Annotated in this window: 41 protein-coding genes; 22 read left to right on the plus strand and 19 right to left on the minus strand. The window is 41.6% G+C overall.

The genetic code is table 11. The features are described 5' to 3' along the window. Positions 1-405 precede the first annotated feature (405 nt). Positions 406-4,089 (plus strand): methionine synthase, encoded by a 3,684-nt coding sequence (gene metH / locus ACJAT7_RS04680; RefSeq protein ID WP_415225638.1) that lies wholly within the window; start codon positions 406-408, stop codon positions 4,087-4,089. Positions 4,090-4,210: 121 nt separating this feature from the next. Here metH and ACJAT7_RS04685 read toward each other — a convergent pair whose 3' ends face one another. After that, the gene (locus ACJAT7_RS04685; protein ID WP_415225639.1) at positions 4,211-6,154 is read right to left on the minus strand and encodes a cache domain-containing protein; all 1,944 of its coding nucleotides are present in this window, start codon (positions 6,152-6,154) and stop codon (positions 4,211-4,213) included. Between the two features lie 475 nt (positions 6,155-6,629). Here ACJAT7_RS04685 and ACJAT7_RS04690 point away from each other — a divergent pair, with 475 nt between their 5' ends. Beyond that, positions 6,630-9,875, plus strand: coding sequence for an SNF2-related protein (locus ACJAT7_RS04690; protein ID WP_415225640.1), 3,246 nt, complete (start codon positions 6,630-6,632; stop codon positions 9,873-9,875). Between the two features lie 111 nt (positions 9,876-9,986). Here ACJAT7_RS04690 and ACJAT7_RS04695 read toward each other — a convergent pair whose 3' ends face one another. Genes ACJAT7_RS04695 through ACJAT7_RS04705 form a run of 3 tightly spaced genes read right to left on the minus strand, consistent with a single transcriptional unit; the run spans position 9,987 to position 12,245 of the window. Next, positions 9,987-10,643, minus strand: a complete 657-nt coding sequence (locus ACJAT7_RS04695) for a hypothetical protein (protein WP_415225641.1) — start codon at positions 10,641-10,643, stop codon at positions 9,987-9,989. Between the two features lie 8 nt (positions 10,644-10,651). Then, positions 10,652-11,752: a YcbX family protein gene (locus ACJAT7_RS04700; RefSeq protein ID WP_415225642.1), complete on the minus strand. Its 1,101-nt coding sequence runs from the start codon at positions 11,750-11,752 to the stop codon at positions 10,652-10,654. 34 nt (positions 11,753-11,786) lie between these two features. Further along, complete coding sequence (locus ACJAT7_RS04705; protein ID WP_415225643.1) at positions 11,787-12,245, minus strand: methylglyoxal synthase; 459 nt, start codon at positions 12,243-12,245, stop codon at positions 11,787-11,789. A gap of 127 nt (positions 12,246-12,372) precedes the next feature. Between ACJAT7_RS04705 and ACJAT7_RS04710 the strand changes: the two genes are divergently transcribed. Continuing rightward, positions 12,373-12,855, plus strand: a complete 483-nt coding sequence (locus tag ACJAT7_RS04710; RefSeq protein WP_415225644.1) for a hypothetical protein — start codon at positions 12,373-12,375, stop codon at positions 12,853-12,855. A 58-nt stretch (positions 12,856-12,913) separates the two neighbouring features. On the opposite strand, the gene ACJAT7_RS04715 is transcribed toward ACJAT7_RS04710, so the two are convergent. After that, positions 12,914-13,273 carry a YijD family membrane protein gene (locus tag ACJAT7_RS04715; protein WP_415225645.1) on the minus strand — a complete coding sequence of 120 codons (360 nt, stop codon included), beginning with the start codon at positions 13,271-13,273 and terminating at the stop codon, positions 12,914-12,916. A 213-nt stretch (positions 13,274-13,486) separates the two neighbouring features. On the opposite strand from ACJAT7_RS04715, the gene sthA reads away from it, so the two are divergent. Then, the gene (gene sthA, locus ACJAT7_RS04720) at positions 13,487-14,917 is read left to right on the plus strand and encodes a Si-specific NAD(P)(+) transhydrogenase (RefSeq protein ID WP_415225646.1); all 1,431 of its coding nucleotides are present in this window, start codon (positions 13,487-13,489) and stop codon (positions 14,915-14,917) included. Between the two features lie 26 nt (positions 14,918-14,943). Here the strand turns inward: sthA and nudE are convergent, their stop codons facing one another. Next, the gene (gene nudE, locus ACJAT7_RS04725) at positions 14,944-15,513 is read right to left on the minus strand and encodes an ADP compounds hydrolase NudE (protein WP_415225647.1); all 570 of its coding nucleotides are present in this window, start codon (positions 15,511-15,513) and stop codon (positions 14,944-14,946) included. 164 nt (positions 15,514-15,677) lie between these two features. Between nudE and hemC the strand changes: the two genes are divergently transcribed. From hemC to ACJAT7_RS04785, 12 genes are all read left to right on the plus strand, one after another. Further along, positions 15,678-16,622 carry a hydroxymethylbilane synthase gene (gene hemC, locus ACJAT7_RS04730; RefSeq protein ID WP_415225648.1) on the plus strand — a complete coding sequence of 315 codons (945 nt, stop codon included), beginning with the start codon at positions 15,678-15,680 and terminating at the stop codon, positions 16,620-16,622. Continuing rightward, a complete protein-coding gene (locus ACJAT7_RS04735; protein ID WP_415225649.1) occupies positions 16,615-17,346 on the plus strand; it encodes a uroporphyrinogen-III synthase in 732 nt (243 codons plus the stop codon). The genes hemC and ACJAT7_RS04735 overlap by 8 nt, the downstream gene beginning before the upstream one ends. 42 nt (positions 17,347-17,388) lie before the next feature. Then, on the plus strand, positions 17,389-18,543 hold the full coding sequence (locus ACJAT7_RS04740) for a uroporphyrinogen-III C-methyltransferase (RefSeq protein WP_415225650.1): 1,155 nt from the start codon (positions 17,389-17,391) through the stop codon (positions 18,541-18,543). Between the two features lie 9 nt (positions 18,544-18,552). After that, positions 18,553-19,740, plus strand: coding sequence for a heme biosynthesis HemY N-terminal domain-containing protein (locus ACJAT7_RS04745; RefSeq protein WP_415225651.1), 1,188 nt, complete (start codon positions 18,553-18,555; stop codon positions 19,738-19,740). A gap of 98 nt (positions 19,741-19,838) precedes the next feature. Continuing rightward, positions 19,839-20,342, plus strand: a complete 504-nt coding sequence (locus tag ACJAT7_RS04750) for a protein phosphatase (protein ID WP_415225652.1) — start codon at positions 19,839-19,841, stop codon at positions 20,340-20,342. A gap of 12 nt (positions 20,343-20,354) precedes the next feature. Continuing rightward, positions 20,355-21,362 (plus strand): ArsJ-associated glyceraldehyde-3-phosphate dehydrogenase, encoded by a 1,008-nt coding sequence (locus tag ACJAT7_RS04755; protein WP_415225653.1) that lies wholly within the window; start codon positions 20,355-20,357, stop codon positions 21,360-21,362. A 6-nt stretch (positions 21,363-21,368) separates the two neighbouring features. Beyond that, positions 21,369-22,592 (plus strand): organoarsenical effux MFS transporter ArsJ, encoded by a 1,224-nt coding sequence (gene arsJ / locus ACJAT7_RS04760; protein ID WP_415225654.1) that lies wholly within the window; start codon positions 21,369-21,371, stop codon positions 22,590-22,592. Positions 22,593-22,683: 91 nt separating this feature from the next. Beyond that, the gene (locus ACJAT7_RS04765) at positions 22,684-24,648 is read left to right on the plus strand and encodes a permease (protein WP_415225655.1); all 1,965 of its coding nucleotides are present in this window, start codon (positions 22,684-22,686) and stop codon (positions 24,646-24,648) included. Between the two features lie 44 nt (positions 24,649-24,692). Then, positions 24,693-25,520 carry an META domain-containing protein gene (locus ACJAT7_RS04770; protein WP_415225656.1) on the plus strand — a complete coding sequence of 276 codons (828 nt, stop codon included), beginning with the start codon at positions 24,693-24,695 and terminating at the stop codon, positions 25,518-25,520. A gap of 127 nt (positions 25,521-25,647) precedes the next feature. Continuing rightward, entirely contained in the window at positions 25,648-27,495 is a 1,848-nt protein-coding gene (locus ACJAT7_RS04775) for a cation:proton antiporter (protein WP_415225657.1), read from the plus strand. A gap of 92 nt (positions 27,496-27,587) precedes the next feature. Continuing rightward, positions 27,588-27,851 carry a PepSY domain-containing protein gene (locus tag ACJAT7_RS04780; RefSeq protein ID WP_415225658.1) on the plus strand — a complete coding sequence of 88 codons (264 nt, stop codon included), beginning with the start codon at positions 27,588-27,590 and terminating at the stop codon, positions 27,849-27,851. Between the two features lie 2 nt (positions 27,852-27,853). Then, positions 27,854-28,372, plus strand: a complete 519-nt coding sequence (locus tag ACJAT7_RS04785) for a cytochrome b/b6 domain-containing protein (protein WP_415225659.1) — start codon at positions 27,854-27,856, stop codon at positions 28,370-28,372. Between the two features lie 60 nt (positions 28,373-28,432). Here ACJAT7_RS04785 and ACJAT7_RS04790 read toward each other — a convergent pair whose 3' ends face one another. Next, positions 28,433-28,789, minus strand: a complete 357-nt coding sequence (locus tag ACJAT7_RS04790; protein ID WP_415225660.1) for a glutathione S-transferase N-terminal domain-containing protein — start codon at positions 28,787-28,789, stop codon at positions 28,433-28,435. 122 nt (positions 28,790-28,911) lie between these two features. On the opposite strand from ACJAT7_RS04790, the gene ACJAT7_RS04795 reads away from it, so the two are divergent. Further along, a complete protein-coding gene (locus ACJAT7_RS04795) occupies positions 28,912-29,082 on the plus strand; it encodes a DUF1289 domain-containing protein (protein WP_415225661.1) in 171 nt (56 codons plus the stop codon). A gap of 20 nt (positions 29,083-29,102) precedes the next feature. Continuing rightward, complete coding sequence (locus ACJAT7_RS04800) at positions 29,103-29,909, plus strand: dTDP-glucose 4,6-dehydratase (RefSeq protein ID WP_415225662.1); 807 nt, start codon at positions 29,103-29,105, stop codon at positions 29,907-29,909. On the opposite strand, the gene ACJAT7_RS04805 is transcribed toward ACJAT7_RS04800, so the two are convergent. The 8 genes from ACJAT7_RS04805 to ACJAT7_RS04840 form a co-directional block, all read right to left on the minus strand. After that, on the minus strand, positions 29,906-31,264 hold the full coding sequence (locus tag ACJAT7_RS04805; RefSeq protein WP_415225663.1) for a diguanylate cyclase domain-containing protein: 1,359 nt from the start codon (positions 31,262-31,264) through the stop codon (positions 29,906-29,908). The genes ACJAT7_RS04800 and ACJAT7_RS04805 overlap by 4 nt on opposite strands. Next, entirely contained in the window at positions 31,264-32,223 is a 960-nt protein-coding gene (locus ACJAT7_RS04810; RefSeq protein ID WP_415225664.1) for a phosphate/phosphite/phosphonate ABC transporter substrate-binding protein, read from the minus strand. Before ACJAT7_RS04810 ends, ACJAT7_RS04805 begins: the two co-directional genes overlap by 1 nt. Positions 32,224-32,386: 163 nt before the next feature. Further along, positions 32,387-32,869 (minus strand): DUF523 domain-containing protein, encoded by a 483-nt coding sequence (locus ACJAT7_RS04815; protein WP_415225665.1) that lies wholly within the window; start codon positions 32,867-32,869, stop codon positions 32,387-32,389. A gap of 632 nt (positions 32,870-33,501) precedes the next feature. Then, complete coding sequence (locus tag ACJAT7_RS04820; protein ID WP_415225678.1) at positions 33,502-34,482, minus strand: calcium/sodium antiporter; 981 nt, start codon at positions 34,480-34,482, stop codon at positions 33,502-33,504. 94 nt (positions 34,483-34,576) lie between these two features. Beyond that, positions 34,577-34,852 carry a DNA-directed RNA polymerase subunit omega gene (rpoZ, locus tag ACJAT7_RS04825; protein ID WP_415225666.1) on the minus strand — a complete coding sequence of 92 codons (276 nt, stop codon included), beginning with the start codon at positions 34,850-34,852 and terminating at the stop codon, positions 34,577-34,579. An 81-nt stretch (positions 34,853-34,933) separates the two neighbouring features. Continuing rightward, on the minus strand, positions 34,934-35,566 hold the full coding sequence (gene gmk / locus ACJAT7_RS04830) for a guanylate kinase (RefSeq protein WP_415225667.1): 633 nt from the start codon (positions 35,564-35,566) through the stop codon (positions 34,934-34,936). A 243-nt stretch (positions 35,567-35,809) separates the two neighbouring features. Further along, positions 35,810-37,843 (minus strand): VIT and vWA domain-containing protein, encoded by a 2,034-nt coding sequence (locus tag ACJAT7_RS04835; protein WP_415225668.1) that lies wholly within the window; start codon positions 37,841-37,843, stop codon positions 35,810-35,812. Between the two features lie 126 nt (positions 37,844-37,969). Beyond that, complete coding sequence (locus ACJAT7_RS04840; protein ID WP_415225669.1) at positions 37,970-38,707, minus strand: helix-turn-helix domain-containing protein; 738 nt, start codon at positions 38,705-38,707, stop codon at positions 37,970-37,972. 148 nt (positions 38,708-38,855) lie between these two features. On the opposite strand from ACJAT7_RS04840, the gene ACJAT7_RS04845 reads away from it, so the two are divergent. The 3 genes from ACJAT7_RS04845 (at position 38,856) to ACJAT7_RS04855 (ending at position 43,938) form a co-directional block, all read left to right on the plus strand. Beyond that, positions 38,856-42,308: an acyl-[ACP]--phospholipid O-acyltransferase gene (locus ACJAT7_RS04845; RefSeq protein ID WP_415225670.1), complete on the plus strand. Its 3,453-nt coding sequence runs from the start codon at positions 38,856-38,858 to the stop codon at positions 42,306-42,308. 26 nt (positions 42,309-42,334) lie between these two features. Further along, a complete protein-coding gene (locus tag ACJAT7_RS04850; RefSeq protein WP_415225671.1) occupies positions 42,335-43,009 on the plus strand; it encodes an esterase/lipase family protein in 675 nt (224 codons plus the stop codon). Positions 43,010-43,284: 275 nt separating this feature from the next. Then, the gene (locus ACJAT7_RS04855; protein WP_415225672.1) at positions 43,285-43,938 is read left to right on the plus strand and encodes a hypothetical protein; all 654 of its coding nucleotides are present in this window, start codon (positions 43,285-43,287) and stop codon (positions 43,936-43,938) included. A 66-nt stretch (positions 43,939-44,004) separates the two neighbouring features. On the opposite strand, the gene ACJAT7_RS04860 is transcribed toward ACJAT7_RS04855, so the two are convergent. From ACJAT7_RS04860 to ACJAT7_RS04870, 3 genes are all read right to left on the minus strand, one after another. Continuing rightward, the gene (locus ACJAT7_RS04860; protein WP_415225673.1) at positions 44,005-44,544 is read right to left on the minus strand and encodes a hypothetical protein; all 540 of its coding nucleotides are present in this window, start codon (positions 44,542-44,544) and stop codon (positions 44,005-44,007) included. Between the two features lie 15 nt (positions 44,545-44,559). After that, entirely contained in the window at positions 44,560-45,144 is a 585-nt protein-coding gene (locus tag ACJAT7_RS04865) for a hypothetical protein (RefSeq protein WP_415225674.1), read from the minus strand. Positions 45,145-45,546: 402 nt separating this feature from the next. Then, positions 45,547-46,239 carry an HAD family hydrolase gene (locus ACJAT7_RS04870; RefSeq protein ID WP_415225675.1) on the minus strand — a complete coding sequence of 231 codons (693 nt, stop codon included), beginning with the start codon at positions 46,237-46,239 and terminating at the stop codon, positions 45,547-45,549. Between the two features lie 127 nt (positions 46,240-46,366). On the opposite strand from ACJAT7_RS04870, the gene ACJAT7_RS04875 reads away from it, so the two are divergent. Beyond that, positions 46,367-46,855 carry a cupin domain-containing protein gene (locus tag ACJAT7_RS04875; RefSeq protein ID WP_415225676.1) on the plus strand — a complete coding sequence of 163 codons (489 nt, stop codon included), beginning with the start codon at positions 46,367-46,369 and terminating at the stop codon, positions 46,853-46,855. A 51-nt stretch (positions 46,856-46,906) separates the two neighbouring features. Here the strand turns inward: ACJAT7_RS04875 and ACJAT7_RS04880 are convergent, their stop codons facing one another. Beyond that, positions 46,907-48,682, minus strand: coding sequence for an EAL domain-containing protein (locus ACJAT7_RS04880; protein ID WP_415225677.1), 1,776 nt, complete (start codon positions 48,680-48,682; stop codon positions 46,907-46,909). Between the last annotated feature and the right edge of the window lie 176 nt (positions 48,683-48,858).

Genomic DNA, 48,858 nt, shown 5'->3' on the forward strand with positions numbered 1-48,858 from the left:
ATTGAGTGAATGTTTGATCTTTGTATTTTAGATCTGTTTCGAGGGTAAACCTGTTTTTTGTAGTTGTTTATGTTTATTCAGATTAATGGAGTACAGTACTGAAGGATGGTAAAAGATCAACGAGCAAAAAACTATAAATACTATTTATTATGATGACATTACAATGTTCTTTTTAATTCAAAGCGAGCTGTTTCTAGTTCGCTTTTTTTATACCTCGCTTTTATTCGGTTATTTGCCCGCCAATTTATCCCTGCGATTATTTTTGTTCTTTTATAGCAACTATCAATTTCTTCATAATTTATAGCAAAATATTTCAATCAGAGGCGGCTTTTCTGGCGTAAATATAGAATGCTTTCATGTTAATATAAATGCAAACACGTCTTAGCAGAAACAGCAGGGAACTCTATGTCAGTTGACGATCGTAGCGCACTTATCAAAGCACAATTAGAAAAACATATCCTTCTTATTGATGGAGCCATGGGAACCATGATCCAGTCTTATAAGTTTGAAGAAGAGGATTATCGCGGCGAACGTTTTGCCGATTGGTCGTGTGACGTTAAAGGCAATAATGATTTACTGGTGTTAACTCAGCCTCAGGTGATTGCCGATATTCATCGTGAATACCTTGATGCGGGGGCGGATATTCTGGAAACGAATACCTTCAATGCAACAACTATTGCCATGGCTGATTATCAAATGCAGTCGTTATCTGCAGAAATAAATCGCGAAGCCGCTCGTTTAGCGCGTCAGGTTGCCGACCAAAAAAGCGCAGAAACACCCGATCGGCCGCGTTTTGTGGCCGGCGTTTTAGGTCCAACAAACCGTACCTGTTCAATCTCCCCGGATGTAAACGATCCTGCATTTCGTAATGTAAGTTTTGATGAGTTAGTTGAGGCGTACAGCGAATCAACCCGTGCGTTAATTGAAGGTGGATGTGACCTGATTTTAATTGAGACTATTTTTGATACGCTCAATGCAAAAGCAGCAGCTTTCGCGGTGAGTGGTGTTTTTGATGAGCTCGGTTATAAATTACCAGTAATGATCTCCGGTACCATAACCGATGCTTCCGGGCGTACCCTTTCCGGGCAAACAACCGAAGCCTTTTACAACTCATTACGCCATATTGAGCCTATCTCATTTGGTTTGAACTGTGCTCTTGGGCCCGAGGAACTGCGCCAATATGTGCAGGAGATATCGAAGATTTCAGAAACTTATGTTTCAGCACACCCGAATGCGGGTTTACCCAATGCCTTTGGCGAATACGATTTAGAAGCCGATGAAATGGCTGCCCATATTAAAGAGTGGGCAGAAAGTGGTTTTTTAAATTTAGTCGGTGGCTGTTGCGGCACGACGCCCGCTCATATTAAAGCGATGGCTGATGCTGTTGCCGGCGTAAAACCGCGCGCCCTGCCTGAGCTTGAAATTGCCTGCCGATTAAGCGGATTAGAAGCATTAACCATCCGCAAAGATTCGCTCTTTCAAAATGTTGGCGAGCGTACCAATGTAACCGGCTCTGCTCGTTTTAAGCGCTTAATCATGGACGAGCTTTATGATGAAGCGTTAGATGTCGCACTGCATCAAGTGACAGCAGGCGCCAATATTATCGATATCAATATGGATGAAGCGATGCTTGATTCATTGTATGCAATGAAACGGTTTCTTAATTTATGTGCCTCTGAGCCTGATATTTCTCGTGTGCCAATTATGATCGACTCTTCGAAATGGGAGATTTTAGAAGAGGGGATGAAGTGCGTCCAGGGTAAAGGGATTGTTAACTCGATCAGTATGAAAGAGGGGGTTGATAATTTTATTGCTCAGGCTAAGTTAATCCGCCGTTATGGTTTTGCTGTGATTGTAATGGCTTTTGATGAAGATGGGCAAGCCGATACACGCGCCCGTAAATTTGATATTTGTAAACGTTCCTACGATATTTTAGTCAATCAGGTGGGGTTCCCGCCGGAAGATATTATTTTTGATCCCAATATTTTTGCTGTGGCCACGGGTATTTCCGATCATAACAATTATGCGGTTGATTTTATCGAAGCGGTTAAAGATATTAAAACGCAGCTACCCCATGTGATGATCTCAGGTGGCGTCTCTAATGTTTCTTTCTCTTTTCGGGGCAATAACCCCGTTCGTGAAGCTATTCATGCCGTGTTTCTCTATCACTGTATCCAAAATGGTATGGATATGGGCATTGTCAACGCGGCGCAATTGGCCATTTATGATGATATCCCAAAAGAGTTAAAAGAGTCTGTTGAAGCTATTATTTTAAATACCAGCCCGGATGCAACGGATAATTTACTGGATCTGGCAGAAAAATACAGAGATTCCGGCAGTGAAAAAGTGGATGACGGCAAGGCCTTAGAATGGCGTAACCTGCCCGTTAACGAACGTATTGCCCATTCTTTAGTGAAAGGTATTACCGAGTTTATTGTGGAAGATACGGAACAAGCGCGCGCCAATGCGAAAATGCCCATTGACGTGATTGAAGGGCCGTTAATGGATGGTATGAATATTGTTGGCGACCTCTTTGGTGACGGAAAAATGTTTTTACCACAAGTGGTTAAGTCGGCACGTGTTATGAAACAGGCTGTGGCTTATCTCAACCCTTATATTGAAGAAACTAAAGCGGTCGGTGCGACCAACGGTAAAATCGTGATGGCCACGGTGAAAGGTGATGTGCACGATATTGGTAAAAATATTGTCGGTGTTATTCTGCAGTGTAATAATTACGAAATTATCGATCTCGGTGTAATGGTGCCAACTGAAAAAATTATTAAAACAGCTATTGCAGAAAAGGCAGATTTGATTGGTTTATCCGGCCTAATTACCCCATCCTTAGATGAAATGGTGTATGTTGCCAAGGAGATGCAACGCCAAGGTATGCAACTGCCGTTACTGATTGGTGGTGCAACGACCTCTAAAGCCCATACCGCAGTAAAAATAGAGCAGAATTACGATCAGCCAGTGGTCTATGTCTCGAATGCATCTCGTGCAGTCGGGGTTTGTCAGAAATTATTAAACCCTGTCAATAAACCAGAATTTGTTAAAAAACTGGATGAAGATTATGTGCGGGTACGTGAGCAATATGCCAATAGACGTCCTCGTAGCGCACCTGTTTCACTGCAGCGAGCGCGTGCTAACGCAGCTAAAATTGATTGGGCGAATTATCAACCAACCGTACCAAATCAACTGGGTGTGCAGGTTATTAAACAGATGTCTATTAACACCTTGCGTGAATATATAGACTGGACCCCCTTCTTTTTGACCTGGGGACTGGCAGGCAAGTATCCGAGAATTCTTGAGGATGAGGTTGTTGGTGAAGAAGCTAAGCGTTTATTTGCCGATGCACTGACAATGTTAGATACAGTTGAAGCACAAGGCGAAATATCTGCCAACGGTATTGTCGGCATTTTTCCTGCAAACAGTGTGGGTGATGATATTGAAATTTACACAGATCAGTCGCGCAGTGAAATATTACAAGTGAGTCATCATCTGCGCCAGCAAAGTGAGAAAAAATCACCCTTTGTAAATCACTGTTTAGCAGATTATATTGCGCCTAAATCATCGGGTATTGCCGATTATATTGGCGCATTTGCTGTCACTGGCGGTATTGGCGAACGGGAAGTGGCGGAGCGTTATAAAGCCAATAATGATGATTACAATGCGATTCTGGTGCAAGCCATTTGTGACCGTTTAGCTGAGGCCTTTGCTGAATATCTGCACCAGAAAACCCGCAAAGAGTATTGGGGATTTGCCGCAGATGAAACCTTAGAAAAGGATGATCTGATTCGTGAAAAATACCAGGGTATTCGCCCGGCTCCCGGTTATGCAGCATGTCCTGAGCATACCGAAAAGCAAGTGATTTGGGATTTGATGAATGTCGAGCAGCAGATAGGAATGGAGTTAACCAGCAGTTATGCGATGTTCCCGGGAGCTGCGGTTTCGGGATGGATTTTCTCGCATCCTGACAGTCGTTATTTTGCCGTTGCACAAATTCAGCAGGATCAGCTAGAAGATTATGCGCAGCGTAAAGGCTGGGATTTACTAACGGCAGAGCGCTGGTTAGGCCCGAACATTTCATAAAGCTTAAACTGAGCTGAAAATAATAATGGAGCTTATGGCTCCTTTTTTATTTGCCCGCAAAGCTGTATAGCGATAAAAGAGAATCGCAGAAAATAAACACTTTTCTAAGAGTTTAACCTATTCAAAACTCTATTCTATTGCGGCCTGCCTCTTTAGCAGCATATAAAAGATTATCTGTAGTTTTAAAAAGAAGCTCAAAACTTTTATTATAAAAATCTTCTTTATTAACTGATAAAATACCGCCGCTGAATGTTACAGAGAATCCAAACCGGCGTTCACATGCAGCTTTAAAGGTATCATTTATATTTTTCACAATATCAGCGGCTAGTTTAATATCAATGTTTTTAAGTATAATTATAAACTCCTCTCCACCATACCTGTAAATATAATCACCCTCTCTTAACCTTGCAGTAAATGATGACGCAAGTATTTTTAAAACATCATCCCCAATATCATGCCCATATGTATCGTTTACTAACTTAAAATGGTCAAGATCAATAATCCCAAATACGACTGAATCCACATTGGAATCAGCAGTGAAAATATCTTCAAAATCGTTCAGCAGTTGTCTTCTGTTAGGCAAATTAGTTAATTCATCAAACAGAGCCATCTGTTTTAATTCGTTTGCTTTTAAATAATCTTTTGTTATATCTCTCATAAAATAGAGCTGACAATCTATATTCTTATAGATAATTTCTTCATTTCTATATTCCAGATAATATCTTCTATTTTTACTGTTGGTAATGATTAAAAAACCTTCATTTGTCCTATCGTAATTTAAATATCCAAAGGGACCTGCTTTTTTATTTACATCGTTACCCAGTATTTTTTGTGAGTGTTTATTTTGATATAAAACCTCTCCTTTGTCTGAAATTATTAGAATACATTCAGGGGATAACTTAAATAGCTCTTCATAAATTAACTCCTCCTGTCTTATATATTTACTCTGAAGATTAATCCCTCGCTTTGTAAAGATAAACATCAGTAAAGAGAGAATAGTAAAGAGTAATAATGAAACTTTTAATTCATTAAAATGTTCATTCCTGAAAAACAGTTGATACAGATTAATTTCATTTGATATGTCGTTAGTATGAAACCCCATTCCAATATAAGCACCCCAGTCATTCCCAAGAGATTCTACATAAGATATTTTTTGACTCACTTTATCTGAATTTTTTTCATAATAGGGGTAGGTTAAAAAACCTTTACCTTCTGAGGTTATAATCTTTAAAAAATTACGGGCTATCGATTCGCCATTTTGATCCATTATTCCATTAACATTTTTTCCAATTAAGTTTTTATTAGCATGGACTAAAGAGGTCCCATCAAACTGATTAACAAAAACATAACTTTCACTATCTTTATAATAATATTGTAACCTTGAGTAGATGGAATTTTGTAATTCTTTTAAAATATCCTCTTCATAAAAACCAGTGCCAATTATAATATTCAGTTCAGGGATATATTTACAAAAAGAGGTCTTTTTCTTAGGTTGCCCATCTTTTGTTTTAGGCCAGCGATAGGTTATATTGATACCTTGGGGGGAGTTCATCGATTTTAACATCTCCCTGATAAAATAGACGCCATCCCTATCTTTAAAATCAATGATACTATTTCCATTGAGCCGATTATCAGTCCCCGACCTTAACATTACGCCATCGATACTTAAGATAAAATAGAGCGAATCTTCATCTATAGAGATCAGCTGCTCATACTTCTGAACTGTCTTTTTTAATCGTAGCTCTTTATCTTCTATTGCGGGTATATCAGAATAGAGAAGAAGCTTTTCTATTGAGTTGATTTTATTTTTAATCGTTCTCTTCTGTATAAGAAGGAGATTATTCAGATCGTAATTGATCTCGTCAATTCTATTTTCCACTTCATTTTTTATATCTGCCATTTTATGTTTTTTTACATAGGATTCAAATCGTGAAGCAGAAAGAGTGGTATGTTGCAAATCGGACATGAACATAGAGAATAAAATGATAAAGAGACCAATTATATAGATGGAAATTAAAACGACCCAGTTTCTGGTAAGAATCTTTTTATTTGCTTTTTTTACCATTAAAAACTCCAAATCATATTTTAAGGTCTCATACTAATCAGTCTAAAGTCGATTACATATCTCATAATGAAAATGTAGAAAACGAGCTGTACTCAATATATCTGCCTATTTTTTTAATGGCCTATGGGCGGGGCTTATCTAACTGCTTTGCTATGATCATCTTTTTTTTGCTAAAAGTGATGAGATGTATGGCCGGATCGTTATTTTTTTGGCTACTCCGGCAGTAGAAATTCTCTTTCTGATTTACAAATACATTGACCCTAACAGCAGTTATTCGGCTAATTGAAAGACTAACGGTAGGTAGTCTTCTTTGTATTTATTTACGCTATTTTTTAGTGTAATTTTAAGTAATTTAATTTTACAGGCTATTATAACCACAATATTTTGCTTTTTTGTTAGATATTCATAATTATCCTTTCATTATCGAGTTGACCTCTCTATCATTAGTGATCCATTTTTAAGTTGGTCTGTATAGATGCCTAAGATTACTCAGCAAGATATTTCCACTAGTTTCGGTCGTAATATTATTGAACGCGGTACGCGTTATTTTAAAGAAAGTCGCGTGCTATCTTGTGAATATGATGAGCAGAGTAATAAACTTAGTGGCAGTGTAAAAGGTACCTCAGATACGCCTTATCAAACCAGTGCGTCGATTAAAAAATCCAATAAAGGCGGATTTATAATTCACAGCAGTTGCACTTGTCCTGTCGGTTGGAACTGTAAACATGCAGTGGCGTTGCTGCTCGCTTATCAGGCGAATACGCCAAATTACAATATCGAAAACAGTTACCAGACATGGTTTGAGCTATTAAAAGGGCAGATCAAAAAACAACTCCCTGTGCAGAGCACAAGCGCCTATCAAGGTTATTTCCGTCTCTCTTTCAATAAAAGTGCTTACAATCCTTCATTGCAGTATTTACAAGTGGAATACGGATCAGTGCGTTTCCTAAAAAGTGAAAATGTCAGTGTGTTCGCTGCCAAAGATCTTATCTCTGTTGTTGAAAATGAAACCTGGATGGAAAGCTATAAATGGGTAAAACCAGAAGATGTCAGTATTTTACAGCTGCTTTTAGCAAAAGAGGGACGTGTTGCTAAATTAGCTAAAACCACTATCCATAACGAACATGATCTGTTGGCATTGCAAAAAATATTAGCAACAGGCCGCTGTTTTTGGAAAAATTTGTCATTGCCTCTGTTAAGTGGAGAAAGCAAAGAACTGGCATTACAATGGCTCGATCAAGAAGAAGATTTGAAACAGCTGCAACTGACACTGCAAGAGAGTGAAAATTGGCTGCTAATACCGACACCAACCCCCTATTATATTGATACTGACAAGGGGGAGGTTGGTGAGATTAAAAGTGAATTTGATCGCAACTGGATTTTATCTTTATTACAAAGCCCTCCCCTGGCGGAGAAACAGTGTGAGCACTTTACTCAAGAAGTATCTCTGCGTTTCCCACAAACTGTTTTGCCAAACCCGACAGCTTATCCCAGTCGCGAAATTGACGATAAGTTACAGGTTGTATTTTCGCTTAATGAAGGAACCATCAAAGAGCAGCGCATGTTTGTCGCGCGGTTATTTTTCCGTTACGGTGAATTGAGTTTAAATCCAAGTATCATCGATGAACCGACACGTACACAGTTTATGCTGGGCAATGAGATAATCACCATTAAGCGTGATATTGAGCATGAATTATTAGCGCTTAAACAGTTTGAAAATTTATGCTTATTGGATCCGCAGATGTATGATCCTAAGCAGCCGAAAAAGGCCCACTTATTGGGAATTTTACCGCCTGAACTCGGTGGTTCTCAACCGTTTCAGTGGTTATCATTATTAACCGCACATAAAGCGCGCCTAGAGGTGTTTGGTTGGTTGTTTGAAATATCTCCTGAGCTGGAATTGTCCAGTGAAAAAATTGATAGCATTGATATTGCGATAGAAGAGCAGGGGCACTGGTTTGATTTAGGCGTGTCGATTGAAATTGAAGGCAAACGTATTGAGTTATTACCGCTACTGCTTGAGTGGTTGCGTAATAATGAAGATTGGCAACAGCATGATTTTGATATCTTATTAGCACAACCTAACGGTAAACCGTTACGTATCAAACGTGAATCTATTCAACCTGTATTATCTATTTTGCAGGAGTTGGGTGAAGTAAATCACAACAGCATACATCTGCCACAAAGCCAGGCGTCATTGCTGGCACAGTTACCTGAAATTAACAGCTGGGTAGGTGGGGGACATGTAAAAGCATTAGCTGAAAAATTGACTAACTTTACCGGTATTCAGGAGGTTACAGTACCAGAGCAGCTCAATGCGACCTTACGAGACTATCAACTAACTGGTTTGAATTGGCTGGTTTTCTTAAATGAATATGGTTTTTCCGGCGTACTCGCCGATGATATGGGGTTGGGTAAAACCATTCAAGCATTGGCCTATCTGCTCTATAAAAAAGAGCAGCAACAACTAACCGATCCTGCTTTGGTTATCTGCCCAACCTCTTTGGTCGGAAACTGGTTAAATGAAACGTTAAAATTTACACCAACACTAAAAGTGCTGGTGTTACATGGTGTCGATCGCCATCAACATTTTGCTTCCCTGCGCGATTATGATCTGGTGATTACTACCTACCCGTTAATCGCACGAGATTTTAGCCAGCTTCAAGAGGTGACCTTTTCTGATCTGATTCTTGATGAAGCGCAAACGATTAAAAACCCACTGGCGAAGATGACCAAAAGCATCAAACAACTCAATGCAACTCAGCGTTTATGTTTAACGGGTACGCCGATGGAAAATCACTTAGGCGAGCTTTGGTCTCTGTTTGATTTCTTAATGCCTGGATTTTTAGGTACGCACAGCACCTTTAACCGTTTTTATCGCAAAGGGATTGAAGGCGAAGGTAATCAGCAAGTACAAAGTTGGTTAATCCAGAAGACGCAGCCCTTTTTATTACGCCGCACTAAAGATGAAGTGGCGAAAGAGTTACCCGAAAAAACAGAAATCGTCCACAAGATTGTGTTACCCAATGATCAACGCACCTTATATGAAAGCATCCGTATCACCATGGAAGCAAAAGTCCGCGATCTACTTAAAGAAAAAGGGATGGCAAGAAGCCGCATTGAGTTTTTAGATGCGCTACTTAAATTGCGTCAGGCTTGTTGTGATCCGCGCCTGGTGAAATTGGAGCATGCTCAACATATTAAAAGCTCAGCTAAATTGGACTTTTTGATGGAGATTGTTCCTGAAATGATTGAAGAGGGGCGACGTATTTTAATCTTCTCTCAATTTGCACAGATGCTCGGCTTGATTGAGCAATCTCTGCAGGACAGAGGCATTGATTTTGTTAAGTTAACCGGGCAAACACGTAATAGAACAGAAGTGATTGATAAGTTCCAATCGGGTCAGGTGCCAGTATTCCTGATCTCCTTAAAGGCTGGTGGTGTGGGGCTCAATCTCACTGCGGCAGATACTGTTATTCACTATGATCCCTGGTGGAACCCTGCGGTTGAAAAACAGGCAACAGATCGCGCCCATCGTATTGGTCAGGATAAACCTGTTTTTGTTTATAAATTGATTTGTGAGCAAACGGTTGAGGAGCGGGTGTTAGCCCTGCAGGCACGTAAGCAGAGATTGGCCGACAGTGTCTACGGGCCGGATCAGGAAGAGAAGTTTGCACCTGATAATAGTGATGCATTGTTAAAGCTCTTTGAACGTTATTGATTGTTATACCCAAGAAGGTACACAAATAAAACGCAGTGAGGAGAGCAGGCGCTAGGCGTGAGGTTGAGAATGGGTATAAGCCTCTGAAATAGTTTCAGAGGCTTTCATGCGTTATTGTTCAGCGCGAGATTGCTTCACCAATTTCATAAATAGCTGTGTTGCTGCTTTAAACGTGGGCTCGATTTTGATCATCTTGCTTTTTTTATTCATTCTGGCAACGGTTCTCATGGCCGGACGAAAGGTTAGCGTAAAATAATTTTCATCTTCTTCAATACAAAACTCATCTTCCGAGAAATGTCCCTGTTCTTTAGCGGCATAAGCGTTAAAAATATTGACCAAGGCGCTCATGCTCGGCCCAGAAACGGTATGCTGCGCCAATGTCATGCCCGCCGCATTGGAGATAATAATTTCAAATGGATTGGAGCGATAAGCTAATACTGTATATATCTTTCGCAGTTGCGCGGATGTCGGTTTAACGGCAGTATGAATTTTACCGTCGATACAAAAACGCACCAGCTTCTCTTTGGCCATAAAAGCTATCATATCGGTATCAATAATAGAGTGTTCTTGCCCCAGAAAAGCGGGTAACAGCTTTAATACATCTAAGTGGTTTTTGCGTTTAAAGCAGTTGCTGCGATCTAGATGTAATAGACGTCCATCAGGCAGAATATAGCCTGCTTCATTGATATTATTGGTTAACCCCAGTACCTCAATAAGCTTGTCTGTATCGTTTGCTGGAATATCTGTTTGATCTATCTCTGTGCTCATAATATCCCCTAATAATTAATCGTTATATCAGATAAAGGAATGCAGCTACAAGCAAGAATATAACCTTGCTCTATCTCTGCCTCACTTAATCCCTGGTTGTTCAGTGTCATCACTTCGCCTTCTATTAGTTTTACCTTGCAGGATCCGCATTGGCCGCCGCGGCATGAGTAGGGAATATCAATACCGGCTTGCTCTGCTTGATCTAATAATAACTGCTGATTATCGCCCGTCACGGTAACAGCGGCACCTTGATAATGTATCTCAATGTCTTTTTTATTACTGCTCTGCTGATCTTGTTTCGCACTATAAAAGGGGGCGGCCTGGGTGGTTAATATCTTTATTTCATCGCCAGCGCGTATCATGCCGCTATTAAGCGGGATCAGGTTCTGCCCAAAATCAATATTACCCTGGTGGTAACGAAATTTTGCCAGGGTATTTAAAGGCTCCTCTTTATCTGCCTTGCCGCTTTGCGGATCTACATTAATAAACAAACAACGTGAACAAGGTTTGCTTACCTCAAACTCCACTTCGCCAATCTTAATGCGTGCCCAGCTATCCTCAATAAAGGGAAAATCACCATTAACAACAATATTTGGGCGGAAATGCAGTGCTGTTACCGGGCTTTGTAAACGTGCATTAAGGAAATCAACCGAGGTCTGGTTTACTAGCAGTAGCGGGTAACCGTCTGCAAAGGAGACCTGCGTGTCGCGGTTTTTTATAAGCCGTTGTGTTTCCTTACCAAAAAATACCAAGCTGCAGGGCTGTTGTAGATAGTCTGAAAACCACAGATCGTAATCATGATGACAATGTATGGCATTGACATTGTCCTCCCACACCTGGCTTGTCTGTATCTCTTGAGTGAAGTTATCCGGGTTGATGGTTAATATTGGCATATTAGGGCCGCTGACCAGCAACAATTTTCGCGAAAACTGCACCTCTATCTGTGTTAATTGCGGGTGCGTTCTACCTGTGATGAATTTCCCCTGCTCATCAATCAACATATAACGGCGATCAAAATGTAATCCTTTTTCTTCAACGTGTGCGGCTGGTTGACTGATCGCCTTAACCGATTTAATAGGATAAATGTAAATATCAGTAAGAGTTTGCAAATTGAGCGCCTTTTTATTAGAGGGTTGTTTATCGCTATCGGGTGCGTTCGCTTAAGTAACCTTGATAATCAGGTACACGGGTATGATAGTTATTATTAATATGGATTGAATCCATAATAAAATCAGCGGTTGCTATATTGTTTGCAACCGGAATATTCCATACGGTTGCTAAACGTAATAATGCTTTTACATCCGGATCGTGCGGCACCGCATTCATAGGATCCCAAAAGAAAATAAGAACATCTATTTCCCCCTCCGCTATTTTTGCGCCAAGTTGCTGATCGCCACCCATTGGACCTGAGAAGAAACATTTAATCGGTAAACCGAGTTCTTTTGATATTAGCGATCCGGTTGTGCCTGTCGCATAGAGATGGTGTAATTTTAAAGCTTCGCAGCGTCTCCCTGACCAGGCTAATAGCTCTGCTTTCATATTATCGTGTGCAACCAGTGCTATGTTTTTGTTCTTCGCGAGTTCGCGTGTCGTATATTCCATTTTTAATCCTTCAATAATATCCAATAACTTGTAAAGTAAACCGTATAAGTTAAGCTAATACAAATAGTCTTTTTTTATATTGTTGTATTTCAGGTAAAACCTCAAATATATTTTGCTGGAGTTTTTTATGAGCAATAGTGAAGAGTTATCTCTGTATTTTTCGAATCAGTTGCCTGCATTGTTAATTGCTCATCCCTCCTTTAAGTTTATGGGGCTGAAACTAAATCAAGAAGATGACCGAATGGCGTTGCATTCCATCTATATTGAAAAAGCCAAGGACTCTGATCAACTGCCATTTAGAGCGCTTATTACTGTGGCTGAATGGAGCGGCGAAAGCGATAAAGAGGAGTTTTTTTTAGAGGCGTTAACCGCTGAGCGTTTAATCGAAAAACTACAGCGTTTTGATGAGATTGGTTCTTTTGTTTTCTTTAAAACCCCAAATTCAGTCACTATGGATACGATAAATACCTACCCGCAAGTTTTATTTTGTAAACTCTTTCCTGAGTTGGGTGAATTTAATCCTTACGCGCCGGCTGAGCCGTTGCAGCAACTTAAAGCGCGCTCAGTGGATCTGCTCGCCTCCCTAGAGATGCGTTTAAAGAATTTATAAACAGCCGGCAATAAAAAAAGGGAGCAATTTAATTGCTCCTCTTTTTTGTGGGTTAATTTTATGCAGAGTAACGTTTGTCGCCAAACATCAATTTGTACATTAACCAGATACTTAACAGTAAGGTAAGGGTAATTGAAATAAAGTTTGAACCTAGTTCAGGGTACTGTGCCGCGAGAAAAGCAGAATAAGAGAAAATACCGATAAGAAAAGCAGCCCAGGCCGGGCGGATAGTCACTTCATTGTGCGCTTCTTTGATATAAATCCGATAAAAATGATTCACAGCAAAAAACAGGGTTAGAAAAGGGAAAGGAGAAAAAGAGGCAAGTGTTATGGTTAAGATTGAAAAACAGGCATTGGCCGACAGTCCAATTAAAAACGTATAAACAAGCCATTTAACAGAAATGGTGTTTTGATGCATGGGCTATTTCCTTAAGAGATATTATCTTACTTTTATTAATGCTAAAAATAACATGCGGGAAGATATTTTTCTCTGCTTATTTTATAGCAATCAAGAATGCGATAAGCACGCTCACTAAGTAAATATTTAATCATAGCTTAGTAGATTATTTACAATAATACTGTGTTATAAATGGATTTTATATCTATCCTACATTTCTTTCAGAGGTTTACCATGCCCAATCATGAAAATAAAAGTGTTAAGCCCGAAAATTATGACTATGACGCCATTGTAATTGGCAGCGGTCCAGGTGGGGAAGGGGCGGCAATGAAACTGGCAAAAGGCGGTTTGCGTGTTGCGGTCGTTGAAAAATATAGTGACATTGGCGGCGGCTGTACTCACTGGGGAACTATTCCTTCAAAGTCATTGCGTCATAGTGTCAGTCAACTGATTGAGCTTAAAAATAATACGCTTTTCGCGCGTCACTATCAGGTTAAGGAATCCTTTACCTTTGCCGATGCGCTACAGCACAGCGAGCAGGTTATTAGTAAACAGGTTGCTATGCGCAGCAGTTTTTATGAGCGTAATAACTGCGATTTACACTTTGGTGAAGCCGCGTTTATAGATGAGCATACCCTTGTTATTAAAAATAAAGAGGGTTCATTGGAGCAGATCAGCGCTAAAGATATTATTATCGCCACAGGCTCTCGGCCCTACCATCCGCCAGATATTGATTTTAAATCCAATAATATTTATGACAGTGATAGCATCCTCTCTTTAGATTATCAGCCCAAAAATATTGTTATTTACGGCGCCGGCGTTGTTGGCTGTGAATACGCCTCTATTTTTAGAGGCTTAGGGGTCAAAACCGATCTGATTAATACCCAAGATCGCTTGTTATCATTTTTAGATGCAGAGATGTCAGATGCACTTTCTTATCACTTTAGAAATTCAGGCATTATTCTCCGTCATAATGAAGCCTATGAAAAAGTGACCTCGATAGAAAATAGCGTGGTGCTGGAATTTAAGTCAGGCAAAAAAATGAAAGCAGATTGTTTGCTTTTTGCCAATGGCCGGACGGGTAATACAGACAGATTAAACTTAAATGCTGTCGGTTTAAAAGCAGATCAGCGTGGGCAGTTGGAAATTAATCAGCACTATCAAACCCAAGTGAAAAACATATATGCGATAGGTGATGTGATTGGTTATCCGAGTCTTGCCAGTGCTGCTTATGACCAGGGAAGAATTGCCGCGCATGTTATTTTGACCCGGGAAGGTCAAAAGAAATTGATCAAAGATATTCCAACGGGAATTTATACTATTCCGGAAATTAGCTCGGTGGGCAAAACTGAGCAGATGTTAACCGAACAAAAAATACCTTATGAAGTCGGGCGTGCGCAGTTTAAAGATTTAGCGCGCTCACAGATCTTAGGCTGCGAAGTCGGCAGTTTAAAAATACTTTTTCATCGTGAAAGCAAAGAGATATTAGGAATACACTGCTTTGGTGAGCGGGCGGCGGAAATTATTCATATCGGGCAAGCCATTATGGAGCAGAAGGGCAAGGCCAACACGATTGAATATTTTGTTAATACCACTTTTAACTATCCGACCATGGCTGAAGCCTATCGTGTGGCCGCTTTAAATGGTCTGAATCGTCTGTTTTAATAAAGAGGGGAGGTGCTCTTCTCCCTTTAGGTTGGTCGGTCTTTATCTTTAAGGGCTTTTAGCGTGAGTAATAGCGCTGCAATGCCCCGCGCTTCCTGAAAATCATCTCTGGCCAATAATTGTTCGATCTGATTGAGCGGCCATTTTATAACCTCAAGCGGTTCGGGCTCATCACCTGCTAATGTTTCCGGATAAAGATCAAATGCCATAAACAGGGTCATTTCGCTGCTGAAATAACTTGGCGACATAGTCACTTTTTTTAATTTTTGTAAGTTATGTGATCCAAATCCGACCTCTTCTTTTAGTTCTCTATTCGCGGCTATTTCTGCTGTTTCACCCGAATCGATAAGTCCTTTAGGAAAACCCAGCTCGTATGAATGGGTACCGGCTGCATATTCACGAATCAGTAACAGTGTATCTTTATCAAAAAAGGGCACAATTAATACTGCACCTTGGTGATAGCCGCGCATCCGTTCAAATTCACGTTGTTGACCGTTACTAAATTTGAGTTGCAGTGATTCAATTTTAAAAAATCGGCTGCTGGCTACAAGGGTACGTTTTAAAATTTCTGGCAGTGTCGGTGACGATTGGCTCATACAAACTCTCTTTTAGGCGCGAATAGCGTATTAGTTTACAGGCAAGGAGCCATTAATAGCATCTATCTTAGATCAGAAATTACCATTTTATCCCTATTAGACATGCTAATTGATCGTATCTTTGCTAGCATCAAAGAATTAGTTTCTCAATGGATACTCCGCAAATGACCCCTCAAATAATTCGTATTGCAACACGCCATAGTCCGCTGGCAATGTGGCAGGCTAACTTTGTTAAGGCTGAGCTTTTAAAATATCACCCCAATTTAACCGTTGAGTTATTGCCGATGAAAACGATGGGCGATAAGATTCTCGATACCCCCTTAGCGAAAGTAGGTGGTAAGGGGCTGTTTGTTAAAGAATTGGAAGTCGCCATATTAGAGGGACGTGCAGATATTGCGGTGCATTCCATGAAAGATCTACCCGTTGATTTTCCCGATGGACTGGGTTTGGCAGTTATTTGTGAGCGGGAAGATCCGCGTGATGCCTTTGTGGCCAATAATTACCTGTCAATAGAGCAATTACCGCAGGGCGCAATTGTCGGCACCTCCAGCATGCGCCGTCAATGTCAGCTGCGTGCGCTGCGCCCGGATATTATTATTAAAGATCTGCGCGGCAATGTGAATACCCGTTTGCGTAAATTAGATGAAGGTCAATATGACGCAATTATTTTGGCTGCTGCAGGCTTAATTCGTTTACAGATGAGCTCCCGTATTGCCAGTTATATTGCACCTGAAATAAGCCTTCCTGCCGTAGGGCAAGGAGCAGTCGGGATTGAATGCCGTTTGGATGACGAGCAGACCATCGCGCTATTACAACCATTAGAAGATGCAAATACAAGGGTGCGTGTTACCGCCGAGCGGGCTGTAAATCTCGCTTTAGAAGGTGGTTGTCAGGTACCGATTGGCAGTTTCGCCCTATTAGACAATGATCAACTCTATTTACGTGGATTGGTCGGCAGCGTTGATGGTAAAGAGATTATTCGTAAAGAAATAAGGGGCCATAAGGACGATGCACAGCAGCTCGGTCTGGCTTTAGCGCAGCAGTTACTTGATTGTGGTGCAAAAGAGATACTGGCAGCTGTTTACGGCCAAGCAGATGCTGATGGCTAAACCCCGTCTATTAATCACCCGTTTTGCGCCCGATGCGCAGCGCTTAGCTGATTTTCTTAATGCGCAGGGGATATTTGCCCTTGCGCAGCCGTTGCTTAGCGTACAAAAAACAGCAGAGTTTGCTAACGCGCGCTTTGTATTAACAAAATCTTACGATTATATTATTGCAGTTAGTCGCAATGCGGTGGATTATACGGATCAGGCCCTTGCGGGAGAAAGTTGGCCTAACAGCGATTATTTAGCTGTGGGTAAAGGGACACAAGTCAGGCTGCACGGTGCAACTCGGCAAACGGTGCAGATCCCGAGCGGGCAGTTTGACAGCGAGGGATTGCTTGCTTTGCCTTGCTTGGCGCAACTTTCGGGTAAAAAAATTCTTATTTTACGCGGTGTAGGGGGGCGGGAGCTACTTGCCCAAACATTGACTGCCCGTGGAGCTGTTGTTGAGTATTATCAGCCTTATCAGCGTGTTGCTATTAATTTAAATGGATCGCAGATGGTTAATAAACGGCAACAGGAGGGGATTAACGGTGCTATTATCAGTAGTGTTGAGTTGCTCGAAAGGTTAATAGAAGTGGTGCCAATCGATGATCGTAATTGGTTAACACAACTAGTCATCTATGTGCCGAGCAGACGCATTGCAAGTCATGCAACTGCATTAGGCTGGACCGATGTAAAAGTGCTTTCTGGGATGCTAGATCAACAGATAGCTGATTATTTTAACTAATTAAAATTAATGGTTTTATCGTTTTGTAGATATGGGGTAGTTATGACAGATAAAAATAATGAGATAAAAAAAGAAGAGCCAACATTAACCTCTGAAACCTCGGTCCCAGCTGCAGAAATTCCCGCGCTGAAAAAACCGGGTAAAAGTAGCAAACTGGTTATCTACCTTGCTCTGTTTTCATTTGTTTTACTGCTTGCTGCTATCGCGCTGGGCGGCTATCTATATAAAGAAAATAAAACGGTAAATAGCCAGCAGCAGCTGGAAATCAGTCAGTTGAGCGGACAGCTGGCGGCGCAGTCAAAAGCGGCCAGTACACAAGTAGAGCAAGCACTCAGATTACAATCTGATTTTAAAACACAAATGGAGCAGGTGAATATACAGCTTCAACAAGTTAAAAATGAAAATAAATTATATAAAACGGATGTGCAAGCCCTGCAGCGTTCACTTGCCCAGACGAGAGTGCGGCATCCCAATGATTGGATGTTAGCTGAGGTTGAATACTTGGTTACGTTGGCGGGCAGGAAAATCTGGCTGGAGAGGGATATCCCTACTGCAATAGCCTTATTATTAGCCGCTGATCAGCGCGTCGTTGAACTCAGCGATTCGAGCTTAAGCCCGTTACGCGCCATGTTACTTGAAGATATCAATCTTTTAGAAGCGCTGCCTAAGCGAGATCCTGATGGTCTGGTATTAGCGTTGTCGAATCTTGAGCGTGGTATTGACAAACTGCTTATCGCGGGTTTAAAAACGACGGATGGGGCTGATAAGATCAAAGCAGATATTTCAACCGACATTAATGATTGGCAGGAAAATTTAGTTAACTCCTGGTCAGATTTTGTGGCCGGTTTTATTGTTATCAACAAAAGAGATGCAAAGCTGCAGGCACAAATTTCCCCTCAGGAAAGCTGGTATTTAAAAGAGAAATTACGTAATGATTTAGCTAAAGCTGAATTTTCAGTTTATCGTGAACAGCAGGAAATTTATGATATCGCGCTGCACAGCGCCGCGCAGTTAGTCAAAAATTATTACGATTTAAATGATAATACGACCAGCCATTTTTACCAATCTATCCAACGCTTAAGTAAGCGTAAAATTTCTATAAACTACCCGGATCAATTAAAAAGCGCCCCGTTACTGGATCGGATCATAAATCAGCGAGTAAAAAAATCACTCGCCAGTGCTCGCGTTGACGGGTAGGAGAAAGTCATGATACGAATTGTTATTATTATTTCAGCGCTGCTGGCAGGGTTGATTTTAGGGCCAGAGATAAGCGCTAATAAAGGCTATATATTAATCTCATTTGATTCATACACGACCTATGAAACAACTATTATCAATGCCGTTTTTATTGCCGTCGTTTTCTATTTTCTGCTGCTTTTAGCTGAGTGGTTATTACGCAAACTACTGTCGATGAGCTCATTAACGCGCGGCTGGTTTGGCCAGCGTAAAACCAGAAAAGCACAAAAAAACAGTTTATTGGGTATGTGGGCGTTGTTTGAGGGGAAGAGTAAACAAGCGCAAAAATTATTAGCACAATCTGCAAAGAGCAGCGAAACCCCCGCGCTAACTTATATTGCAGCGGCGAGAGCGGCCCAGCAGCAACATAAATATGATTTGCGCGATGAGTATTTACAGCAAGCCAGTGATAGTCAAAAGGGCGGTCAACTGGCGGTGGGTTTAGTGTGGGTGGAACTGCAATTAAAAGCTAAACAGTATGAAAACGCACTGGCCACATTAGAAGCGCTGGATAAAAAATTCGCCAAAAACAACCGCATTAGTGAACTTTATCTCTCTGTCTATCCAGCATTGGATAAATGGCAGGAATATTTGGATCTGCTCCATGCAAAACGAAACTTTTTTTCATTTAATGATTTAGAGTTTGCCACTATGCAGCTTGATGGTTATCGACAGCTGTTTAAGCAGCTCGCATTGCACAGCGGGGAATCTTTACAGAGTTACTGGGAGAACAAAGCACCGCGCTGGATGCGTAAAGAGCTGAATTATCAAAAAGCCTTGCTAGATGCTTATATTGAAGCGGACCATGATAAACTTGCCGAGCAATTTTTATTAGAAAAACTGCATAAGCAGTTCTCATTACCCCTGCTTGCTTACCTTGAAAAACTGGATATTAGTGATCATTACCCCTTAATTTTGTTATTAGAGAAAAAACTTAAAAAAGAGCCGCAGACGGGGTTAATTCACCAAGCCCTTGCCAAGTTAATGGTTAAAGAAAATAAAACAGCAGCAGCGATTGAACATTTAAAGGTGAGTCTTGTAACGCTGCCTAATGTTGATGATTTTGCTCTACTTGCCAACCTGCTGGAAAAAGAAGATTTTCCGGCGCAGGCAAATAACTATTACCGTCAAGGGCTGTTATTTGCAGCCTCCCGGTAATGCGCTGTCATTAAAGTGAAACAGTAAAAATATAAAATTAACTAAGCAGGAAGTCTACTTCCTGCTTTTTTTATGGTTTATTTAAAAGAGTGCAGAAGATGTCATTAACACACCCCATTTTCCCGATCAGCATTGAAAATAGCAGTGCACAGATTATTTTAACACCCTGTCCCGCTACCAAAGAGGTGGATCTTAAAACATCCCTGACGCAGCTTAAGCAGGCGGGAGCAGAGGCGCTACTGACGCTCATGACTCAGGATGAGCTCGATAAAAACCAGTTGTCCACTATCGGTGAGTCAGTTCAAGCGGTGGGAATGACCTGGTATCATCTGCCAATTATTGATGATCATATGCCGGAGCACGCCTTTATGGAGGCTTGGGAAAATGCCGGACCTGCTGTGCAGGCTTTATTGGAGCAGGGCAAAAGTATTGCGCTTCACTGTAAAGGCGGATCCGGGCGCACCGGATTAGTAGCAGCGCAGATACTTTTACAGCGTGGAGAAGCAATTGGCCCGGTAATGGCGCGTATTCAGGCTGTTCGCCCGAATGCATTTACGCAAACTTGCCAACGCGATTATTTAATTAATTTAAAAGCACTATAGGAAAGATTGAAAATGACAATTAAAGTAGGGATTAACGGTTTTGGTCGAATCGGCCGTTTAGTGATGCGCGCCGCTTATGGCTGGCCTGATATTGAGTTTGTACAAATTAATGATTGTGCGGGCGATGCTAAAACACTGGCTCATCTTCTTGAATTTGATTCCGTGCAGGGGCGCTGGAATTTTCCCGTTGCAGCAGACGAAAACCAAATTATTATCGGCAACAGTAAAATTAGCTGTACGCAACAAAGTGAAATTGCCACGGTTGATTGGTCAAATTGCGATCTGGTTATTGAAGCGACGGGTGTACATCGCGATCCCAAGCTGCTGCAAGCATATCTAGATCAGGGGGTAAAACGTGTGGTTGTTTCGGCCCCGGTAAAAGCTGAGGGTATTGCCAATATTGTGATGGGTGTCAATGACCATATCTTTGTGCCGGAAAAACATCGCATTGTTACTGCGGCTTCCTGTACAACCAACTGTCTGGCACCGGTTATTAAAGTGATTAATGAAACCTTAGGTATCGAAAAGGTTTGCTTTACCACTATCCATAACCTGACCAATACGCAGACTATTTTAGATGCGCCTCATAAAGATCTGCGCCGCGCCCGTGCATGCGGAGTCAGTCTTATTCCAACCACAACAGGCTCTGCAAAAGCAATTGTGGAGATTTTTCCCGAGCTTAAAGATCGTATTGATGGACATGCGGTGCGGGTGCCCTTAGCTAATGCATCGTTAACCGATATTGTGCTCGATGTTAGCCGTGATACCGATGTGGCAGAGGTCAATGCATTACTTAAAAGTGCCGCTGAAAATGAGCTGCAGGGTATTTTAGGTTTTGAAGAAAAACCGCTGGTATCAATTGATTACCGTGGCGATCAGCGTTCAACTATTATTGACGCGTTGTCCACTATGGTTGTCGGTTCGCGCATGGTTAAAATTTATGCCTGGTATGACAATGAGATGGGTTATGCAACGCGTACCGCGGAACTGGTTCGTTTAGTTGGCCTTGTGGATAAGTAACGTTATATGCGTACTGTTTTTGCAAACCTCAGCGCTGAGTTAAAGCAATACTTAGTTATCACGGCTAATTACTGGGCTTTTACACTAACCGACGGTGCGCTGCGCATGTTGGTAGTGCTCTATTTTCATCAGTTAGGCTACAGCGCGCTTGAAGTTGCTTTTCTATTTCTCTTTTATGAGTTTTTCGGGGTGGTGACTAATCTGCTTGGTGGTTGGCTGGGCGCGCTGCTAGGGCTGAACCGCACTATGAATATCGGTCTGCTAATGCAGGTGATTGCCCTGTTAATGCTGGCTGTGCCCAATGATTTTTTGATTATTCCATGGGTGATGTTTGCCCAAGCTTTATCCGGTATTGCTAAAGATCTTAATAAGATGAGTGCCAAAAGCGCCATTAAGCTGTTTGTCAGTGACGAAAGACCAGGCACACTCTATAAATGGGTGGCTATTTTAACGGGATCAAAAAACACTCTGAAAGGCGTCGGCTTTTTTCTCGGCGGCGCACTACTGACGTTAATCGGCTTTCGAAATTCGCTGCTGTTGATGGCCGCTATGCTTTTTATTGTCTGGTGCATCAGTCTGTTGCTGCTAAAAAAGGATCTCGGTCGGATCAAGCGCAAGGTGAAATTCAAAGAGCTTTTTTCTAAAAGTGCCAGCGTTAATATTCTTTCTGTGGCGCGTCTTTTTTTATTTGCATCACGTGATGTCTGGTTTGTGGTCGCTTTACCTGTCTATCTTAGTGATACATTTGGCTGGAACGGCTGGACAGTCGGCGGTTTATTAGCCTTGTGGATAATTTTTTATGGCGGGATCCAATCCCTTGCCCCCTATTTTACGGGCAAACAGGCAGGGCGGATACCTGATGGCAAAAGTGCGGTGTTATGGGCCGCAGGTTTGGCTGCTGCGCCTCTGCTGGTAGTTTTATCGCTGCACTTTGAAAGCCACCTGTTTATTGCTGGATTATTTCTGTTCGGCGGCCTGTTTGCGATCAACTCGTCGCTGCATAGCTATCTTATTGTCAGTTATGCGCAGCGAGAAGGGGTATCGCTGGATATCGGCTTTTACTATATGGCCAATGCGCTCGGGCGTTTAATCGGCACACTCCTTTCCGGGTGGATCTTTATCAACTTAGGGTTAACCGCCTGCTTACTGGTCTCGACGCTATTTATTGCCATTGCGGGTGGCATTTCACTGTTTTTGCCGAGGCACGCACTGCGCACTAGGCGTGATTAAAGTGATTAGCTAATAATACCAGATAAAAATGGTCAACTTTGATTTAGTGTTATATTATAACAAAAACAAATTGATTTTATTGAGACCATTTATGTTGTTGTTATTAAGTGTTTTTGCACTCTTTCTCGGCCCGCTTGCCTACCGCTTATTGCAACGCCAACCTGGCTGGTTGGATCTGCTTGATGCCTTTATTTTTGTCACCATTTCAGGTCTGGTTTTATTTCATATAATGCCGGAACTTTTGCATAGTGGCGGTTTGATGGTTCTGTTGCTGATGGCCATTGGTGTGCTGGCACCCAGCTGGATTGAAAAATACTTTCACAAAGCAGCTCGTCAAGCACATCAAACAACCCTGTTTTTAGGGGTTTTAGGTTTGGTTTTACATGCCAGCATTGATGGCTCTGCGTTAATTGTTGCGCAGGGCGATCACACCGGCTGGTTGCTTGCTATCGGTGTTTTACTGCACCGCTTCCCTGTTGGCTTAACTATCTGGTGGTTGTTACGTCCCCAGTACGGACGATTATTGCCACTGGCAGTGTTATTGAGCATGTCTGCCGCAACATTGGCCGGGGGATTTTGGGCCAGTGACTCGATGGCACAACTCGATGGTCAATGGCTAGCCTGGTTGCAAGCCTTTGTGATGGGCTCAATTATGCATGTTGTCTTACACCGCCCCTATCTCCATGGCGATGAGCACGCGCATGCGCATAAAAAAGAGGATAACGAAAACAGGTACGCGGCGGGTATAGGCAGTATATTGGGTCTTATAGTATTAGCTTCAGTGCTGTTGCCGCATTGGCTGGGTTATATCGAACACGGCCATGCAAGCGCGGGCGCTGCAGAAAGTAATATGATGCCAGTCGAGCAAGATCATCTTCATAAAGCGGAATATGAGCATCTCAATGAAACGGCTGCGCACCCTGTTGATGAAGAGCATGATCATCAGCATGAAACAGGCGCGGCTCCTGTTGATGAAGCGGAACATGAGCACCTACATGAAATGGCTCAAACGGAGAGACCGAACAAGACAGCCTTAACACTGGTCAATTTTATTAATATTGCGTTATATAGCGCACCTATGCTGTTGCTGGCTTATCTGTTAAGTGCGTTAATGCATTATTTCAACCCCAAGTTTTCGGTGTTGCCCAAACAAACTAGCCAATCTTTTTTTAAAGATAGTTTAAAGGGGGTCGCTTACGGGTTACCTTTACCTGTTTGCTCGCCCAGTGCCCTGAAGATGCATCTGCAACTATTAACTATGGGCGCCAGCCAAACCTTTGCCACCGCATTTTTAATGGCGGCACCGATTATCGGTTTTGATGCGCTGCTGATCTCATGGCCCTTACTGGGGTCGCAGATGCTTTTGCTGCGCGTTGTCTTAGCAATTGTTTTTGCAGTAGTGAGTGCTTGGCTATTGGGGCGTCACTTTAAGATTCTGCCCAGTTTGGCGGTCAGTGCAAGTTGCCAGGATAAAAACCCGACATCCCGATTTATTAGTGCAATTAAACAGGGCTATCAACATCAGCTTGATCATACCGCGCCCTGGGTCTTATTTGGTTGGATGCTGGCGGCAACGTTCTCTGCTACGCCGGCCTGGGCATTCTTTGATCAAGCGTTGTGGCTGCAGGTGCTGGTGATGATTATTGTGGCGTTCCCCTTTGCACTGTGTGCTACAGGCATAACTCCTGTTATTGCTGTTTTACTTATTGCCGGGTTATCTCCGGGCGCTGCAATCGCGTTCTTTTTAATCGCCCCGACCATTAGCCTTGAACTGCTCAAAACAGTGAAGCAGCAGCAGGGATTTTTTGCCGCACTCAGTCTGGCGATGCTGACGCTGGGTGGGGCTTTCTTAATCGGCTTGGGACTCAATCAATATATTGATGTTATTTCGCTGCCATGGCTAGCACAGGAGGAAGGGGCATATAACTGGTGGCAACTGGTAAGTTTAATTCTAATCTTATGCTTATATTTGAGTTCATTACTGCGCCGTGGAGCACGTAGCTTTATTGCGGAGTTAATACCGAAAAGTTTTTTAAAAGTGCATCATCATCATTAATAAACTATTCTTTTTCATAGTTAATTGGAAAGGGATGGCTAAAGATGAAAAATGTGTTTTGGGCGCTTATTGGGATTGCCACTGTTATGATATTTGCCGAGGGATATGCGCTCTATAAAATCCCCCAGGCGCAGTACATTAAAGGGCAATTAACTTATGACGGGGAGAGTAATATTGAACCGGGCACTATTTTTAAGTTAAGTTTGGAATCTCGCCCGCAAGGAGATAAAAAATTTAATATTTTATCTGCCGCAGAGCAAAATGTTTTCAGCAAATTTCCGCAAAACTTTACCTTGCCTATACTTAAAAAATCCCTGTCACGGACCGGCATATACCAGCTTCGCGTGCAAATTATCAAAGATAATCAATTGCTCTACAGTAACCGCGAGTTATTACCGCTAACTCGGGATGAGTTAAATGGCTCTATCAGTGTTGCAATGCAAGCGGCCCGGAAAGCACAAGCAAAACAAGTCATCCAACCTCAGCCGATGGCTGCTGTTGAAGAGGAAGTCTTACCAATAGTAAAAACTGTCGAGCCTGTTAAATTGGATATCGTTGCTTTATTGGGAAACAAACAATGGTTTCTTGAGGGCAAAGGAAAAAAACGTCCCTATCTTACCTTTGATATACAAAAAAAGCGTGTGTTTGGCAGTGGTGGTTGTAATGATTTTCAAGGAGGTTATCAGATAGAACAGAATTTGTTAGTCATGAAACACTTTATCTCCACAGCCAAACGCTGTGCCACGGGGATGGAGGTTGAAACTAATTTCTTAGACGCGTTAAACAAAGTAAGCGAGTGGCTGGTGGAGGAGGGCAAGTTGCGTTTATATGATAAAGATCAGTTATTGTTATTACAGTTTAGCAGTCAATAAGTTAGCAAAATCCCCCATAATTTGAGACTGTAATAAAAACGCTTATAATCCAACCACCATTTTAATCTAATCCGTGGATAACACGCTGATTTCAGACGCATTACGCTCAGTAATGTTAAGGATATTTATGACCGCACTTATTTTTGCTGCCATCGCCTTAGTCTCTGTAGCCGCCCAATGGCTTGCATGGTCACTAAAAGTTCCGGCCATTTTATTTCTTCTGCTCACAGGTTTACTGCTGGGACCGGGTCTGGGGTTATTAAACCCGGACAAATTACTCGGCGATCTATTATTTCCTGTGATTTCACTCTCCGTGGCCATTATTTTATTTGAAGGCGCATTAACATTACATTTTAAAGAATTAAAAGGTATAGGCAAAATTGTACGCAATCTTTGCTCAATAGGCATACTGGTGACCTTTGTGGTGGTCAGCTCCGCTGCATACTGGCTGCTTGATTTAGATTGGCGTGTGGCCGCCGTTATCGGCGCGGTATTGGTGGTGACCGGGCCGACGGTTATTGCCCCCATATTAAATACAATGAAACCGGTCAAAGAGATCGACTCCATTTTGCGCTGGGAGGGGATTGTGATTGATCCCATTGGCGCCCTGTTTGCGGTACTTGTTTTTGGGGCTGTGACATCAACCAATCAGGGGGATGCTGTCTTTTCTACTTTGCTGGCATTATTGCAGATGTTGTCTGCAGGTTTGTTATTGGGGATTTTCGCAGGTTGGTTCTCAGCACTTGTTATCCGCCGCGAGTGGCTCCCTTATGAGCTGCATAAATTTGCTATTTTAGCCATGGTGCTGATGATCCATTCCATCGCCAACCTTGCAAGCCATGAATCGGGTCTGCTTGCGGTAACTATCTATGGGATCTGGCTGGCTAATCAGGATGATCTCGATTTGGCTTCTATTCTGGCGTTTAAAGAAGATCTCTCCAAGATTTTAATTTCCAGTCTATTTATATTACTGGCCGCTAGACTTGATTGGGGTAGTGTCTTGCTGCTTGGCCCCATGGTTTTCCTCTTTCTGTTGGTGATCCTGTTTATTGCTCGGCCGCTTTGTATTATTACATCAACCATGGGCAGTACTATCTCTTATAAGTCAAAAATTTTATTGTCCTGGATTGCGCCAAGAGGGATAGTTGCAGCTGCTGTAGGCTCGGTATTTGCCTTAAGCCTAACTGAAGCTGGGGTCAAAGATGCAGACAAAATAGTTCCTCTTATTTTTACTGTGATAATTGTTACTGTGGTCTTACAAAGCTTAACGGCAACACCTTTGGCGCAATGGTTAGGCTTAAGAAAGCCCGCCCCATCCACCCTTTTATTTATCGGTGCAAATCATGTTGCAAGAGGTATTGCGGTTGGATTAAAAGAGTTAGGGTTCTCTGTGCTGGTGTCCGATCCTGCCTGGGAAAATTGCCATTTAGCACGCATGGCTGGCCTTGCTTGTTACTATGGTAATCCGCAATCAGAGCATGCCGAGCGCTTTGTGCCGCTGGCGGATCTCCGCATGGTATTGGCACTTTCACCTAATCGTCATTATAACGCACTGGCTGTGCACCATTTTGCGCATCTGCTTGATGAAAAAACGGTCTTTTCGCTTCATTCGGGTGAAAATCATAACAAGCGTAATAAAGTCAGTTCCACATTTCGTTCTCGCCAGGTTTTATTTCGTCGCGATGTCACTTTTACTAAGTTAAGCAGCTTGCTAACCAAAGCGGGCAAGGTTAAAGCGACCAAATTAGGTGATTCTTTTCTTTGGCAGGCTTATCTGCAAGCAAATAAAAATGCCGTGCCGCTGTTTGTTATCAGCACTGCCGGTAAGCTTAAACCCTTTGAAATTGGCGATGATTATCAGCCTAGTGCGGGGGAGACAATTGTGGCTGTCCATCCAAGCGCGAACGCTGAGGTCAAAAATTCTGTTGCAGCTGCTCAGCTACAACCAGCAGTGTCTTATAAACAGGCAAACTAAAGTGTTTCATTTAAGCTTCTGTTAAGAAATATGTTTGATAATAGAATCAATCAGTCGGTTGACTGAGCTACTTATTGATATCGGAGCATTTTATGTTAAAAAAATTATTTTTACTGCCACTGCTTTTAATCGCATCCTACAGCTATGCGGATCCGCAATGCACGCAAGCGCCAGAAACCCAGTGGATCCCATTTTCAACCGCCAAGCAACAGGTAATTGATCAGGGCTATACTATTAAAAAATTCAAAAAAACCGACACCAGTTGTTATGAACTGTACGGTAAAGACAGCGATGGTAAACGGGCTGAAATTTATTTTAACCCGACCGATATGAGTGTAATAAAAGAAAAGAGGTAGGAATGAAAAAGTCAATGCAACAAACGGGTTGGGATCTCGTGGTGCGTTTTACTCACTGGAGTGTTGCCATACTATTTTTTAGTAATTATCTTTTGACTGAAGAGGGCAGTAATGTTCATCAATGGGTTGGCTACGCACTAATGGGGCTGATTCTGATACGTCTGCTATGGGGTGGTGTGGTGCATTCACCGGCTCGTTTGAGTCATTTTATGCCCTCATTTTCTGCTGCTATCGACCATCTCAAGGAGTTACGCAAAACTAAGCAAGATAATCATCCGGGACACAATCCTGCAGGTGCATTGATGGTTTGGTTTTTGTGGGGTAGCTTGCTCCTGATCGGTCTAAGCGGCTGGGCGATGGAGACGGATGCGTTATGGGGAGAGGATTGGGTAAAAGAGGTGCATGAGTTTGCGGTGAATATGACCTTTATCGCCGTGATATATCACGTTGCTGCGGTGATTATCATGTCAAAAATAACCGGTAACCGTTATCTTCAGGGGATGATTAAAGGGCGCCGCTAGTCGGCCCTTTTTCAACTGCAGCGCAGCTGCAATTGAAAAAGAGATAAATAGGCGTCTTGCTTAAGCAAAACGCTTATTTAAGTAGTCAATAATGGCAGATGACTCATATAGCCAAGTTACCTTTTCATTTTCTTCAATACGTAAACAGGGGACCTGCACCTTCCCCGCTTCATTTAGTAGCACTTGTTTATGCTCTGCATTCTTAGCGTCTACTATCGCAATATTCAATCCTTGGCGGCGCAGTGCTCTGCGTACTTTCACGCAAAATGGACAAGCCAGATATTGATATAGCTGCAGTGATTTTGTTTGTAAATCAATTTTTATCTGCTCGTGAATCTCGCGTTTACGTTTTTTCGGTGTAAAGATAAAATTGAGTAATAAAATAATACGGCCCAATAGCCAGCGGATAATAAACATAAAAGACCCTCTTTTTTTTGTTATCGAAATGTTAATTTTTTGGTAGTTTAACTGAAGCCTTGTTATCATGAAAGTGCCGTAAATATTATTTAATAAAAAAAGAAATGAAAAGAGAGAAAAAAATGAGTGAGATAGGATCGCCTTGCATACGTCATTGCACCCTTAATAAGGAAGATATTTGTATCGGTTGCTTTCGTAGTTTGACTGAAATTCTGCACTGGCGAGAGGCTGATGACGCGCAAAAAAAACAAATTTTGTCCTTTGCGCAGGAACGCCAGGCTAAGCATAATTAAAACAACTAAAAGGAAGTGTAATGGATAAATCTATCAGTATCTTAGGTAGCGGTTGGTTGGGTTTTCCTGTTGCCAAAAAGTTGTCGGCTGAGCTTGCGCCAGTTAAAATTTCAACCCGTAGCGCAGACAAATTGCGCTGCTTGGCAGAGGCCGGTTTATACCCTTTTCAAATTGATATTGAAAATTTGTCTGATAATATTCAAGACTTTTTACAGTCCGAATTATTGATAATTAATATCACCAGCAAAAATCTTGCTGCATTTACAAGCTTGATTGCAGAGATTGAGCTGTCAGCTGTTAAACGGGTGTTATTTATCAGTTCAACATCTGTTTATCCGCAGCAAGCGCTGCCCTGCAAAGAGTCTGACAACTTACAGCCGTCCACTCATCCATTATTAATGATCGAATCCTTATTGCAAAATAACAGACATTTTCAAACGACAATTCTACGGTTTGCGGGGTTGATTGGTGGCAAGCGACATCCGGGGCGGTTTTTTGCTGCGACTAAGCAGCCCGCTAAAGTGATTGCCTTTCCCAAGGCTCCTGTAAATCTTATTCATCTTGATGATTGTTTGGCCATTATTACGCTGATTATAAAAAAGGAATGCTGGGGAGAAACGTTAAATGGCTGCGCGGATACACATCCCAGTAAAGAGGCGTTTTATACTTATAATGCCTTGGCATTAGGTTTAGATAGACCGAAATTAAACACGCAAAGTAAAGCGCTGCACAAAGTCATTTGTAATGAAAAATTAAAACGTTTGCTGGACTATCAGTTTATTCATAGCGATCTTATGCGTATTGATCCCTGCAAAAATTATGATTAAGTTTGCTTAAAAAAGAGATAGCAACCTTTGCCTTTACCCTTTGCCTGATACATTGCACTGTCCGCATTTTTAATCAAAGTATCGCCATCAATACCATCTTCTGGATAGATACTGATGCCAATGCTGACGCCAATATTAAGCTGCTCTCCATTTAACTCTATTGGAGAAGCGATTGATTGTATAACGCGGCTGGCAATTTGTGAGACAATCTGTTTTTCTGCAATATCCTGCAATACTATGGTGAATTCATCGCCGCCAATACGCGAAACCAGCATATTGTCGGGCAGTTCTGCGAACTTGATGGTATCTTGTTTGCGAATCACCGCGTTAAATCGCTCTGCGATAATAACCAGTAACTGATCGCCAACCTCATGGCCAAACGTATCATTAATCGCTTTAAAACCATCCAGATCTAAAAATAACACGGTCACTTTTTTTTGATTAGTTGCGGCCTGTTGCAGGGTTTTTTCAAGATATTCATGAAACATGTTGCGATTTGCCAGTCCAGTCAGGTGATCGTGAAAAGCCTGATAATGGATCTCCTCTTTATTTTTAAGTAAACGCCGATTCATTTTATTAAATATGGCGGCTAATTGGCCGAGTTCATCGGAGCGGTTAAGCTCAATTTTGCTCAGGTGGTCTCCCTTGCCGGCTTTTCGTGCATGTTGAGCAAGTAGATGAATTGGCTCTGTTAATTTATTGGCAGTAAATATTGCCATTAGTATGCCGGCGATCAGTAACAGGGAGGAAGCGACAAATACGATAAAAATGTTGTTTGCAAAATCCCTTTCACTGAGCGCAGTTAATTCATTTTGCAAGACCATCTCCATTTTTAATATATCCTCTTGGATATACAGTAAAGAGAAGCCAAGATGGATTCCGGCGATAACTTCATCGCCAATTTTAATGGTACGTGCAAATATCACTTTATCAGTTTCAATACGTGAATAAATATCATCTGATTTTCCAATCGCATTGAGCATCTGTGGATCATTAACTTGATCACCAAAAGCCCACAGTTCAACGCTGCCATCATTGATGATATAGCCATCAGGATCAAATATTTCAACAAACAGGAGATCTTGCTGTGTCAAACTTGGCTGCAGTGTTTGTGTTATTTTATCTTGATTTTCATAGTAAATGTCATCGACAAGGTGATGCGAAAAATAATTGGTCATAAACTCACCGCGTTTCATCATTTGCAATATGATTGCATCAGAGATAGCTTGAGTACTCACTGCCTGTTGAGCTCTGGCGTCTTTACTAAATTGGTAAAATAAAATAGCCGACATGAAAATCACTATGGCGCTGATAAGAAGCACCATAGTGATCGAAAATTGCGTTCTTAAACGCACTATTGAGTCACTCCATCGACTATTTTTAATAGATCATTAATTTTATTCAAGCTGTCCCATGTCTGTTCGTTTAATTGATCGAACTTTCTGGTTTTTTGGTAGCTTTTGAGGGCATCGTAGCCATCAGGATCTTTATCGATATTAAGCAGTAGCATTTTTATGCGCGCTTTCACCGCAATGGGTAACTCTTTACGCAGCACTTCAATGGCACGAGGAATAGAGATGCTTTTATGAATTATTTTAAGATCAGGATGAAAACTTTCTGGCATATGCGATTTTTTTTGCCAATCTATATTGCTCAGCGCCCCCGCATCAACACGCCCTTTATGCACCCAAACAGAGGTGTTAATCTCCTGCTTAGAAAAAACATAACCGACAAAGTCAGCGCTTGCTTTTTCTCGTGGTGTACTGAGTTGTTCTAAATTCAGTCCCGCGTTGATTAGAGCATAGGCGGGTAAATAGTATGCGCTTGTGGAGTTGGCATCCTCAAATGCGATGGTTTTCCCTTTTAAATCTTGTAAGTTATTAATACCGCTATCTTTACGTACAAAAATAACTGAATGGTATTCTGCTATGCCCTTTTTCCATTTACGTAAAATAGGCTCTGCCCCTGCCTCCGCTTGAAGATAGATGGCGGAAAAGGCGGTTTCAGTGACGAGGTCAACATCACCCTGTTGTAACTGTCTGGCGAGCTCTTGTTTGCTGCGAGCAAGTAATACTTTGCCTTTTGTATAACCAAGATCCTGCATATGAGCAGCAAGGTAATCAGCCATCAATTTTAAGGATTGCAGATGTTTTTTGGGGGAATCACTTACTTTACCAATGACTAACGTTTTTCCACTTGAAACTTCTTGCGCAGATAACTCGTTGCCTATGAAACAGATAACCAGCAGAGAAATTATCGCTGCAAGCTTAATCATTGAACTTGTACTATTGATAAATGGGCAGAGGGGCAACATTGCAATCGTCCTTTGAACAAAGTAATCATTATAATTAGAGTCTCGTGGCAGTCGTAAATTTTTGTACACCTATGTGAACTGTACATATAAAATGCAGGTTGCAGACGTTTTTTCAACACGTTAATTGGCAACGTTAACGCGTAAGATAGTCTGCTGATTTAAGCTAGGTGCATTTCAGGCTATTTAAATAGGTTTGCACCTGAGTTAACTGAAATTGGTTAAAAACCTTAATACCATTGGCTTCTAATAATTGCGTAGTTAAACCCTGCCCATCGATTAAACTGCGCTCAAAGCGGCCATTGTAAATCTGCGAGCTGCCACAAGATGGACTTTTATCGGTTAAGATTGCTACTTTAATATTAAACTTCACAGCCAATGCCAATGTATGTTCGGCGCCCTTTTTAAACGGATCGCTCAGATCCTCTCCCGATTGGGTTTTTATTGAGCCGTCCTTTTGAATTTCTGCCGCGGGCCGTGGTGTCGGTAAACCGCCACAAACTTCAGGGCAACTGCTCAGTAACCAGCCTTGCGTTAACCAGCTATCGATTAGTGGGTGATTGAGCATATTTATCTTGCCGTCATATCTAACTCGTTCACCTAATAAACAGGCGCTAATCAGAATTTTGTAGCGATTTTTTTCTCGCATAGATCTATTCCTGCATGATTATCTGACAGAATTTTACCACAAATAGGGCCAGCGTTTATGGGCGTCTTGTTTGTGACCATTTTGTAATAAAAGAACAAGATAGCGTTACATAGATCACTGTTTATCTTGTTTTTTCCTGTTTTTTTGCATTTCATTGCTTAATTTGTAATTTTTTTACGGAAATTTGTTGTCTAAAAGTGTGATCTGGGTTATATTTCTTTAGTCCGCTAGGGACACCAACTAAAAATCAAAAGAGGAAATTATTATGGATATTTTATTTTTTTATGCAGGTCGAAACTTTTCAATATTTAAGGGTAAAGAACTAGACAGACGTGATTTTGATCCAACTTTCTTTAGAAAATAATGGAAGTGCATCAGGTTAGAGAAAACCGGACCTTAACAACTAATACAAAAAGCGGAGGAATTGTTCTTCCGCTTTTTTTATGGGAGCAATAAAAAGTAGCAGCTGTTTTTAGGAAAATCAATTCACTTGCCGTTCTGTTAGTTTGCCAACTACTACCTCTTTTCTTCTTTATAGATTCCAATCTTTGCTTGATTAAATGGATCAATAAATAAACTGTTTCCATGATTTTTTTAATAAAGTCGACCGCTCTTTCAGCTAATAATTGTGTTTAAACTGCTCTCATATCATTAAATAACCAGAGCATATAACTGATATAGCCAGCCAATAAAAGAGCCCCTTCGAATCTGCCCAGTATGCTCGTTTTACCTTTATGCCATGCGACGCAGAAGAGCATTAACGCAAGGGTTAACGCAATCATTACAGGGTAATCTCGGGTTAATACCTCTTTATCAAAACTACCGGGCTGAATTAATCCAGGCAGGGCCATAACCCCTAAAATATTAAAAATATTAGAGCCGATAATATTACCGACTGCCAAATCAAACTCTTTTTTACGCGCAGCGGCAATGGTAGCAGCCAGCTCTGGTAAGCTGGTACCGATTGCAACAATGGTAAGACCAATTATCAGATCGCTAACAGCAAAATATTCGGCAACTTCCACGGCGCCCCACACCAGAATACGGGAAGAGATAATTAAGAGCACTATACCGATCAGTAACCATTTAAGCGCTTCTGGTTTACTTACCTCTTCAGGTATTTCATCGAGCATCTCTTGCGCGAGTCTGTCATCACCATGGGTTTTGGCCTCATAGAGAGTGAAAATTAACATGGCAAACATCATGGACAGCAAGATCAGCCCATCAAAAAAACTAAGGTACTGATCCCAAAGCAGAAATAGGCTAACCATAATAATGGCCAGCAACAGCGGCATTTCTCGTTTCAGTAGTTTCGAGTGGATCTGCAGCGGATAAAAGAGCGCCGTTAACCCTAACATCAAACCGATATTGGTGATATTTGAACCCAGAGCATTACCGATAGAAATGCCAGTTTTGCCATCTACTGCTGCAATAGCTGAAACCAGCATCTCAGGAGCAGAGGTGCCTAAACCAACGATCACCACCCCGACAATCAGCGGTGAGATGGAAAAACTGCGCGCAGTATTCGATGCACCTAAAACAAATTTATCAGCGCTCCAAATAAGCAGCGCAAAGCCTGCCAGAATCGCTAGAGAGGGTAAAAATAAGCTCATCACAACGAGGGATCTCCTTGTTAATTAAACATAAAAAAACGCCGGACATTTGCATGTTCGGCGTTTTTTTAGGATTTTCTAAGGCGCTCGGTTATTAACCGCGACCTTCTGCAATCGCAGCAACTGCCGCTAATTCAGCCGCATGTTTTTCATGTTTTTCTTGACGATCTTGAATGTCCATCTGCTCATTGGTGATTAGATTTAGTTCAATTTCACGCAAAGCGATAACGGTCGGTTTATCATTTTCTGGCTCAACTAAAGGAGTTTTACCTTGAGTAGCAAGCTGACGAGCTCGACGAGATGCCATTAGGATAAGATCAAAACGGTTACCAACAACATTTACTGCATCTTCAACGGTTACACGTGCCATTGTTGAACTCCAAAAGTTAATTACACAAAAAAAGGGGGCTAATTATATGCGTTAAATGTGATTTGATCCAGCAACTTCGTTTTAAGATTGTTGTTCTAACAATTCTTTAATGGTTGCTTGATGCTTACAGGTTTGTTTTTCCTGCTCATTTCGACGCGATTTAACAATAGCAGAGAACTCCTGCATTGCACTATCAAAGTCATCATTAATAATCAGATAATCATATTCATCATAATGAGACATCTCAGATTGTGCCTGCGCCATCCGTTTAGCAATAATTTCATCACTGTCTTGGCCGCGTTTAGTTAAGCGCGCTTGCAATTCAGATCGGCTTGGCGGCAGTATAAAAATACTTTTCGCCTGCGGCATCATTTCCCGCACTTGTCGTGCACCCTGCCAGTCGATATCCAAGAATACATCAATACCTTGTGCCAAAGCTTGTTCAATAGCAACACGTGATGTGCCGTAATAGTTACCAAATACTTCAGCCCACTCGAAAAAGGCATTTTCTTTAATTAACTGTTTAAATATATCCAGATCCACAAAATGGTAATGCTCACCATCATTTTCACCGACACGCGGTGCGCGCGTCGTATGAGAAACAGAAACTTGCACTGGCCAGTCTCTTTTTTCTGCCAATAGCGCGTTAATAAGGCTAGATTTTCCTGCGCCACTTGGAGCTGATACGATATAAAGCGTGCCGAGTTGGGACATAAATAAACATTCCTGAAAATATTGATTGGCTCAATCAACAGCGTATTTTGCTGGAAAAATACACCGTTGAATTTTTGTAGACGCAAATTATCCCCTATTTTTATAACTAAGTCTTTTCAATAGCGTAAATAAATTTAATTTAAGGGAAAATAGATTTTTTCTGCTTTAATTTTAAGTTGTTTTTACTTGTAGGAACTACTTAAAAAGGAGACTGGTAGGTCTCCTTTGTGGCGGCTTTTAGTTTTAAGCCCTTTTAGACTGTTTTTGTAGCAGGCTTGGCAGTTTCAGTATCACTAACAGCAGCATCCATAACGGATGCATTGCACCGCTGCCTCCGCTAAAGCTTGGTTGCGCTTTACTGAACATAGGTTGTTTGTGATCTGCACGGTTATCAGCTGTCGGCTGTTGTTTTTTCTGCAGTCTGGCTGTCTGTTCCTTTGCAACTCGTTGTTTGTTAGTTTGCTTAATTGCAAGCTGCTCAAAGACTTGCTCTTCCACTACTAATAACGAGGTGTAGTTAGTCACTAAGCCGTATTCAACCGCAAGTTCCTGGATTGCCTGTTGATTGTCGGCAGATTCACCCAGATAATCAATTTCCTTTTCTAACTGTTTGATTGTGCTGTATGCCCATAAGCGTTCAAGCTCTGGATGTAATGTCTGTCCATTATTAAAATCAATTTCAGTTTTATAACTGACTTTCTGACCGTTTACTTTTCCTGTGAGTTCAACTTTAGCCGTGCCTTGTCCGTAATAATGACCAAAAAAGGTCAGCTGCTGACCACGGTATAGGCTATTGAAATCTTTATGGCTTAATTCACTGATTTTGATGCCGTCAATATTTAGCTTAATATCACGCATCGCCTGATGAGTCATTTTGCTGGTGGCTAACATTACCTGACCCATCAGATCGTCGGAGTTAGAAACTGCCGCGTAAAAACCATTAGATATATTACTCATGCCCTCTAATAGCGGGCGATTAGCGCTGTTACCCATAATAAATGAATATAAACGCAGATCTTTTTTATCCAGCAGTTTTAAGAAGGATTTTTTCTCAGTAACCCCGACATTAGCGACACCGTCACTAACCAGTACAATCGCACTGGTTCTGTCGGCATCTAGTTTTTTTATGGCTTTTTCGATACCGGCATAAAGGTTGGTACCACCGCTCACACCGGCAGTCTGTAGTTTATTAAGACTATTTTCTACATTCTCAGCGGTGACCGCCTGATAACCCGAAGTGATATCCTGTGCCTGATTATTAAAGGTAATAATTCTGAAACGGTCATTTTCCGGTAATTTAGTCAGTGCCTGACGCACTCCTTCAATTAACGTCTGGTACTTTGCCGCCATGGAACCGGATTTATCCAGTACAAAAATCCAGTCACGTTGTCCCTGATTTAACCCTAAGTCATTACCCGGTGTTAAGGTCAGTTTAAAGGTACCCTGTTTTTTACCCGGTTCTCGATAACTGATTAAATCGACACTGCCGGGTAAATCCGGTTTATGGCGCCAGTAAACCAAAATATCTTTATCCAGTTTTACGTTTTTTTTAGCTTCTGAGCTTAGGTTTTCCTGCTCACTGCTGTTAGTGCTGCCGATAGAGATCTGCCATTGCTGATCATCTATCTGAGTGTACTGCGCGTTTGGATGGGCTGGTAAGCGTACGCCGTCTAAGGGATAACTCGAGCGGATATCCATGGTAAAAGAAAAGCGTTCCTGTACTGTGTCATTGCGGGTCCAGAAACTGTTTTTCACCTCGTCGATACCGCCTTCTTCAAGCGGATAAACATAACGGCCTAGTCCGGTATCGATCTGCTCCTGCTGCAGATAAACCAGGCGTATTTTGACCTGATCTTGAGCTGCTATCGGAAATACTCTGACATCAAAAGTTTTATAACTGTCTTGCTCCACAAGCGCTGTTTTATTACCGGCTTTTTTCTGCTGCTGATAAATCTGTTTCGCCCGGCCTTTTTCTACAACTTCAGCCGTAACCGCCTGGCCGTTAATCCAGTAGGTAAACTCACCCACTGCGGCGCCCTGTGGTACAGGGAATGAATAAAGCGCTTCAAGCTCCTGCGGATTGGGATTAAAAAATGTCTGCTCAACTTCAGTACGTGAATAACCGTCCTGAACGATCACATGCACGTCGTGTGTTTTGATTTGTAAATCCTGGTAAGACGCATTACTTGGTTTTAATAATCCAGCACTGTAGCTGATAGTGCTGCTTAGTAATAACGCCGTGAATGCTAAACCTGCTTTGCAGTTTGAAATTCTCATACCTTTCTCCATTAGGTGCTAAAGAGCGCTAAGTTATAATCAGGTATTGGAATAAGGTAAAGTGAAAGTTAAAAGGTAGCGATATCTGCTACCAAATGGATCGCTATTTAAGCTGCTTTGTATCGATTACGATTTTCTGCGGATCTCATCAAACAAGCTGGAGTCCCATTGGCGTAATACCAGGACCATGGTTGTGCCATATTTTTGATCCATTGTTAATGAGGCATCTTCGTTGCGACAGGTAACAAAATCGGCACTTAATTTTTGCATCTTTTTTTGTATATCGGCATTGCTGCTTAATGAAAACAGGCCGTTTACCACAATTAATTTCTCACTGGGCTGTTTGAAGTGGCTGTTGAAAAACTCCTGTTGCACCTTTTGTAAAAAGAAGCGTTGGATGGGGCCATCAGCTAACCAGGCAAAATGATGACTAATTTTAAGTTTGAAACGATTGCCGGGTAATAGCTCAATAATTTTAAGTTTATCTAATTTGGCAAGTTTTTGAATACACTCAGGCTCTGTCAGTGAGTATTGCTGCAACAGATCGGCAAATGAGAAACCATTAATCACGCAGATAGTGACCAGTAATAGCACCAAGTCATCGGCTATTTCCTGCTCTTGCAATAAGGTCAAATTATCAATTTTATTATGTTCGATAGTCATCGATAAAACCAGATCCGCAAGCGGCAGTTCAATCATATTACAAATAGATTCTAAGCGGGATAGACTGATATTTCCCTCACTAAACAGACGCTTAACAGATGCTTGGCTAAGCTGTAAATATTTTGCAACATCACCGTAGGTTTTTCCATGGGCTTTTAACTGTGCTTTTAAAGCAGTGATTAGAATCGTTGTTTGTGACATATTGAGACCTTCATACTAAAAGAGTATTAAAATATAATACCTTCTGGTGCAGATAGATAGACTTATTAAACTCTGCTTGCGTCATTCTTGAAGCTCATCATAATCATTCTCAAATATGATTTTGTATCAATATACACGGAGTTTCAAAATGGATAAGTTAGCTAAGATAAAAGGTGCCTGGCCCTATGTTTTTGCGGTGTTCTTAAATGCTTTCGTTGATTTAGGGCATAAGATAATCATTCAGAATACTATCTTCAAAACCTATGATGGCCAGCAACAGGTATTACTGACGGCTTTGGTGAATGGTTTAATCTTACTGCCTTTCATTTTACTACTGACCCCTGCTGGTTTTATTTCGGATAAATACCCTAAAAATAGAGTGATACGGATTAGTGCCTGGGCGGCTGTTGTGCTGACACTGGCGATCACTGTCTGTTATTACCTGGGACTGTTCTGGTTTGCTTTTGCCATGACCTTTTTACTCGCAGTACAGTCCACCTTTTATTCACCGGCTAAATACGGTTATATCAAACCTCTATTTGGTAAAGAGAAACTGGCTCAGGCGAATGGACTGGTACAAGCTGTGTCCATTGTTGCTATTTTAGCCGGCACCCTAGTTTATTCACTGTTATTTGAGTCACTGTATCAGCCTGAATTTTCAAATCCGGCATCGATACTGCAAAGCATGGCACCGTTAGCCTGGTTATTAGTGATCAATTCAATTATTGAGTTAATTATGGCTTATCGATTACCAAATATAGAGCAGAAACAGGTCGATAAATCATTTGACTGGGGAAAGTATCGTTCCGGCACTTACATGAAAGAAAGCTTAAGTCCGTTTATTGAACGTAAAGTGATTCGTCTAGCGATTATTGGGTTAGCGATGTTCTGGTCAATCGGACAAATGTTATTAGCGAGTTTTCCCGCCTATGCCAAAGCTAACTTCTCTGTAACAAATACCTTAATTATTCAGGCAACTATTGCCGCAACAGGTGTCGGCATTGCTCTCGGTTCGTGGCTTGCCGGGCGATGGTCAAAAGATCATATCGAAACGGGATTAATTCCGCTGGGAGCCGCAGGGATTGCCGCTGCATTATGGTTTTTACCCTTCATGCAGTCATCTGCGACACAGGCACTGTGCTTTTTTGCCGTCGGTACGATGGGCGGTATTTTTATTGTACCGCTTAATGCTCTGATTCAGTTTCATGCTGGCAGTGATGAGATGGGTAAAGTCTTAGCGTTAAATAACTGGGTGCAGAATATCGGTATGGCGAGCTTCCTGGTGATCACCGCCTGCTTCTCTTTCTATGGTTTTGACAGCCATTTTTTACTGACTTTCACTGCGCTGGTGGCTATTTTAGGCGGTATTTACACCGTTTATAAACTACCGCAGAGCTTAGTGCGGATCGTACTTAACTGGTCGATATCACGCCATTATAAAGTGTTTGTGCAGGGTATGAAAAATATTCCTGAGCAGGGCGGGGTGTTGTTATTGGGTAACCATGTCAGCTGGGTAGACTGGGCTGTTCTGCAGATCGCCTGTCCTCGTCCGGTACGTTTTGTGATGGACAAAAAAATATTCTCCCGCTGGTATCTATGCTGGTTCTTTAAGGCATTAGGCTGCATTCCAATTGAATCTTCGGCTGCAAGTAAAGGTTCATTAACCCGGATAGCAGCTGTGTTAGATCAAGGCGAAGTCGTGGCGTTGTTTCCTGAGGGGGTCATTAGCCGTAATGGTCATCTGGCAGAGTTTAAACGCGGTTTTGAGCTGGCTTGTAAACAGGCGGAGCAGGAACTGGCGATTATACCTTTTTATATCCGCGGCTTATGGGGCAGTAAATTCAGTCGTTCATCGGATAAGTTAAAAGAGGTGCGCGGACAGGGATTGTCTCGTGATTTAGTCGTCGCTTTTGGAGAACAGATGCCGAAAACCAGCAGTGCTGAGCAGGTAAAAAGTCGAGTGTTTGATCTGTCAGTATTATCCTGGAAAAAACATGCGGCGGAGCTGCCGAGTATTGGTTGTGCATGGATTGATACAGTTAAGCGTGTCGGAACTCAAAAAGCAATTATTGACAGTACTGGAACCATACTATCTGCTCAGCAGAGTCTAGTTGGGGCGATCAGCTTAAGTAAGGTGATTAAAAAGAGCTGTAAAACACAAAATGTTGGTTTGTTATTGCCCACCAGTGCGGGCGGCGTGATTGCTAATATGGCTGCGGTTATTGCAGGTAAAACGATTGTTAACCTTAACTACACTGCCAGCCAGGATGCTGTTGCCGATGCGCTCAAGCAAGCACAGTTAAGTCATGTTTATACTTCAAAACTGTTTTTGAAAAAACTGCATAAACGCGGCATCAATTTAACGGAAGTTTTACAGGGGGTGCAGCTTGTATACCTGGAAGAGACTCTTAAACAGATCAAACCATCCCATAAAATAGCACGTTTATTATTAGTTAAATGCTTACCGGCGTGGCTGTTAAAAGTGCTGTATGTAACAAAAGTAAGCCCCCAGCAGGCGGCTGCTATTCTATTTTCAAGCGGCAGTGAAGGTGCGCCGAAAGGGGTAATGCTGAGTCATACTAATATTATGGCTAATTTAAAACAGGTTTCCGATGTTTTAAATACCCAGGAAAGTGATGTGGTTCTTGGCTCTTTGCCGTTGTTTCATGCATTCGGATTAACGGTAACGCAGTTTCTGCCTTTAGTGGAAGGTTTACCGTTGGTTTGTCATGCCGATCCAACTGATGCAGTTGGTATTGGTAAAGCGGTGGCAAAAAATCAGGCGACAATCATGTGCGGCACTTCGACCTTCTTACGTTTATATGCAAAAAATAGAAAGGTAAGTCCGTTAATGTTTGATTCACTGCGTATTGTGGTGGCGGGGGCTGAAAAGCTTAACGCTCAGGTAAAAGCCGATTTTGAAAGCAAGTTCAGTAAACGAATTTTAGAAGGTTACGGCACCACCGAAACCACACCGGTTGCCAGCGTTAATATTCCGGATCAGTTAGATCAAAAGCTTTGGCAGGTTCAGGTTGGTGGTAAAGAAGGTACGGTCGGCATGCCGTTACCCGGCAGCAGCTTTAAAATAGTTGATCCAGAAAGTTTTGCCGAACTGCCGTTAGGTGAAGCAGGATTAGTGTTGATTGGTGGTGCGCAAATCATGCTCGGTTATCTCAATAATCCAGAAAAAACCGCACAAGTGATTAAGGAGATAGAAGGTGAACGCTGGTATACCTCGGGTGATAAAGGCAAATTAGACAGCGATGGCTTTTTAACGATTTTAGATCGCTATTCGCGCTTCGCCAAGCTTGGTGGGGAAATGATCAGTTTAAGCGCCATAGAGCAAGCCGTACTTGAAGATCTGCCGGATGATATCGAAGTCGTTGCTGTTGCCATTGAAGATCCGCAAAAAGGTGAGAGTATTATTTTATTATACCAAGGCGAATTGGATAGTCGTGAGATTAAAAAAAGCATGCTTGCCGGTGGTTGTAATCCATTAATGATCCCGAAACGTTGCTATCAAGTTGCAGAGATTCCCAAGCTAGGTGCAGGGAAAACCGATTTTAGTAAAGCAAAAAAACTGGCCTTGCAACAGCTTTAATCCAGGGCGTATTTCGGGAGGTTGATATGGATAACTATTTTACAGTAACAGCAAAAAACGAATCGGTCATTTTATTACATGGCCTAGGAAAAACAGAGCGTTGCATGAAAAAACTCGGCAATAGTTTAAATAAGCTGGGTTACCATGTTATTAATTGTCGTTATCCATCATTTAAATTTTCAATCGAGGAGTTGGCGGAAAAAACCATTAATGATGCGCTGAGATTATGCCCTAATCAGGCGCGAATTCATTTTGTAACGCACTCGATGGGCGGTATTTTAGTGCGTATCTATTTGCAAAATAAGCTGATTGATAACTTGGGGCGCGTAGTGATGCTTGGTCCACCCAATAAAGGTTCGCAGTTAATTGATCTATTACAAATACAAAACCTGTGCCATCACCCCATACTCAGACGGCAAGCCGGATTGCAATTAAGTACAGACAATAACAGCGTCCCCAATCGCCTTGGCAAGGCAAATTTCGAATTGGGGATTATTGCAGGCACACGCAGTGTTAATCCTATCTTATCAATGCTATTACCCGGTAAGAATGACGGCAAAGTCTCGGTTGTAAGTAGTAAATTACAAGGCATGAAAGATCATTTAATTATGCCCGTAACCCATCCCTTTATGATGAAAAACAGAAATGTAATTCATCAAGTTCACTATTTTTTAGAAAAGGGCCTATTTTTGCGTAATTAGGTATTGGGATTTTGTTATTTAAACGTCTGATTAAATCGGGCCATTGCGTCGGTGCTGTGCAAGAAGAGGAGTGTGCGGATGCGTAGAAGAGATAAGCTCGTTAGCTATTAGTAAATATAAGCATCAGCGTATTACAGCGCTTACTGGGAGTTCGAGCCGTCTCTTTTTGGTGAAATTCCAGGTTTGTTGCTTTTGCATAAGTTAAGTGGCGTTTTTAAGCCGCTAAAGGTAACCTAGCGTTTGCTACGTTACGAACTCTTACATTATGGATACGCATGAATCATTACCCTGTTATTGAAATCCCATTTAATCATCGCGCCTGTTGCTGGTTTTGCGGTGAGCCTAAAGATAAAACCATTAACTTCCCGAAATACAGCAGTGAAGAGAGTATGTTAACGCATAAACCTATCTGTCTGCCGAGCTGTAAAGAGTGTGCAACTATTGTCCAGCGTACGGCCTTTAGCTCGCTTTATGGCTATCGCGATGCAATTAAACAGGCACTTGCGGTAAAGCATCAAAAGCTCCTGAGTATTGGCTCGAACTGGACTAAGCAAGAGCTTGAGGAGTCTGAATTTGAAGGCAGTGCTTTTGAGGGGTTTAAACGCAGCGCTTGGTTTATGTTTGAGATGATCCAAGGGCGGATCAATTATCAGGGCTGGGAGTTAGTGGTTGCAAATGAAAAACTGATTCTTGAGCAGCAATATGAAAGCTTTAATTTTGATGGCGTCACCTACGTTAAGCTTGATGATGCGATAACCCATGCGGTGAAAACCTTTCATCTCGATGAGGAGTTATTCACGCGGGTGTTAAGCGTAGTCGGCAAAGAAAAGTTTGCTCACGCGATTCGTTTGTGCCGTTTGTATCCCATGCTAAACAGTAAAACGCGTGAAGCGGTATTTTTAGATATCCGAGAAGGCCTTGGTCTGTAGCGGGATGCCAGATACAAAGCGATCTGCTCTCTAAAAGAGCCTGAGTAACAGGCTCTTGAAATAAAACTAGCTAACTGCTTTGATGAACTCAGGATCTAAAAACAAGGCTTTTACTAAGTTTTGTACCAGATCGACGTAACTCATTTGCCCGTTTGGTATTGCAATGCTGCCTATAAAAGATGACTCGAACTCATTGTTTGCTGTGATCATTTTATCAAAAACCAGTTGATCACCTTTTTTAACTTTAAATTGCACAGAAATTATTCCTGTACCGACACTAAAGCCTGAAACATCGACATCATTTTTTAATAGCTCACCACTTACTACAGTGTTAGAGACCCCTGACCAAACTTGAGCTAGTTTTAACTCTGTAGTTAACGCTTCTGTTAAATAATCACCAAAAGAGTTACCCACTGAAGAATTTAGGCTTGAGGCTCTTAAACTGATGCTGTTAAGTTTTTTATCCGTTTTAAAATCCCCAACACTGAGCGGCTTAACATCGCTGTTTTTTAGTACTTGCGCATTGGCAACGGTTGCTTCATAAGGTGGTGTCGCAACGGAACAACCACTGAGTATCATGATACTCAGTAAAAGTAGGTATTTCATAATATGTTCTCTTTTTTATTGTGTGAACGCAGCTGTATTTTCCAACTCTTCTGCAAGTTTAACAAAAGCTTTCTCTGTGGCACGCCTTGCTGATAATGAAAAGTCAGTCTTAAATTCATCAAATTCTGCATTGCCTTCAACATCAATGGTTTTTTCCCAAACAACATCTTTTCCATTTTCGATTGCTTGACAGGATAGGCTGATAGTGAAGTTGGTCGGAGGCCATGTAAATGCGCTGTCCGAACTGGAATTTGTCACGAGCTTAGGAATAAAAACATACTGAATGTTATTTTCAGTAATAAACTGCTTATCTTCAAGAGAATCTATTTTATAGACATCTTCAAATTTATTGATAAGAACGGTATATAAAACTGTCTCGGTGTCTTTATAGGGTTTATATGTAACGCTATCGCCACCGCCTCCTGGAGTTGTTACGCTCTTGTCGATGTCTGCTTTAGCGATAAAGTAACCAACCGTTTTATCTATCTTTATATCAGAGTTGGTAAATTCTTTCATTTCAGGGTTTAACTGAATCTGATGAGAACATCCCGACAAAATAAAAGCAAAAATAACCGCTAAGAATTTTATGTTTTTAGTCATATTTATATCCATATTAAGGTAATTAGGGTTGTATTTTTAGTAACTGTAAGGTGATTAAAAATATAGCGGGGATAATGTGACAATTATTAACAAATTCAAACTGTTAGTTTTCTTTGTTGTGATCTTGATTGGGTTTGTTGGTGAGGTTAGTGTGATTTTTAATAGGTTTTTTAATAGGTTTTTTAATGTTTTTATATTTGTAAGCCAAATTCGAGCTTGTAGCAATGACATACAAAGTCTAAAAGTAGATTGTCAGAATTATTGTCTTTCGATTCATATTAAATGTTTTAATATCCACTAAAAAACTGCAGGTTTTATTGGCGGCACAAAAAGTGCGCCGCGACAATCGTCCGTTAGCGGATGAAGAACGTCAAAGAGAGGTTGCACATTAAATAGTTGGGGCTATAACGGCCTCTTATCTGTGTTTTGCTTATTGTTCAGGCGTCCAACCTTAAGCTGTGTTAATACATCCGCCAGCGAATCGCTAACTGTATGGCCTAAGGCGATAATATCGGCATCGGGTTTGACCAGGTCGGGCACTTGGTAGACCTGCATGCCAGCCGCAATGGCTGAGCGTACGCCGTTATTTGAATCTTCAAATGCAAGACAGTGTTGCGCTGATATATTTAAACGGCTTGCTGCAAGGAGAAATATTTCCGGTGAAGGTTTGCCCTCGCTCACTTCGCAGCCGCTGCTAAGGTGGTCGAAATAATCAAATAAGCCAGCCAGTTTCAATTTGGTGATGGCGAGCTCTTTATGGCTTGATGTGGCAACCGCGATTGGAATTGCTTGCGCTTGTAACCAGTTTAGCAGATCAATGACCCCCTCTTTTACCGGGATCGCTTGCTGCTCAACGATTGGATGATAACGGCTCATCCACTCTTTGCGCAAGGGTTCATAATCAAGATCTGCTCCGTAACCATCACACAAGACCTGTTTAATGCCTTGCGCATTACAGCCAATAATCCCTAAATAAATATTCTTTAAAAAGGGTAAGGAGAGGGCTTCACAGGCATCATCAAAAGCCTGCATGCACACTCTCTCTGTGTCTAAAAGAAGACCATCCATATCAAAAATTGCGGCTTGATAATTCATTGTATTTCCTACAAGTAAATTGATTTTATAAGATACAATAAAAACATAGTTAGGGGATATAATCAATGCATGCAATGGTGTTACATCCAATAGCCGCGGTGGACACAAATAAAGGAGTGCTATCAGTATGACTAAACTTTTAACGGAAGATGAGTTTCATGGGGGTGATATTCCTGTTTATACGCCTCAAGGCGAGGAAAAGTGTTCGCGATTTAAGATGAAATCGGGTATCGCCAACGTATTATATGCACCTGCTCATAAAAACCTTGATGCTCCCAATGGGCAGCAGGGGAGTGGTAAATTGATTGGAAAATGGTTGTATAACGAGCAGCCAGATAAGCAAGAAAGGTTACTTAAAAGCAGTGTTGAGCTGTTTATGGACTCAAGCCTGGAGCCCTATGCCAGTGTCGGTTTACACTCGCATATTGATACTGAAGAAATTTACTATCTGCTCGAAGGGCAATTAACCATTGATCTGATAGATAAAAATGGGGTGGCGACAATGCAAATTATAACCTCCGGCGATACTCACTTGATTCAACCGGGAGAGAGCCATTTTGTACAGGCTGGCGCGCAAGGTGCAAGATTTATTGTTGTCGCAGCAAAAGTGCCATAGTACCTGAAGAGGCCCCTGCAACTGGTATAGTGCCTTAGCTGGTTAAGGAGATTAAGTGAGAGCACCCATGTTGTTATCCGCAGAGCTTAGCCATCTGCTTTCTAAGTCGCTAACAGATAATGGACGCGAATAATAATAGCCCTGAATATTGTTGATACCGCAATTACGGGTTTCGCTCAGCTCATCGATTGTCTCGACACCTTCGGCAATAATAGCTAGATTAAAATTATTGGCGAGACTGACAATGGTTTGAACAATTTTTTGATTGTCCAAATTGAGATGAAGATTGGTAATAAAGGCACGGTCTATTTTTAAGGTGTCTATGGGTAATTTTGGCAGATAAGAGAGGCTCGAATAACCCGTGCCAAAGTCATCAATGCTGATCCGTATATTTTTTTGGCGTATTTTATTGAGCAGCTCAATCATCTCCTCAATATTTTCCATCAGCACACCTTCAGTAAGTTCAATTTCCAGTAAATGACCGGGTATCTGATAGCGTTCGAGTTGCTGAAACAGATAGTCAGCAAAAGCAGGTTGACGCAGTTGAGTCGCGGATACATTAATAGAAACAGGTGCTACCTGAATATTATTATCAAGCCAGTAACGGATCTGTTTCAGGACGCTTTTTATTATCCAGTTACCAAGCTCAATAATAAAACCACTTTTTTCTGCAATAGGAATAAAATCAACGGGGGAGATCCATTGCTCATTATCTACTTTCCAGCGGAGCAGTGACTCGCTGCCAATTAAATTACCTGTATTTGAATCAATTTTTGGCTGGTAGACTAAGCTGAATTCCTCTCTCGCGATTCCGTAGTGTAATTGATTGGATAACTTCATGTTATAAAGCAGATCCTCGGCAAACTTTTGAATAAAATGCACACAATGTTTGTTCTTATTTTTTTTGCCTTGAGACATGGCCAAATCGGCGTGTTTTAACAGGGTTTCATAATCACGGCCGTCTCGCGGGGCAATGGCAATACCAAAACTGGCGCGAATATTGTAATTTACCTCTTTGAGTACGACGGAGGTTTCGAATTGCTCCAGTAAGGCAACTTGCAATTTCTCTAGTGAATTTTCCAGCTTCGCGTAATTATGCGCAATAACAAATTCATCACCACTGAGTCGCGCAACAATAGTACTGTCATCAATTAATGATTTTAAGCGCTGCGATATCTGCAGAAGGGCTTGATCACCGCAGCTGTGGCCGAGGGTATCATTAATTATTTTGAAATTATTAAGATCGAACAAGATCACTGCGACGGCACAATTATTGAGGCTTAATAATTTATTTAGCTTCTGCTTAAAAAAGATTCGGTTGGGTAAATCGGTGAGATCGTCATGATAAGCGATATGGAGTAATTTTTGCTCTGCATCCTTGCGTTGGGTGATATCTCTCGCCATACCGGCAGTCCCAATGACCCTGTTATGCTGGTCAAATACCGGTACTTTTATCGTTTCTGCCCACGCCACACTGCCATCCGAGCCGGTTATCTGCTCTTCAGTACGAAATATTATTTCTGTTTGCATGGTGCGTAAATCATCTTCGTAATAACTTTGCGCGCGCTCTGGATCGTTGCTGAGATCAAAGTCTGTTTTTCCGATAATATCCTCTTTAGGCAATCCAAACGCTTGATAAAACTGTTTGTTTACTAATAAAAAACGAGAGTCTTTATCTTTAACCCAGGTGAGATCGGGAATGCTATTGATCAGTGTTTGCAGGTGATGATTGCTTTGCTGTAGGTTTTTGTACTTACGGGCCATTATCAGGTAGAGCAACGCAATACTGACAGAAGTTATAAGTAAAAAGATTGAAAGTGATGTCATATGAATTCTGAAACCTGCTAGCAGAGGGTTTACTTATGATAGTGTGTCTTTTGCACTCTAGATAGTAAAATATATAAGTAATGTGAGCCATACTGAGCAGTCGAAAAATGTAATTGACACTACAAATAGTTGCATTACGGTTTTAACTTCATGTCTGCACGGGCATACTCTATTTT

It is taken from the genome of Psychromonas sp. (assembly GCF_047632995.1).
Lineage (GTDB): Bacteria > Pseudomonadota > Gammaproteobacteria > Enterobacterales > Psychromonadaceae > Psychromonas.

Bases quoted from the DNA above. Each gene is read 5' to 3' on its own strand.
- ACJAT7_RS04875 (WP_415225676.1), top strand. From the start codon at position 46,367: ATGACTAAACTTTTAACGGAAGATGAGTTTCATGGGGGTGATATTCCT.
- arsJ (WP_415225654.1), top strand. From the start codon at position 21,369: ATGCGTACTGTTTTTGCAAACCTCAGCGCTGAGTTAAAGCAATACTTA.
- ACJAT7_RS04780 (WP_415225658.1), top strand. From the start codon at position 27,588: ATGTTAAAAAAATTATTTTTACTGCCACTGCTTTTAATCGCATCCTAC.
- nudE (WP_415225647.1), bottom strand. From the start codon at position 15,513: ATGAGCCAATCGTCACCGACACTGCCAGAAATTTTAAAACGTACCCTT.
- sthA (WP_415225646.1), top strand. From the start codon at position 13,487: ATGCCCAATCATGAAAATAAAAGTGTTAAGCCCGAAAATTATGACTAT.
- ACJAT7_RS04740 (WP_415225650.1), top strand. From the start codon at position 17,389: ATGACAGATAAAAATAATGAGATAAAAAAAGAAGAGCCAACATTAACC.
- ACJAT7_RS04715 (WP_415225645.1), bottom strand. From the start codon at position 13,273: ATGCATCAAAACACCATTTCTGTTAAATGGCTTGTTTATACGTTTTTA.
- ACJAT7_RS04750 (WP_415225652.1), top strand. From the start codon at position 19,839: ATGTCATTAACACACCCCATTTTCCCGATCAGCATTGAAAATAGCAGT.
- ACJAT7_RS04710 (WP_415225644.1), top strand. From the start codon at position 12,373: ATGAGCAATAGTGAAGAGTTATCTCTGTATTTTTCGAATCAGTTGCCT.
- metH (WP_415225638.1), top strand. From the start codon at position 406: ATGTCAGTTGACGATCGTAGCGCACTTATCAAAGCACAATTAGAAAAA.
- ACJAT7_RS04810 (WP_415225664.1), bottom strand. From the start codon at position 32,223: ATGTTGCCCCTCTGCCCATTTATCAATAGTACAAGTTCAATGATTAAG.
- ACJAT7_RS04785 (WP_415225659.1), top strand. From the start codon at position 27,854: ATGAAAAAGTCAATGCAACAAACGGGTTGGGATCTCGTGGTGCGTTTT.
- ACJAT7_RS04735 (WP_415225649.1), top strand. From the start codon at position 16,615: ATGGCTAAACCCCGTCTATTAATCACCCGTTTTGCGCCCGATGCGCAG.
- ACJAT7_RS04880 (WP_415225677.1), bottom strand. From the start codon at position 48,682: ATGACATCACTTTCAATCTTTTTACTTATAACTTCTGTCAGTATTGCG.
- ACJAT7_RS04690 (WP_415225640.1), top strand. From the start codon at position 6,630: ATGCCTAAGATTACTCAGCAAGATATTTCCACTAGTTTCGGTCGTAAT.
- ACJAT7_RS04795 (WP_415225661.1), top strand. From the start codon at position 28,912: ATGAGTGAGATAGGATCGCCTTGCATACGTCATTGCACCCTTAATAAG.
- hemC (WP_415225648.1), top strand. From the start codon at position 15,678: ATGACCCCTCAAATAATTCGTATTGCAACACGCCATAGTCCGCTGGCA.
- ACJAT7_RS04840 (WP_415225669.1), bottom strand. From the start codon at position 38,707: ATGTCACAAACAACGATTCTAATCACTGCTTTAAAAGCACAGTTAAAA.
- ACJAT7_RS04755 (WP_415225653.1), top strand. From the start codon at position 20,355: ATGACAATTAAAGTAGGGATTAACGGTTTTGGTCGAATCGGCCGTTTA.
- ACJAT7_RS04705 (WP_415225643.1), bottom strand. From the start codon at position 12,245: ATGGAATATACGACACGCGAACTCGCGAAGAACAAAAACATAGCACTG.
- ACJAT7_RS04815 (WP_415225665.1), bottom strand. From the start codon at position 32,869: ATGCGAGAAAAAAATCGCTACAAAATTCTGATTAGCGCCTGTTTATTA.
- ACJAT7_RS04745 (WP_415225651.1), top strand. From the start codon at position 18,553: ATGATACGAATTGTTATTATTATTTCAGCGCTGCTGGCAGGGTTGATT.
- ACJAT7_RS04775 (WP_415225657.1), top strand. From the start codon at position 25,648: ATGACCGCACTTATTTTTGCTGCCATCGCCTTAGTCTCTGTAGCCGCC.
- ACJAT7_RS04765 (WP_415225655.1), top strand. From the start codon at position 22,684: ATGTTGTTGTTATTAAGTGTTTTTGCACTCTTTCTCGGCCCGCTTGCC.
- ACJAT7_RS04870 (WP_415225675.1), bottom strand. From the start codon at position 46,239: ATGAATTATCAAGCCGCAATTTTTGATATGGATGGTCTTCTTTTAGAC.
- ACJAT7_RS04685 (WP_415225639.1), bottom strand. From the start codon at position 6,154: ATGGTAAAAAAAGCAAATAAAAAGATTCTTACCAGAAACTGGGTCGTT.
- ACJAT7_RS04800 (WP_415225662.1), top strand. From the start codon at position 29,103: ATGGATAAATCTATCAGTATCTTAGGTAGCGGTTGGTTGGGTTTTCCT.
- ACJAT7_RS04770 (WP_415225656.1), top strand. From the start codon at position 24,693: ATGAAAAATGTGTTTTGGGCGCTTATTGGGATTGCCACTGTTATGATA.
- ACJAT7_RS04865 (WP_415225674.1), bottom strand. From the start codon at position 45,144: ATGACTAAAAACATAAAATTCTTAGCGGTTATTTTTGCTTTTATTTTG.
- ACJAT7_RS04845 (WP_415225670.1), top strand. From the start codon at position 38,856: ATGGATAAGTTAGCTAAGATAAAAGGTGCCTGGCCCTATGTTTTTGCG.
- rpoZ (WP_415225666.1), bottom strand. From the start codon at position 34,852: ATGGCACGTGTAACCGTTGAAGATGCAGTAAATGTTGTTGGTAACCGT.
- ACJAT7_RS04855 (WP_415225672.1), top strand. From the start codon at position 43,285: ATGAATCATTACCCTGTTATTGAAATCCCATTTAATCATCGCGCCTGT.
- ACJAT7_RS04695 (WP_415225641.1), bottom strand. From the start codon at position 10,643: ATGAGCACAGAGATAGATCAAACAGATATTCCAGCAAACGATACAGAC.
- gmk (WP_415225667.1), bottom strand. From the start codon at position 35,566: ATGTCCCAACTCGGCACGCTTTATATCGTATCAGCTCCAAGTGGCGCA.
- ACJAT7_RS04790 (WP_415225660.1), bottom strand. From the start codon at position 28,789: ATGTTTATTATCCGCTGGCTATTGGGCCGTATTATTTTATTACTCAAT.
- ACJAT7_RS04820 (WP_415225678.1), bottom strand. From the start codon at position 34,482: ATGAGCTTATTTTTACCCTCTCTAGCGATTCTGGCAGGCTTTGCGCTG.
- ACJAT7_RS04860 (WP_415225673.1), bottom strand. From the start codon at position 44,544: ATGAAATACCTACTTTTACTGAGTATCATGATACTCAGTGGTTGTTCC.
- ACJAT7_RS04835 (WP_415225668.1), bottom strand. From the start codon at position 37,843: ATGAGAATTTCAAACTGCAAAGCAGGTTTAGCATTCACGGCGTTATTA.
- ACJAT7_RS04850 (WP_415225671.1), top strand. From the start codon at position 42,335: ATGGATAACTATTTTACAGTAACAGCAAAAAACGAATCGGTCATTTTA.